The organism is Devosia sp. XGJD_8, from assembly GCF_046614475.1.
Taxonomy (GTDB): Bacteria; Pseudomonadota; Alphaproteobacteria; order Rhizobiales; family Devosiaceae; genus Devosia.
This window is the reverse complement of the sequence record NZ_JBKJHF010000001.1, coordinates 1,349,394-1,402,433: the sequence shown is the minus strand read 5'-3', so window position 1 is coordinate 1,402,433 and position 53,040 is coordinate 1,349,394. Positions and strand designations below refer to the sequence as shown.

62 protein-coding genes (1 of these 62 cut by a window edge) are annotated in these 53,040 nt (G+C 66.0%); 15 read left to right on the top strand and 47 right to left on the bottom strand.

Going from position 1 to position 53,040, the window contains the following annotated elements; genetic code table 11:
* A protein-coding gene (locus ACLI1C_RS06630; protein ID WP_411396088.1) for an FAD-dependent oxidoreductase crosses the window boundary here: on the top strand, positions 1-613 show its final stretch. Its footprint begins 1,424 nt before the window's first position; the window shows 613 of its 2,037 coding nt (coding positions 1,425-2,037); the start codon falls outside the window, past its left edge; its stop codon occupies positions 611-613.
* Here the strand turns inward: ACLI1C_RS06630 and ACLI1C_RS06625 are convergent.
* The 22 genes from ACLI1C_RS06625 to ACLI1C_RS06520 all read right to left on the bottom strand — a co-directional run bounded on the left by ACLI1C_RS06625 (position 575) and on the right by ACLI1C_RS06520 (position 17,587).
* Positions 575-1,687 (bottom strand): hypothetical protein, encoded by a 1,113-nt coding sequence (locus tag ACLI1C_RS06625; protein WP_411396087.1) that lies wholly within the window; start codon positions 1,685-1,687, stop codon positions 575-577. The genes ACLI1C_RS06630 and ACLI1C_RS06625 overlap by 39 nt on opposite strands.
* Before the next feature lie 180 nt (positions 1,688-1,867).
* A complete protein-coding gene (locus ACLI1C_RS06620) occupies positions 1,868-2,344 on the bottom strand; it encodes an RT0821/Lpp0805 family surface protein (RefSeq protein ID WP_411396086.1) in 477 nt (158 codons plus the stop codon).
* Between the two features lie 61 nt (positions 2,345-2,405).
* Positions 2,406-3,782, bottom strand: coding sequence for an ATP-binding protein (locus tag ACLI1C_RS06615; protein ID WP_411396085.1), 1,377 nt, complete (start codon positions 3,780-3,782; stop codon positions 2,406-2,408).
* Between the two features lie 171 nt (positions 3,783-3,953).
* A complete protein-coding gene (locus ACLI1C_RS06610) occupies positions 3,954-4,613 on the bottom strand; it encodes a response regulator transcription factor (RefSeq protein ID WP_332693581.1) in 660 nt (219 codons plus the stop codon).
* Positions 4,614-4,641: 28 nt separating this feature from the next.
* Positions 4,642-4,935, bottom strand: coding sequence for a hypothetical protein (locus ACLI1C_RS06605; RefSeq protein ID WP_411396084.1), 294 nt, complete (start codon positions 4,933-4,935; stop codon positions 4,642-4,644).
* Between the two features lie 74 nt (positions 4,936-5,009).
* On the bottom strand, positions 5,010-5,207 hold the full coding sequence (locus ACLI1C_RS06600; RefSeq protein WP_411396083.1) for a type II toxin-antitoxin system HicA family toxin: 198 nt from the start codon (positions 5,205-5,207) through the stop codon (positions 5,010-5,012).
* Positions 5,207-5,455: a DUF1902 domain-containing protein gene (locus ACLI1C_RS06595; protein ID WP_411396082.1), complete on the bottom strand. Its 249-nt coding sequence runs from the start codon at positions 5,453-5,455 to the stop codon at positions 5,207-5,209. The genes ACLI1C_RS06600 and ACLI1C_RS06595 overlap by 1 nt, the downstream gene beginning before the upstream one ends.
* Positions 5,456-5,535: 80 nt before the next feature.
* Positions 5,536-6,297, bottom strand: a complete 762-nt coding sequence (locus tag ACLI1C_RS06590; protein ID WP_411396081.1) for a glycoside hydrolase family 108 protein — start codon at positions 6,295-6,297, stop codon at positions 5,536-5,538.
* On the bottom strand, positions 6,290-10,024 hold the full coding sequence (locus tag ACLI1C_RS06585) for a glycoside hydrolase/phage tail family protein (protein WP_411396080.1): 3,735 nt from the start codon (positions 10,022-10,024) through the stop codon (positions 6,290-6,292). The genes ACLI1C_RS06590 and ACLI1C_RS06585 overlap by 8 nt, the downstream gene beginning before the upstream one ends.
* Before the next feature lie 99 nt (positions 10,025-10,123).
* Entirely contained in the window at positions 10,124-10,561 is a 438-nt protein-coding gene (locus ACLI1C_RS06580; RefSeq protein ID WP_411396078.1) for an NlpC/P60 family protein, read from the bottom strand.
* Positions 10,558-11,448 (bottom strand): DUF2163 domain-containing protein, encoded by an 891-nt coding sequence (locus tag ACLI1C_RS06575; RefSeq protein WP_411396077.1) that lies wholly within the window; start codon positions 11,446-11,448, stop codon positions 10,558-10,560. The genes ACLI1C_RS06580 and ACLI1C_RS06575 overlap by 4 nt, the downstream gene beginning before the upstream one ends.
* The gene (locus ACLI1C_RS06570; protein ID WP_411396075.1) at positions 11,445-12,065 is read right to left on the bottom strand and encodes a TIGR02217 family protein; all 621 of its coding nucleotides are present in this window, start codon (positions 12,063-12,065) and stop codon (positions 11,445-11,447) included. Before ACLI1C_RS06570 ends, ACLI1C_RS06575 begins: the two co-directional genes overlap by 4 nt.
* Before the next feature lie 264 nt (positions 12,066-12,329).
* A complete protein-coding gene (locus ACLI1C_RS06565; RefSeq protein ID WP_411396073.1) occupies positions 12,330-12,878 on the bottom strand; it encodes a phage tail tape measure protein in 549 nt (182 codons plus the stop codon).
* On the bottom strand, positions 12,868-13,059 hold the full coding sequence (locus ACLI1C_RS06560) for a rcc01693 family protein (RefSeq protein ID WP_411396072.1): 192 nt from the start codon (positions 13,057-13,059) through the stop codon (positions 12,868-12,870). Before ACLI1C_RS06560 ends, ACLI1C_RS06565 begins: the two co-directional genes overlap by 11 nt.
* The gene (locus ACLI1C_RS06555) at positions 13,056-13,370 is read right to left on the bottom strand and encodes a gene transfer agent family protein (RefSeq protein ID WP_411396071.1); all 315 of its coding nucleotides are present in this window, start codon (positions 13,368-13,370) and stop codon (positions 13,056-13,058) included. Before ACLI1C_RS06555 ends, ACLI1C_RS06560 begins: the two co-directional genes overlap by 4 nt.
* A gap of 162 nt (positions 13,371-13,532) precedes the next feature.
* Positions 13,533-13,946 (bottom strand): phage major tail protein, TP901-1 family, encoded by a 414-nt coding sequence (locus ACLI1C_RS06550; protein ID WP_411396070.1) that lies wholly within the window; start codon positions 13,944-13,946, stop codon positions 13,533-13,535.
* Between the two features lie 136 nt (positions 13,947-14,082).
* On the bottom strand, positions 14,083-14,478 hold the full coding sequence (locus tag ACLI1C_RS06545) for a DUF3168 domain-containing protein (protein ID WP_411396069.1): 396 nt from the start codon (positions 14,476-14,478) through the stop codon (positions 14,083-14,085).
* A gap of 5 nt (positions 14,479-14,483) precedes the next feature.
* On the bottom strand, positions 14,484-14,825 hold the full coding sequence (locus ACLI1C_RS06540) for a phage head closure protein (RefSeq protein ID WP_411396068.1): 342 nt from the start codon (positions 14,823-14,825) through the stop codon (positions 14,484-14,486).
* Positions 14,822-15,388 (bottom strand): head-tail connector protein, encoded by a 567-nt coding sequence (locus ACLI1C_RS06535; protein ID WP_411396067.1) that lies wholly within the window; start codon positions 15,386-15,388, stop codon positions 14,822-14,824. Before ACLI1C_RS06535 ends, ACLI1C_RS06540 begins: the two co-directional genes overlap by 4 nt.
* A 182-nt stretch (positions 15,389-15,570) precedes the next feature.
* Positions 15,571-16,791 (bottom strand): phage major capsid protein, encoded by a 1,221-nt coding sequence (locus ACLI1C_RS06530; protein WP_411396066.1) that lies wholly within the window; start codon positions 16,789-16,791, stop codon positions 15,571-15,573.
* A 10-nt stretch (positions 16,792-16,801) separates the two neighbouring features.
* Positions 16,802-17,275, bottom strand: coding sequence for an HK97 family phage prohead protease (locus tag ACLI1C_RS06525; protein WP_411396065.1), 474 nt, complete (start codon positions 17,273-17,275; stop codon positions 16,802-16,804).
* Between the two features lie 123 nt (positions 17,276-17,398).
* Positions 17,399-17,587 carry a hypothetical protein gene (locus tag ACLI1C_RS06520; protein WP_411396063.1) on the bottom strand — a complete coding sequence of 63 codons (189 nt, stop codon included), beginning with the start codon at positions 17,585-17,587 and terminating at the stop codon, positions 17,399-17,401.
* A 185-nt stretch (positions 17,588-17,772) separates the two neighbouring features.
* Between ACLI1C_RS06520 and ACLI1C_RS06515 the strand changes: the two genes are divergently transcribed.
* The gene (locus ACLI1C_RS06515) at positions 17,773-18,033 is read left to right on the top strand and encodes a DUF2442 domain-containing protein (protein WP_411396062.1); all 261 of its coding nucleotides are present in this window, start codon (positions 17,773-17,775) and stop codon (positions 18,031-18,033) included.
* Between the two features lie 7 nt (positions 18,034-18,040).
* On the opposite strand, the gene ACLI1C_RS06510 is transcribed toward ACLI1C_RS06515, so the two are convergent.
* The 8 genes from ACLI1C_RS06510 to ACLI1C_RS06475 all read right to left on the bottom strand — a co-directional run bounded on the left by ACLI1C_RS06510 (position 18,041) and on the right by ACLI1C_RS06475 (position 25,956).
* A complete protein-coding gene (locus ACLI1C_RS06510; RefSeq protein WP_411396061.1) occupies positions 18,041-19,195 on the bottom strand; it encodes a phage portal protein in 1,155 nt (384 codons plus the stop codon).
* A 208-nt stretch (positions 19,196-19,403) separates the two neighbouring features.
* Positions 19,404-20,654 carry a DNA-packaging protein gene (locus ACLI1C_RS06505; RefSeq protein WP_411396059.1) on the bottom strand — a complete coding sequence of 417 codons (1,251 nt, stop codon included), beginning with the start codon at positions 20,652-20,654 and terminating at the stop codon, positions 19,404-19,406.
* 7 nt (positions 20,655-20,661) lie between these two features.
* Positions 20,662-21,105: a hypothetical protein gene (locus tag ACLI1C_RS06500; protein WP_411396058.1), complete on the bottom strand. Its 444-nt coding sequence runs from the start codon at positions 21,103-21,105 to the stop codon at positions 20,662-20,664.
* A gap of 496 nt (positions 21,106-21,601) precedes the next feature.
* Entirely contained in the window at positions 21,602-21,988 is a 387-nt protein-coding gene (locus tag ACLI1C_RS06495; RefSeq protein WP_411396057.1) for a DUF2147 domain-containing protein, read from the bottom strand.
* Positions 21,989-22,146: 158 nt separating this feature from the next.
* Positions 22,147-23,391 carry a DUF2254 domain-containing protein gene (locus ACLI1C_RS06490; RefSeq protein WP_411396056.1) on the bottom strand — a complete coding sequence of 415 codons (1,245 nt, stop codon included), beginning with the start codon at positions 23,389-23,391 and terminating at the stop codon, positions 22,147-22,149.
* A 56-nt stretch (positions 23,392-23,447) separates the two neighbouring features.
* Positions 23,448-24,707 carry an Hsp70 family protein gene (locus ACLI1C_RS06485; protein ID WP_411396055.1) on the bottom strand — a complete coding sequence of 420 codons (1,260 nt, stop codon included), beginning with the start codon at positions 24,705-24,707 and terminating at the stop codon, positions 23,448-23,450.
* An 80-nt stretch (positions 24,708-24,787) separates the two neighbouring features.
* Positions 24,788-25,429 carry a diguanylate cyclase domain-containing protein gene (locus ACLI1C_RS06480; protein ID WP_411396054.1) on the bottom strand — a complete coding sequence of 214 codons (642 nt, stop codon included), beginning with the start codon at positions 25,427-25,429 and terminating at the stop codon, positions 24,788-24,790.
* 71 nt (positions 25,430-25,500) lie between these two features.
* Positions 25,501-25,956: a YcgN family cysteine cluster protein gene (locus tag ACLI1C_RS06475; RefSeq protein ID WP_411396053.1), complete on the bottom strand. Its 456-nt coding sequence runs from the start codon at positions 25,954-25,956 to the stop codon at positions 25,501-25,503.
* A 181-nt stretch (positions 25,957-26,137) separates the two neighbouring features.
* Here ACLI1C_RS06475 and ACLI1C_RS06470 point away from each other — a divergent pair, with 181 nt between their 5' ends.
* The 5 genes from ACLI1C_RS06470 (at position 26,138) to ACLI1C_RS06450 (ending at position 30,125) form a co-directional block, all read left to right on the top strand.
* On the top strand, positions 26,138-28,252 hold the full coding sequence (locus ACLI1C_RS06470) for a transglycosylase domain-containing protein (RefSeq protein WP_411396052.1): 2,115 nt from the start codon (positions 26,138-26,140) through the stop codon (positions 28,250-28,252).
* A gap of 44 nt (positions 28,253-28,296) precedes the next feature.
* Entirely contained in the window at positions 28,297-28,545 is a 249-nt protein-coding gene (locus tag ACLI1C_RS06465; RefSeq protein WP_411396051.1) for a type II toxin-antitoxin system RelE family toxin, read from the top strand.
* 12 nt (positions 28,546-28,557) lie between these two features.
* Entirely contained in the window at positions 28,558-28,899 is a 342-nt protein-coding gene (locus ACLI1C_RS06460) for a helix-turn-helix transcriptional regulator (protein ID WP_411396050.1), read from the top strand.
* Positions 28,900-29,010: 111 nt separating this feature from the next.
* Complete coding sequence (locus tag ACLI1C_RS06455) at positions 29,011-29,583, top strand: DUF1214 domain-containing protein (protein WP_411396049.1); 573 nt, start codon at positions 29,011-29,013, stop codon at positions 29,581-29,583.
* Positions 29,580-30,125 carry a hypothetical protein gene (locus tag ACLI1C_RS06450; RefSeq protein ID WP_411396048.1) on the top strand — a complete coding sequence of 182 codons (546 nt, stop codon included), beginning with the start codon at positions 29,580-29,582 and terminating at the stop codon, positions 30,123-30,125. Before ACLI1C_RS06455 ends, ACLI1C_RS06450 begins: the two co-directional genes overlap by 4 nt.
* A 9-nt stretch (positions 30,126-30,134) precedes the next feature.
* Here ACLI1C_RS06450 and ACLI1C_RS06445 read toward each other — a convergent pair whose 3' ends face one another.
* The gene (locus ACLI1C_RS06445) at positions 30,135-30,362 is read right to left on the bottom strand and encodes a hypothetical protein (RefSeq protein ID WP_411396047.1); all 228 of its coding nucleotides are present in this window, start codon (positions 30,360-30,362) and stop codon (positions 30,135-30,137) included.
* A gap of 143 nt (positions 30,363-30,505) precedes the next feature.
* On the opposite strand from ACLI1C_RS06445, the gene ACLI1C_RS06440 reads away from it, so the two are divergent.
* Positions 30,506-31,861, top strand: a complete 1,356-nt coding sequence (locus ACLI1C_RS06440; RefSeq protein ID WP_411396046.1) for an HD-GYP domain-containing protein — start codon at positions 30,506-30,508, stop codon at positions 31,859-31,861.
* Positions 31,862-31,887: 26 nt separating this feature from the next.
* Here ACLI1C_RS06440 and ACLI1C_RS06435 read toward each other — a convergent pair whose 3' ends face one another.
* Complete coding sequence (locus ACLI1C_RS06435) at positions 31,888-33,174, bottom strand: MFS transporter (protein ID WP_411396045.1); 1,287 nt, start codon at positions 33,172-33,174, stop codon at positions 31,888-31,890.
* 182 nt (positions 33,175-33,356) lie between these two features.
* Between ACLI1C_RS06435 and ACLI1C_RS06430 the strand changes: the two genes are divergently transcribed.
* Both ACLI1C_RS06430 and chrA read left to right on the top strand, forming a co-directional pair.
* Positions 33,357-34,175, top strand: coding sequence for a chromate resistance protein ChrB domain-containing protein (locus tag ACLI1C_RS06430; RefSeq protein ID WP_411396044.1), 819 nt, complete (start codon positions 33,357-33,359; stop codon positions 34,173-34,175).
* Positions 34,176-34,178: 3 nt separating this feature from the next.
* Complete coding sequence (gene chrA, locus ACLI1C_RS06425; RefSeq protein ID WP_411396043.1) at positions 34,179-35,579, top strand: chromate efflux transporter; 1,401 nt, start codon at positions 34,179-34,181, stop codon at positions 35,577-35,579.
* 17 nt (positions 35,580-35,596) lie between these two features.
* Here the strand turns inward: chrA and ACLI1C_RS06420 are convergent, their stop codons facing one another.
* Entirely contained in the window at positions 35,597-36,406 is an 810-nt protein-coding gene (locus ACLI1C_RS06420) for a hypothetical protein (protein WP_411396042.1), read from the bottom strand.
* A gap of 1 nt (position 36,407) precedes the next feature.
* Positions 36,408-36,578, bottom strand: coding sequence for a hypothetical protein (locus tag ACLI1C_RS06415; protein WP_411396040.1), 171 nt, complete (start codon positions 36,576-36,578; stop codon positions 36,408-36,410).
* 200 nt (positions 36,579-36,778) lie between these two features.
* On the opposite strand from ACLI1C_RS06415, the gene ACLI1C_RS06410 reads away from it, so the two are divergent.
* A complete protein-coding gene (locus tag ACLI1C_RS06410; protein WP_411396039.1) occupies positions 36,779-37,927 on the top strand; it encodes a DUF2336 domain-containing protein in 1,149 nt (382 codons plus the stop codon).
* Here the strand turns inward: ACLI1C_RS06410 and ACLI1C_RS06405 are convergent.
* The 3 genes from ACLI1C_RS06405 to ACLI1C_RS06395 are packed head-to-tail and all read right to left on the bottom strand — an operon-like array spanning position 37,924 to position 41,203.
* Positions 37,924-38,256: a DUF1491 family protein gene (locus tag ACLI1C_RS06405; RefSeq protein ID WP_411396038.1), complete on the bottom strand. Its 333-nt coding sequence runs from the start codon at positions 38,254-38,256 to the stop codon at positions 37,924-37,926. The genes ACLI1C_RS06410 and ACLI1C_RS06405 overlap by 4 nt on opposite strands.
* Complete coding sequence (locus tag ACLI1C_RS06400) at positions 38,256-39,437, bottom strand: peptidoglycan-binding protein (RefSeq protein ID WP_411396037.1); 1,182 nt, start codon at positions 39,435-39,437, stop codon at positions 38,256-38,258. The genes ACLI1C_RS06405 and ACLI1C_RS06400 overlap by 1 nt, the downstream gene beginning before the upstream one ends.
* Positions 39,434-41,203, bottom strand: coding sequence for a PAS domain-containing sensor histidine kinase (locus ACLI1C_RS06395; RefSeq protein ID WP_411396035.1), 1,770 nt, complete (start codon positions 41,201-41,203; stop codon positions 39,434-39,436). Before ACLI1C_RS06395 ends, ACLI1C_RS06400 begins: the two co-directional genes overlap by 4 nt.
* Before the next feature lie 382 nt (positions 41,204-41,585).
* Here ACLI1C_RS06395 and ACLI1C_RS06390 point away from each other — a divergent pair, with 382 nt between their 5' ends.
* Complete coding sequence (locus ACLI1C_RS06390) at positions 41,586-41,879, top strand: hypothetical protein (RefSeq protein WP_411396033.1); 294 nt, start codon at positions 41,586-41,588, stop codon at positions 41,877-41,879.
* Positions 41,880-42,047: 168 nt separating this feature from the next.
* On the top strand, positions 42,048-42,473 hold the full coding sequence (locus tag ACLI1C_RS06385; protein WP_411396032.1) for a SufE family protein: 426 nt from the start codon (positions 42,048-42,050) through the stop codon (positions 42,471-42,473).
* A 4-nt stretch (positions 42,474-42,477) separates the two neighbouring features.
* Here ACLI1C_RS06385 and ACLI1C_RS06380 read toward each other — a convergent pair whose 3' ends face one another.
* The 10 genes from ACLI1C_RS06380 to mbhE form a co-directional block, all read right to left on the bottom strand.
* A complete protein-coding gene (locus tag ACLI1C_RS06380) occupies positions 42,478-42,978 on the bottom strand; it encodes a DUF6456 domain-containing protein (RefSeq protein WP_411396031.1) in 501 nt (166 codons plus the stop codon).
* The gene (locus tag ACLI1C_RS06375; RefSeq protein ID WP_411396030.1) at positions 42,968-43,345 is read right to left on the bottom strand and encodes a helix-turn-helix domain-containing protein; all 378 of its coding nucleotides are present in this window, start codon (positions 43,343-43,345) and stop codon (positions 42,968-42,970) included. The genes ACLI1C_RS06380 and ACLI1C_RS06375 overlap by 11 nt, the downstream gene beginning before the upstream one ends.
* A 165-nt stretch (positions 43,346-43,510) precedes the next feature.
* On the bottom strand, positions 43,511-43,933 hold the full coding sequence (locus ACLI1C_RS06370) for a MucR family transcriptional regulator (protein WP_411396029.1): 423 nt from the start codon (positions 43,931-43,933) through the stop codon (positions 43,511-43,513).
* 121 nt (positions 43,934-44,054) lie between these two features.
* Positions 44,055-44,408 (bottom strand): monovalent cation/H(+) antiporter subunit G, encoded by a 354-nt coding sequence (mnhG, locus tag ACLI1C_RS06365; protein ID WP_411398242.1) that lies wholly within the window; start codon positions 44,406-44,408, stop codon positions 44,055-44,057.
* Entirely contained in the window at positions 44,408-44,707 is a 300-nt protein-coding gene (locus ACLI1C_RS06360) for a cation:proton antiporter (RefSeq protein WP_411396028.1), read from the bottom strand. Before ACLI1C_RS06360 ends, mnhG begins: the two co-directional genes overlap by 1 nt.
* Positions 44,704-45,183 carry a Na+/H+ antiporter subunit E gene (locus ACLI1C_RS06355; RefSeq protein WP_411396027.1) on the bottom strand — a complete coding sequence of 160 codons (480 nt, stop codon included), beginning with the start codon at positions 45,181-45,183 and terminating at the stop codon, positions 44,704-44,706. Before ACLI1C_RS06355 ends, ACLI1C_RS06360 begins: the two co-directional genes overlap by 4 nt.
* Positions 45,180-46,733 (bottom strand): proton-conducting transporter membrane subunit, encoded by a 1,554-nt coding sequence (locus ACLI1C_RS06350; protein ID WP_411396026.1) that lies wholly within the window; start codon positions 46,731-46,733, stop codon positions 45,180-45,182. Before ACLI1C_RS06350 ends, ACLI1C_RS06355 begins: the two co-directional genes overlap by 4 nt.
* Before the next feature lies 1 nt (position 46,734).
* Entirely contained in the window at positions 46,735-47,112 is a 378-nt protein-coding gene (locus ACLI1C_RS06345; RefSeq protein ID WP_411396024.1) for a Na+/H+ antiporter subunit C, read from the bottom strand.
* Entirely contained in the window at positions 47,112-47,537 is a 426-nt protein-coding gene (locus tag ACLI1C_RS06340; protein ID WP_411396023.1) for an MnhB domain-containing protein, read from the bottom strand. Before ACLI1C_RS06340 ends, ACLI1C_RS06345 begins: the two co-directional genes overlap by 1 nt.
* Positions 47,534-49,876, bottom strand: a complete 2,343-nt coding sequence (gene mbhE, locus ACLI1C_RS06335; protein ID WP_411396022.1) for a hydrogen gas-evolving membrane-bound hydrogenase subunit E — start codon at positions 49,874-49,876, stop codon at positions 47,534-47,536. Before mbhE ends, ACLI1C_RS06340 begins: the two co-directional genes overlap by 4 nt.
* Positions 49,877-50,090: 214 nt before the next feature.
* Here mbhE and ACLI1C_RS06330 point away from each other — a divergent pair, with 214 nt between their 5' ends.
* The gene (locus ACLI1C_RS06330) at positions 50,091-52,187 is read left to right on the top strand and encodes a S9 family peptidase (protein ID WP_411398241.1); all 2,097 of its coding nucleotides are present in this window, start codon (positions 50,091-50,093) and stop codon (positions 52,185-52,187) included.
* A gap of 74 nt (positions 52,188-52,261) precedes the next feature.
* On the top strand, positions 52,262-52,870 hold the full coding sequence (locus tag ACLI1C_RS06325; protein ID WP_411396021.1) for a superoxide dismutase: 609 nt from the start codon (positions 52,262-52,264) through the stop codon (positions 52,868-52,870).
* Positions 52,871-53,040 lie beyond the last annotated feature (170 nt).

The window sequence follows — 53,040 nt, the reverse complement described above, 5'->3', positions numbered from 1 at the left end:
GATCGGCGACCTGCCCGAGGCTGACGGGCCGCCGGCCTTTCTCGCTGCCGGCCAGCACTATCTCGACCGGCCCCGCCCGGTGCGGTCGCGCTGGCCGGGCTGGCTGCCCTTCGCGCCGCGGCAGACCGGCTGGTCGCTGGCCGACACGCCCCAGCCGCTGGCCCTTGCCGATATCGTCTCCGGCGTGCAGCTCGGTGCCATTCCGGCATCGAGCGCCGGCATCGTGGCGCAGGAGCGCGTCGCCATGGTGGGGATTGCGGACGCGGACCATGGCGCGGCCGAGCGCCCGGCCACAGCCCTGCCCTTGCCACCACCCTATCTGGCCGGACGTTTTGCCGGGGCCGAGCTCTGGGTGGTGCGGCCCGGTGAAAAGCGGATGCTGGAGCCCGGCACGCTGATCCATGCCGATGCCGACACCACCGACCCGCTGCACGCCATCGGCGTGGTGGTGCGCAATATCAATGGTACGGCGATTGCCCTGGTGGCCGGTGCAATGGGGCAGATGGCCAGCGCGCGCGAGCCGGGACGCGCCATCGGCGTGCAGCTGGTTGCCCCCTATCGCGAGGGCATGGACCTAGCCGCGGCGCTCGGCAGTGGCGCGGGCACGCCTTAGCGTCTCGGCATATTCCGGATTGAAGCGGACTTCGGCCATCTTGATCCCGGCATCGAGCCGCACGCCGGTCGGCGCATCGTCCGGATTCTGCCGGATCAGGTCGAGATTGCGCTGCAGATGGACCTCCAGCGCCTGGCCGGTCTGGCTCCAAGCCTGGTCGAATACCGCATTGAGCGCCAGCGAATCGCGGCATTCGCGGACGGTGGCCAGCAGGTAGACGCCATTGATGGCGGCCAGCATGCGATCCTCGTCGATCCGGTCGCTGCCCTCGCGGCCGCGGCGCATGGCCTGGTTGAGGTCGGACACCACGTCGCGCAGGCGCGGCTCGATCCGGTCGGAAACCTGCTTGGTGATGGCGGCCAGCACCATGGCCCAGCGGCTGCCGCGGCTGAATTCGACATAGCCGGTGAGCGAACGCACCAGGCGGTGGAACCGGTCGAGGCTGCGGCAGATCAGATCGATATCGGCGAAGGGCCCGCTCGGCTGCAGCATGAACAGCTGGTTCTGCGCATGCGCCAGCATGGCGTCGATCACCGGGCTGAAGCCCATGCGGATGACCGCCGCTTCGGTGGCATTGCCGGAGATGCGGATGATCGTGGTGATCAGTCTTGTCGGATTGGACACCTGGCCGATGGCGACATGGAACAACAGGGCGGCCAGCGCCTGGTCCTTGAGCGGCATGGATTGCAGCGCCGTGCCCAGGGCCGCATCCTCGGTAATGGCATTGAGCGCCTTGCCGAAGGCGATCGCCTTGACCAGGAGCGCGCGGCTGCGCAGCGCCATCATGATGGCCGGCAAGGCATCGCGGGCATCGGTGCTGCCCAGGGTGGCGCGCAGGCGCCGATCCCTGTCCGGATCGGCGGCGGCGGCCTCGATACCCTCCTTCATGCGCTGCAGGATCTGCGGCATGGCGGCTTCGGTGTCGGCGACCGAGAAGGTGCCGGCGGCAATGGCTTCGGCCGGGATCAGGTCGGCGCAGAGATCGCGATGGACCCAGGTCCAGGCGGCATCCGCATGGGCGCGCGAAATCGAACCGGCGAACGGAAACTGCACCGGATCCTGGACAACAACCATGTCCAGAAGTCCCGCAAACGGGCGGCCGGCGGCGCGGCTCGCCCGGCGGGTCGAGGCAGTGGCTGGCGTGTCGGAATGATGGGCAGCTTGAGACATCGGCGCAGGGGGGTTGGGATACTTACCGCCAAAGCCTATAGGCCGTTGGTAAACAATCCATATCCGCTACGCCTGGCTATTGCGTCAGGCTGCGCCCTGCACCACTGCCCAGTTGCCGTTCTGCTCGCGGCAGGCCGTGCCCTTTTTCACATAGTCCTGGCCATTGGCTTTGACCGTGTGGGTGAAATCGCGGCAGTCGAGGTTGTTGACGCGCACATAGGGCCCCACAGCCACCGTGCCGGTCGTGCCCTTGTCACCGGCCCACTGGCGCGGCGCGCCGGGGCGGCCGAACTGCAGGGCATAGAACTGGGCGCTATTGGCCTCGGCCGAATCCTTGGCCGTCATTACCGCCAGGGCGGCCGGATCGACAAAGCCGTTGGAAATGCTGGTGGTCAGCAGAGCCTGTTGCGTCGTCTGGGCCGGGGTCGGCACCAGAGGCTGGGCGATCACCGGGGCCACCGTCACCGGCGCCCGCGCCACCTGCGTGGTCGTCCCCGTGCTGGAACAGGCGGCCAGGGTGATGGCGAGCAGCGGCGTGGCGAGAAGGGCGATGCGGTTCATGGGTTTTGCAATCTCTTGGACGATATGAAGGCTCATGTTGTCGTAATGCGGCGAAAGTGCGTCAAGTTGCGTTCGGCCGGGCCATGCTGCCCAGCCGGGCCGTCGGCAGGCGCAGCTCCGCCAGCAGGCCGCCCAGCGCGGAACGCTTGAGTGCCAGGCTGCCGCCGTACACATCCACCAGTTCCTTGACGATATCGAGCCCCAAGCCGCTGCCAGGTGTTTTCTCGTCCAGCCTGACACCGCGGCGCAACACTTTCTGGGCGTCTTCCTCGGAGAGGCCCGGACCATTGTCGTCGATGCGGATCAGCAGCATGGTGCCGGTTTCGCTGCGTTCGCTCGACAGGCGCACCCCCACCTGGCCCTTGGACCACTTGCAGGCATTGTCGAGCAGGTTGCCGGCCATTTCCTCGAGATCGGCCTCGTCGCCACGGAACCAGGGTAATGAAGCGTCGGGCCGCTGGAAGGCGATGGTGCAATCGGGGTTGATCTTGCGCATGACGCGGGTCAGCCGCAGCATGACCATGGTGGGGTCGGCCTTCTTGCCGACCACCGAGGTACGGGCGGCTAGCCGCGCCCGCTCGAGATAGGTGGCCACCATGGTGCTCATCTTCTCGCTCTCGCTCATCACCACGTCGGCCAGCACGCCCTTCCTGGCGGCAGCCTCGTTGCGCAGCACGGCGATCGGGGTCTTGAGTCCATGCGCCAGGTTGCCGACCTGGTTGCGGGCGCGTTCGATGATCTGGGCATTGGAGCGCAGCAGCTCGTTGACCTCCTCGGCCAGCGGCGCAATCTCGCGCGGATAGGTGCCGCCGACGGTCACGCTCTCGCCCTCGCGCACGCTTTCGATGGCGGCGCTGAGGCGGTCGATCGGACGCATGGCAAAGCGGGCGACAATGGCGCTCATGATGGCGAGCATGACGCCCACCGCGCCCAGCACGATGAAGGTCTGGCCGCGGAATTCGCCAACCAGTTCGAGGATTTCGCTGAGGTTGCCGGTGACGACGATCTGGTAGCTGGTGGGCGCCACGGTCACCGTGCGCTCCACCACGCGCATTTCGGTGCCGAATGCGTCATCGAGGATGGCCGTGCGCCGGCCGCGCGTATCGGCCGGCCCCATCAGCACTGGCAGGTCGATACCTACCACAGAGGTCGAGAGGTTATAGAGCGTGCCATCGGCGTCGCGGATCGCCCAGTACCAGCCCGAACGCGGCCGCTCGAAACGCGGATCGGTCAGCGCGATCTCGTCGCTCATGGGGTCGCCGGCCTCCAGCAAGGCGCCGGTTAGGCTTTCGACATGGAAGTCGAGCGTCTCCGACAGGGAGGTGTCGAGCGCCCGCGAATAGAGGTCGGTCAACAGAAAGCCCGTCGCCACCAGCGCCAGGATCAGCCATCCCGCCGACAACCAGAACAGCGACGCCGCAATGGAGCCTTTTCTCACGCTTCACCTCTCCCTTCGGGGGAGAGGTCGGCGCGTAGCGCCGGGTGAGGGGGCCTTGATCCCACACCGAGTTCGGAAAAGGCCCCCTCACCCGACCCAAGAGGGTCGACCTCTCCCCCAAAGGGAGAGGTGGCGAAGCGGCCCCTTTCGTGCACCTGCCCCATAAGGCGCCTAGTCCTCGGCGATCTGATAGCCCAGGCCCCGGACCGTCTCGATGCAGTTTTCCGGTAGCTTCTTGCGCAGGCGGCCGACAAAGACTTCGATCGTGTTGCTGTCGCGGTCGAAGTCCTGGTCATAGAGGTGTTCGGTCAGTTCGGTGCGCGAGATGACCTTGCCCTTGTGGTGCATCAGATAGCTCAGCAGCCGCAATTCGTGGCTGGTCAGCTTCACCGACTGGCCGTCCACCGTCACCTTGCCCGAGCGCGAGTCGAGCCGCACCGAGCCGGCGACGATCTCGTTCGACGCCAGGCCCGCGGCACGGCGCACCAGGGCGCGAATGCGGGCCAGCACCTCTTCCATGTGGAATGGCTTGGCGACATAGTCGTCGGCGCCGGCATCGATGCCCTGCACCTTGTCGCTCCAGCGGTCGCGCGCCGTGAGCAGCAGGACCGGCGTGGTCTTGCCGGCGCGGCGCCATTCTTCCAGCACCGACAGGCCGTCCATCTGCGGCAGACCGATATCAAGCACGATGGCGTCATAGGGTTCGGTATCGCCGAGGAAGTGCCCCTCCTCGCCATCGAAGGCGACGTCCACCGCATAGCCGGCTTCGGTCAGTGCTTCCTTGAGCTGGCGATTGAGATTGGTATCGTCTTCGACAACCAGAATACGCATCGAGGCCCCCCGCCGATTCGCCGTTACACTATTCTGCGCTGACCGTGAGGTTTTGCGCAGTCCCGTCGGCGCTCAGCACACCGACGATCCAGACATACCGGCCGCCGTCCTCGCACAGCCGATAGTTCAGTACTTCATCGACACTATAGCCTGCGGCGGCGACGGCGTCATACTGACTCATGATCCGCCCCTCACTGATGAGAGCCTGGATTTCGGCTGAACTGTCGATACAGGCCTGCGCAGTGGCACCGCCGGTTCCGGCAAGGGCCATCGCCAGGGCGATCGCGATCGGGGCAAGGAGCTTCACAAAATACGTTTCCATGCGTGCAACCTATCGGCAGGTTGCTGAATGGGACATGAATGAGGCAGCGGAGTCCACCCCGCCATTCGAGACATTCAAAACCGAAGCTCTATGCCGGCCTGCTTCATCACGGCGTTCGCCGTGTGGCGGGAGAGCGAGCCCTTATCCACGGTAAAGGTGCGATCGGTGATTGGGCTATACCAAATCTCATGATCGCCCTTGCCCGGACGGCGAAACTCGCATCCGGCGGCTCTAAGGGCTTCTACAATCTGCCGATAGAAGCCCCGAACCATTAATGCGCGCGCGCCCCGTCAAGACGGAACTGAGACTGAATGGACAAATCAATCAGGTCGCCGGGCTGACCGCCGTCCTCGACCAGATGAGCATTGTCTTCCAGCAGTTCCGGGGCGACCGCGAGGACGCGGGTGAGCAGTTCATCAAGGCTGGTGGCCTCGGTCACCAGACCGGGAATATCGTCGCTTGTGGCAACCCAGACGCCTGCTTCATCGTCCCATTGGGCGATGACCAGAAGCTTCTTCATGTTGGCTCCCTAAGTTCTATCGAGTTCAAGCATGAAACAGATCGTTAGGACAAGACGTCTGAACAAGGCGCCAATCGCTGTCACGCCCGCCCGATATCGCCCTTCAGCCCCTTGCGCAGGAACAGCACGGCCAGTGCTTCCATGACGAGATGGCCCGCCGAATTGCCGTCCAGCGCCGGCAGGTCCACGCCCAGCAGCTGGGCCAGGCCGGCCAGCAGCATGAGAATCGCGACGATATAGGTCTTGTAGCCGTTCAGAATGTCCATGACGGATCTCCAGTTGGTGGATGACGAAGTTGGTGATGCCTTGGCCGTGGCCAGCGCGGCGGTACGGACCGCGGCGACGCGGGCTGTCCAGCCCCGGCCAAAAACCGGGAAGGTCGAGAGGCGATTGAGGAAAGCCAGGCGCCGGTTGCAGAGGGCCTCGATCAGGCTGCCCAGCCCGCTCCTGCGCGCATGGGTCTCCACCGCATCAAGCGTAAGGGGTCCGACCTGGCCGTCGGCGGCGACGCCGAGTTCGGCCTGCAGCGTGCGGATGGCCCGGTCGGGGCCGGAATTGACCGCGAAGTCGAACAGCGCCAGGTCGAGCCCCGGCGGCAGCCGCCCGGCATGGCTGCGGTCCCAGTAGCTGGCGCGGTAGATCCGCGCAGCCTCGGCCCGCTGCAGCTCCTTGACCGCGGTCTTGGGCAGCTTCCACCAGGGCGACACCTTGCGCCAGCGGGCCAGCGTCTTGTGGGTGATGCCCAGATTGGTCGCGCCGCCCGGGTCGGACGGGTGGTCGGCATAGCCGCCCTCGTGCCGCAGCACCTCGTCGAGACAGACATCGAAACGGCTTCTAGCCATGAAATGCTCCCGTTGCGACATGGCCCGCCCCCAGGGTGGGGCTGAGCTGGGCGACACTGAAGGTGAATGCAGCCGGCGGTGCGCCGAAATCGCTGAGCTGATCGGCCGCGGCATAGATGAGGTTGGGTGTGGCGCTTTCGAGCGTGCGCACGGCTGTCGCGCCAGCGAAGATGGTCACACGGTAGCGCTCCGGCACCAATTCGAGCGGGCTCTCCGCCGCGCCCCAGCCATCGCCATCGGCCCGGCTGCAGCGCATCCAGCGCAGTGTGATATCGCCGCCCGCGCGCCACGCCCGCACATGCGCCGGCGGCAGCGGCAGGGCCGGCGCCGGGCCAGCCTCGACATCGAGGCTGCTCCCCTCGATATCGCCCGCACCGGCATAGACACGGAAGCTCCGACTCTCACCCAGCCATTGCGGCTCGACCGGCAGCGCCATGCTCCGCCCATCAGGGACGAAGACACGGTTGCCCGTCGACGCCGCGCCGATGGCAGGCCTGGTGCCGTCCAGCCCGCGCAGCAGACCGCCCAGCAGATAGCGCCCCGGCGCCACCAGCGCGGCTTCGGTAAAGCCGATCACCTCCCAGTCCCCGGCATCGGTCTCCACCACCAGCCGATTGCTCCCCGCCAGCACGGCCAGGGGCTCGGCCGAGGCCAGATGCCCGGCAAGCAGCGTCACTTCAAACGCATTGCCCCGGTCCCAGACGCCCGCCGGCCCGGGCGACAAATCAGTCGCCACCGCGCCCAGCAAACCGCGCCGGTTCAGCTCGGCCAGCGTCACGCCTGTCGCGTCGTCCACCACCTGCACCATGCCCGGCCAGGGCTGCGCATAGGCCGCAACCAGCAGCCGCGAGCGTGCGGGATCGGCCGGCAGCGGTGGCAGGTGCGCCGCCACGACCAACGGCAGCGCGCGCGCCGTTGCGCCGCTACCCGAAGTCAGCGGCCGGTCGATGCCGGTTGCCACGGCCACCCCCGCCGGCAGGGTTCGCGCCGTGATGCGCCGCATCAGGCCATCGCGGATCTCGCCGATCTCGAACGGCCCCTCGGCCAGTCCCTCGATGTCGATCAGGTCGCCCGGCTCCAGCGCCAGCGCCGCAGGCGGCAGGCTGATATCGAGCGTTTCGCGCTGTGCCGTCCGCGCGTCAAGCATGCGCTCGGCCGCCAGTCGCGCGCCCGATCCATCCAGCGTCAGCGCCGTGGTCTCACCCAGCAGCGGCCCATCGGCGCGGCTCAGCGCCGTCACGGTGCCCGTCAGATAATCCCGCTCGCGATCCTGATAGGTCAGCGCCAGCCGCCCCGGCGCCTCGGCCGGGTCACCCCGCCGCCGCGACAGAATCGGCCCCTCGCCCTGGGCCAGTGCTTCAGCCGCAAACGCCACAGCCTCGCCGCGTCGCGCCACGCCCAGATGCAGGCCCCCCGCCCGGTTGCGCAGGCTCAGCCCCGTCGCTTCCAGCACCGGCTCGAGCGCTGCCCGCGCCGTCGTCGCCGTGCCCAGCACGCAGCCGCCCACAAAAGGCGCCGCCGGCTCGGCGCTCAGCGCCACGCCATGGTCGGCGGCGATGGCCTTGGCCAGTTCATCGCTGGCCATGCCGCCCAGCCGTCCGGTCAGCCAGTGGCCGTTGCGGTGATTGGGGCCGTCGGCCCAGACATCGGTCAGCGCCGGAAAGCCCGGATAGGGCCGCGCGTCCCAGGTCCAGTGATAGACCCGGTCGCGGTCAACCATGCCGGGCGGATTGTTCGCCGCATCGCCCCACCAGGCCTGATGCGCCCGCAGCACCTGCCGCTGGATGAGCGGATCAGGCGTCCCCACCGAAAAATATGGCCGCCCGCTCTCGGCGCTCTTGGGGTCGCCGAAAATATTGGGCTGGTTGGCCCCCTTGTCGACCGCGCCGCAGCCCAGTTCCGTGAACCAGATCGGCTTGCTGCCCGGCACCCATGCCGTCGGCGCGCCATTGCGCACCCCGCCCGGCCGGTCGTGATGGTGACTGGTCCACCAGCTGCGGATGTCCTTGTAACGCCAGATCCACGGCTCGCCATGCGCGCCGTCGCCGATCGGCGTGCGCACCTGCGCCTCTCGGTCGGCATTGCTGGCATAGAACCAGTCATAGCCCTCCCCGCCCGCGACATTCCCCTTGAGATAGTCGAGGTCATACCCAGCCGCCGACAGTGCCGCATCGGCATGCCCCTGCCCGTCGCGCCAGTCGGCCAGCGGCATGTAATTGTCGATGCCGACTGCATCGATATGCGGCGAGGCCCAGAGCGGATCGAGATGGAAGAACTTCTCGCCCGCCGTCTGGTAGCCGGAATATTCGCTCCAGTCCGCCGCATAGGTGAGCCTGGTCGCCGGCCCCACAATGGCCCGCACCTCGCCTGCCAGCGCCACCAGTGCCGTAACGAAGGGAAAGCCGTTGCCCGCCCCGCGCACCGTGCTCAGCCCGACCATTTCCGAGCCGATGATCAGCGTGTCGACGCCCCCCGCCACCGCAAGCCCGGCATAGTGCAGCACCATCTGCCGATAGGCCGCCGCAAAGGTCGCAACCTGCGCCGCCGCAGCCGCACTCTGGTCGGGCGAACCCGGCTGCCCCGGCGCCGGATGGCAGGTGATCCGCCCGCGCCAGGGATAGGCCGCCTGCCCCGTGCCGCCATGGGGGTTGGGCAGGCTGTTGCCCGCCGGCACATCCATCATCACCAGCGGATAGAGCGTCACGCTCAGCCCGCGTGCCTTGAGATCGGCAATCGCAGCCAGCACCGAGGCGTCGCTGGGCGTGCCGCCATAGGCCGCGCCGCCCGCGTGGCTCGAGACCACAGGCACGCTGCCACGCCCCAGCCCGGCGACGCTCCACTCGGCCCCGACAATGCTGCGCTCCGCCGCCTCGACCCGTGGCCCGATGGCGCAATGACCGCAGCGCAGGTCGTCGCCGAACCAGCTCACCACCAGGGCCACATGCTCAAGATTGGGGCAAAGCGCCACCAGCTCGTCGATCGAGACCGTCCAGTCGCTCACCGAGGCCGACACATGGGTGTTCTCGCCCACGCCCTGCCCCGGCCCGGCAATCCGCACGCGCGGGGTCGGGTCATAGCCGAATTCCGTCGCCCCGGGGATTACCGTCACCGCGCGGATATTGGGTTCCAGGTCCCCCACCACCCGGCAGAGTTCCACCGACAGATGCGGTATCCGGTTGCCAAAGCGATTGAGCGGCAATTGCTCGACCACGAGGTAACAGAGCCCGCGATAGGCCGGCGCAATACCCTGCGTGGCCTCGATCAAGCCGTCCGGCAGCTGGTCCTCGCTGCCGCGATAAAAGCGCAGGGTCAGCCCTGCAGTGTCGAGCAGTTGCCCATCCGCCCAGATGCGCCCCATATGGCTCACCTCGCCCTCGCAGAAGGCCACGGCAAAGCTGGCGCCGACCACATCCTCGCGCTGCTGCTGCGGCTGGCCGAAGCCCTTGGCGCCCGAGCTCTCCTCGGCGAGCAGCTCCAGCTCCCGCGCCCAGATGATATTGCCGCTCAGCCGGCTCCAGCCATAAAGCCGCGGCACCGCCCCGCCCTCGCTCGAGCCCTGCAGCCTGATGTCATGCGCCACCTGCGGCGCGGCCTGTTCGCCAAACAGCACCCCATCGATCGCGCTCCCCGCCAGCGCCCCCAGCGCCCGCCCCACCGTGGCGCCGAATGGTCCCCCGACCAGTCCGCCCACGACCTGCCCGGCCAGCGAAAGTGCGAGTGTGGCCATGCGAATTCCTTTCTTCACCTCTCCCTTCGGGGGAGGGGTCGACCCTCTTGGGTCAGGTGAGGGGGCCTTTACTGGGTGTGGTGCTCGGGGAAGGCCCCCTCACCCGCCGGCTTCGCCGACGACCTCCGGAAACCGGAACCGCCCGGCGATCCTTCGCGCCCAGGCCTCGGTCAAATTCGCCTCAACCACGCCCAGCCGCTCCTGCGCATGGATGAACCGCTCCGGCGTCACCAGAATCCCGCAATGCCTGGGCTCGGCCATACCGCCCAGCCGGAACAGCACGACCTGTCCCGCCGCCAGCGGCCCCGTCTCGGCCACCAGCCAGGTCTCTGCCGCCAGCCGCAGCGCCCCGGCATTGAGGGAATCGCGCATGTCGGCGCGATAAGGCGGCATGGCCATCGGCTCCTCGCCGACCATTGCCCGCCACACCCCGCGCAGCAGGCCGAGGCAATCGCAGCCCGCCCCCGCCAAAGACGCCTGATGCCGATAGGGCGTGCCCAGAAATTCCCGCGCCGCCGCGACCACTGCGTCGCTCATGGCACCACCGCCCGCCCGTCCAGCGCGTCGCCATTGCGCGGATGGCGCAGCACGAAGTCGCTGCCCGGAATATGGGGAAAGCCGCGGAAGTTGATGGCATTGGCGAACCTGTCCCGGCAGGTGGCAAAGCGCCGGTCGCAGCCCGCCGTCACCGTCAGCGTATCGCCAACGCTCACCCAGTCGCACACCGCCACGCCAAAGCCCAGCACATCGCCGCCGGCCCCTCGTCGATGCGTCAGCACCCCGTCGCGCAAGCCATCGCGCCGCCCATCGGTCCACAAGGCACTGCCAAAGCCGAACCAGCCCTCGGCAAAACCCTCCAGCCCCGCCACCACCACGCGATGGGCGTCGTCGATCGCCGTCACCGTGGCAAAGCCGCGCAACGCCGGCGCGCTCAGGTCCACGCCGCAGCGCGCATCGCCCACCGCCGCATCGCACAGCCCCTGATAGATCCGCCCATGCGTGGCATTCAGCCCCTGCTGGGCCGAGCGCAGTTCCGCCCGGAACACGCCATCCTCGCGCGTGATCTCGCCGATCGTATCGCTGCGCAGTTTCACCCGCTGGCTCACATCGGCCCAGTTGACCCGCCATGTCTCGACCGTCGTCCCATCATAGCGCCCGAGCAGGATATCGTCCTCGGTGATGGCCTCGGCGCTGAGCACGCCCAGCACTTCGCTGGTCTCCACCTGCGGCCCCAGCCGCGCCGGCACTTCGCTGCCATCCAGGCCATGGGCCGGCACGAAGTCCACGCCACCAAAGCTCAGCGCAAGGTCATGGTCGGTAAAACCGAGCACCGCGCCATCGCTGCGCAGCAGCTTCCAGCAGGTCGCCAGCGTCGTCTCGCTTTGCGCCACATGCGCGGCGAGCCCGATATCGAGTGTCCTCATGGCAGGATCTCCACCAGCGGAATGCTCGGCGCCTCGGCCCCGTCAAAGCTGCTCAGTTCCACATCGAGCCGGTCGGTATCGAAGCGCACCGGCACGTCGAACAGGAATCCCGCCGTTACCGCTGCCCCATTGGCCGGCGGCGTGGTGAAGCCGACCAGCCCCGTCGCGCCATCGACGCTCCAGCCCGTCAACACTTCCACACCCGCCACCGCCACCCGCACGCTGCCGGCAACCGGCCTTGTGATCGGCCGGAAATAGGGGTCGAAACTGCCGCCATAGCGCTTGGTCAGCTGATACCCGGTCCGGCTGCCATCGCCCATGCCGATGGGCTGGTCCAGTGGTGTCGGCACCGCGCCGCCGCTGGAAAAGTCCAGACCGTCCCGCCACAAAAACCCATGCAGCCGCCCGCGCCTTTCCTCGAAAAACGCCAGCACCGCCGCCATGTCCGCCCGCGACTTCACCCCATAGCCGGCATTGTAGCGCCGCCGCGAATGCTGCCACCGCCCATTGCGCTGCTCGCGGCCGGAGGCCAGCGTCACCACATCGGTACGCCGCTCCGGCCCACCACGCGCGCCCAGCGCGACGTCGAGGGGGAAGCGGATGGGGTGGAAGGTCATGATTGTCCTCGGTTTGGGAAAGCCACGGAGCCCACCCTCCCCCTTGTGGGGAGGGAAGCGAGATAGGACTTAGCTTCAGCTAAGTCCGTTGAATCGAGCAGGAAGGGGGTGTGCCTCCGCAGACGCGGCGCGTGTGGCCACCCCCACCCACCCTCCCCCTGAAGGGGGAGGAGCCGATCTCGCTCGGGGCACAAATTGGTACAGACACCGGACAGATTTCTCCCCCTTCAGGGGGAGGTTAGGTGGGGGTTCGGCCCGAAGGCCTTAGCTCCCCCTCGTCCCCCGCTTCACCGCCCGCAGCAGCATCGCGGAAATCTCCGCCTCGCTCGCGGCAAAGCTCCGCGCATCGGTCGCGGTCACGTTGAACGTCACGTTGACCGCCCCGCCGCCGCCGGCCACGCCGAGCCGGCCATCGGCGCCGCGGGCCAGGGGCATGATCGCCTCCGGCCCCGCTTCGCCCGCAAGGCCAAGCCCCGAGCCCAGCGGAAAGTAGCTCGGCCTTGCGATCACCCCGCCCTTGGCGAAGGGTGTCACGGTGCCGAGCGCCGGATTGGTTCCGGCAAACAGATTGCCCACGAGGCCACCGACCAGGTCGCCGAATGGCTTGATGGCCGCCTTGAGCGCAATGTCGGAAAAGCTGCGGGCGATATCGCCCAGCAGGGATTTGAACGATCGGCCATCGACCAAAGCGCCGCGAAAGGCGGTCGAAACTGCGCGCGCCACCCCGTCGGCGAGGTCGCCGATGCGTTCGAGCTCCAGCGAGACATCGCCCAGCTCGCGGCCAAAGCCGTCGGAGAAGAGATCATCGGCCATCGGGAAAGCGCTCCATCAATCCATCGAGTTCGGTCCGCCCCAGCGGCCCGCCCCGATCACCGATCACCGCGCCCCATGCCGAGGCCAGTTCGCGCGGCGTCATGCGCCAGAAGTCGCGTGGCGGCAGCCGCAGCACGCCCAGCCCGAACCGCATCGCCGCGTCCCAGGGAAAGGGCGTCATGCGGCCTCTCCAAACGTCGCCTTGAGCAGCCGCGCCGCGATCTCGGCCGCACCCTTGAGCCCGCCCTCGATGGCGAGGCGCGCCAGGTCGTCATCGGTCATGGCATTGCCACCTCCACGCAGCCCGGCCCCCAGGATCGCCGTCAGGTCCCGCGCCGAAACCCGGCCACTGGCAAAGCGCTCGGCCAGCCCGACCAGATCCCCGGCCTGCAGTCGGCTCTCGAGCTCCGCCAGCGCTCCCAGCGTCAGGCAAAGCGTCACCGTCTCGCCGCCAATGACGGCGTCGATCTCACCCCGTTGGGTAATGGCCATTCCAATGTTCCTTGTTTGTTGAAGGCCCCCTCACCCGGTCCTTCGGACCGACCTCTCCCCCAGGGGAGAGGTGAAGAAGCGCTGGAGCCGCAAGCTCTCACCTCTCCCTTGGGGGAGAGGTCGGCGCGTAGCACGGGTGAGGGGGCCTTGTTCTTCGGCTGTCTAAATCACCGCAAACGTCACTTCCCCGGCGCTCTCCAGCGCCAGGTCGAACGTCACCTCCCCCGCATGATCGGCCGCGAATTCCAGCGCCACGATCTGGAACGGTCCGGACACCGTCCCGAAATCGGGAATGATCAGCTGCCAGTTGCGGATTGTCCCGGCAAAGAACAGCGAGCGCACCTGCGCGTCGGAGGCGGTGTCCTTGAACACCCCGGCGCCGGTGACCGAGGCGCGCTTGACGCCCCCACCCGCCAGCAATTCCCGCCAGCGCCCGGCGCTTTCCTGGTCGGTCGTGTCCACGGTCGCGGCATTGAAGGCCAGCGCCCGCGTCCGCAGCCCCGCCACGGTGAGAAAGCTTCCCGACCCGGTCTGGTCGAGCTTGAGCAGCATATTCTTCCCGCTCTGAGCGGCCATGTTTGATCTCCGAAGTTTCCACCAACTCGATCGTCACCCTCGGGCTTGACCCGAGGGTTCTGCACTTGCGGTGTGTTTGTTAAGTGAAGACCCCTCGGGTCAGGCCCGAGGGTGACGTTCGGGGATAGTGAAGGCATCACGCCTCGCTCAAAAACCGCAGCACCACCGCGGCTCGTGCCTGCCCGGTATCCCTGTCGATCACCGTCTCGGTCCGCACATGCTCGCGATGCGTCACCACGATCCCCGCGGCCACCAAATCCCCGGCCACCGCCACCACGCGTTCCGCCATATCCAGCGCCCGCCTGCGGCTGGGCTGGTCGCCCCAGCAATGCAGCAGCAGCCGGTGTTCCTGGCCCGGCGCGCCGTCGCCATCGCGCTGGATCACGTCATGCCGGGCGATCACCACATAGGGCGCGGCGCGCCCGGTCGGCGCCGCGTCGAAGACGCCATCGGCCCCGATGATCGCCACCAGGGCCGCGTCGCTCTTGAGCGCCGTCACCAACGCCCCCTGCAACAGGCTGATCGGATGCATGGCCCCTACCCCGTGAAGCTGGTTTCGCTGCAGGCGCAGCTGAGATAGGCCCGCCGCCCGTTGAGGTCGGCCGCGCTTACCACGTCGAGCGAGCGTCCGCGATAGACGATGCGGTCACCCGGCTTGATGTCATTGCGAAAGCGCAGCACCACGGCGTGCGAAATCTCCACCGCCCGGCCGTCGGCACTGGTGCCCTGCCGCCCGCTCAGCGATCGCACCCGCGCCCACAGGCTCGTCACCGGCACGAAGAGCGCGACATGCCCGCCCTCGTCCTCGCCGGCCATTTCCCGCCGCTTGAGCTGCACCCGGTCGGTCAGCGTGCCGATCGGTGGCGCCCGCTCACTCACAGCCGCACCCGCCTGTAGCCGGCCACCATGCGGTCAAAGCCGGATGGCACCACGCTGCCCGATCCCGCCACGATCACCGCGTCACGATGCTCGTGCCAATGGCCCACCAGCAGCAGCAGTGCCTGGCGGATATCGGCCGGCACATCCGCGGGCTCGGTCCCGAAGCCGGCGACATAGTCGATCTCGAGGCCCTGCCGCTCGCGCAGCACCGGCATGCCTGCCACCTTCGCCGGCACCAGCAGCCGGTCCGGCTCGCGCAGGAACTGGTCCAGCGGCAGTTCATGCGCCGCGCCCGCCTCGTCATAGGCGTTGATTTCCGTCACCGCCATGAGCGGCGTCACCGGCAGCCTGACCTGCCGGTTCTCCGGCCAGCCATCGAGCACCACCCGCCAGCTCTGCGCCAGCAGCGCCCGCCCGGTCACGCCCTCGACATGCAGCCGCGCCGCGCCGATCAGCGTGGTGATCAGCCCATCCTCGGCCGTGTCATCGACCTTGAGAAAGCCCTTGGCCTCGGCAAGCGAAACCGGCTCCTCCGCGGGTCCCGCGAGAAGATAAGACGTCATTGTTTTTGCCTTTTTGGTTTGGTGGCGCGAGGCCGAAGGTGCCCCGCAATCGCCCCCTCCCACCCTCCCCCATCAAGGGGGAGGTGCCGTCCGGTTATCGTGGTGGGATATTGCCCCAGGAGTGGAGAGAACCTCCCCCTTGATGGGGGAGGTAGGAGGGGGTGACTGCCGAGCGCGCGATGTCAGGAAACCGCGAACTTCAGCAGCTTGATCGCATCAAAATCGGCCACGCCCCCGCCAACCCGCTTGGTGGTATAAAACAGCACATAGGGCTTGGAGCTGAACGGATCGCGCAGCACGCTGACCCCTTGCCGATCCACGATCAGGTAGCCGCGCCGGAAGTCCCCGAAGGCAATGGCCATGGCGTTGGCCGCGATATTGGGCATGTCCTCGGCCTCGACCAGGTCAAAGCCCATGAACCTTGCCCTGCCATCCGCCGTCGCCGCCGGCTGCCAGAGATAGTTGCCGTCGGCGTCCTTGAGCTTGCGCAAGGTGCCCTGAACCTTGCGGTTCATCACCCAGGATGCATTCTGCCGGTAGCCGGCCTTGAGCGCATAGACCAGGTCGATCAGCACGTCGCTGGCATTGCTGGCCGGCAGGGACCCGGCCGCGCCGGTGGCGATATAGCCCAGGTTGCCCCAACTCCAGCTCGCCTCGGCCACCGCGGTGGCGGCGAGAAACCCCGTCGGCTTGTTGACGCCATTACCGGTCACGAAGGCCGTGGTTTCCTGCGCCGCAAAAGCCGCATTGACCTCGTCGGCGATCCACTGGCCGACATCGACAGCCGCATCGTCGAGAAAGGCCGAGGTGGCCGCCGGCATGGCATAGAGTTCCATGGTCGGATAGCTGAGTTCGGCCAGCGTCTGCGATGCCGTGGTCGGCCGCGCCGCCGTCTCGCCCACCCAGCCCGTGGCCGGGCCGGTCACCGAGATCGGCCGCTTGTAGACGGAGCCCGACACCTGCCGCACGCCGGCAATGGCGCGGATCGGCGATACCGCCGTCATCAGCCGGGTGATTTCCGTCTCCGTCTCGGGCGGCACCACATAGCCGCCATCGGCATTGACGCCCACCGACAGCGCCTTCTCCTCGCCGCGCTTCACATAGGAGGCAAAGGCCTCCTTGTATTCGCCGTCCGCCTGGCGCGCCCTGCCGTCAAGCAGCGGGCGGGCGCGGTCGACCAGCACCCGGTCCATCGCCGCCTTCTGCCCGTCGAGCACGGCATTGAGCCGGTCGAGCTTGCCCTCCAGCAGCCCATCGGGCGAACCGCGCTTTTCGATCTCGCCGAGCCGCTGGTCGTTGGTGCGCTTGAATTCCTCGAAGGCAGTCGAAAATTCGGCGAAGAGAGCGGCAATATCGCTCCCCGCGCCGGCCTTGGTTTCAAGGCCGTCACTGGTCATGTCCATGCAGATGTCCTTATCGGTTGCGGATGGTCTGGGTGGCGGCCACGATGGCGGCGCCGGTCGAATAGGAGGACGCAATCCGCGCGTCCTCCATCATCGGAAAAGTCACGATCGAGATCTCGAACAGGTCGATCTGCCAGAGCTTGCGATGCCCGCCCTCGCGCGTCGCCCGCACGGTGCGAAAGCCGATGGAGAGCCCATCGAGCGCCCCATTGCCGATCAGCCGCCGCAGCGCATCGGCCCGTGGCACGCCCGGCACCAGCCGCCCCGCCACGAACAGGCCCCTGGCGTCCTCGCCGATGGCTTCCCAGGTGCCGACCGGTTCCTTGGGGTCATGCTGGAACAGCAGCCGGATGCGGTCGCCCCGCTTGGCGAGGCTCTTGGCAAAGGCGCCGGGCATGACGATATCGCCGCCGGCATCGAGCCGGTTGAACAGGCTCGCATAGCCCGAAAACCGCCCCTCGCTATCGATGGGAATCCCCACCATCAGCGCTTGCCCGGCCGCGTGGCCACCGGCTTGCCGGGTCGCGCCAGCGTCCCCGCCAGGTTCCAAGCAAACTGCCGGAACGTCTGCTGCGCATTCTGCCGATTCTGCTTGTTGGCCATGGACTTACTCATCCTTCCTGAACAGCCGATTCAAACTGGCAATCTCCTGCACGAAGTCGTTGAAGTGTTGATTCACCTTCGCCATCTCCCGCAGGCTCCACACCAGAAGCGCCGAAGCGCCACTCGCCCAGAGGAACAGGGCCAGGTGCGCGAGATCACCCCGTTCGATGACGGTTTTGGTCAGCTCGTCCATGTTCAGAATCCTCCGAGTGATCACCAAAGCTCACCCCAAACTGGATCGTCACCCTCGGGCTCGACCCGAGGGCTCTACACTTACTGTGTGTCCGGCAGTACAGGTCCCTCGGGTCAAGCCCGAGGGTGACGCGCGGTGGGTAAGTGGACCCTTTGCCTTCCCGACAAGTGCGCTATGCTAGCCGCATGACCACTTTGACCCTGCAAACTGAGCCGCTGGCCGTTGACGTCGCCGTCACCGCCACAGTTCTGCGCGTCACGCTCGATGACGGACGCGAGCTCTCCGTGCCGGTCGAATGGTTCCCCCGCCTGCGTGACGCGTCAGATACCGACCGCGCCAACTGGCGCCTGATCGGTCGCGGCGAAGGCATCCACTGGTCCGCCATCGACGAAGACATCTCCGTCCGCGGCCTGCTCGCCGGCCATCGGCAAACGCGCGCTGCGTAAGGGCCGCCTAAACCCCCAGCATCGCCCGCTTCTCCGCGTCGCTCAGAAACTCCGCCCCGCCCACTCGCGCCCAGAGCGCCGCGCGATCCTCGGCCAGCGCTTCCACCCCGTCGAAATCGGGGGTGATCACCGCCCCGCCAAACGCCGGCGCGAGCCAGTTGCTCAAGTCATCGGCCACGCGCACCACCAGCGGGATCAGCGTCTGCCGCCACAGCGCGCGGTTGGCTTCGGCGAGGTTGGCATAGGTATTGTCGCCCGGAATGCCGAGCAGCATGGGCGGCACGCCGAAGGCCAGCGCAATGTCGCGCGCCGCGGCGTGCCTCGCCTCGATGAAATCCATGTCGCGCGGACTGAGCGCGATGGTCTTCCAGTCCAGCCCGCCCTCGAGCAGCATTGGCCGTCCGGCATTGGCGCTCCCGGAAAAATTCTCTTCCAGCTCGGTCTTGAGCCGGTCGAACTGGTCCGCCGTCAGCGTCTGCCCGCCCATGGAATAGACCAGCGCCCCGCTGGGCCGCGCCGCATTGTCGAGCAGCGCCTTGTTCCAGGCGCCGGCGGCATTGTGGATATCCATGCTGGTCTGCGCCGCCTCGAGCGGGGCCATGCCATAGTGGTCGTCCAGCGGATGAAACAGCGCCAGATGCAGCACTGCGGGCAAAGGCCCCTCGTCCTGCCGCAGCCGGCTGGTCCGCCCGCCCGCCGTATAGTCATAGGCCATGGGCCAGCCATCGGCTCCGGCCACCACCTTCATGCGATCCGGCCGCAGGCAGAACAGCCCCTTGACCGCGCCATCGACCAGTCCTGCCTGCAGATAGGCATTGCCCGAGGTCTGCAGGTAGGCATAGACCGCCTCGAGCAGTTCCCCGCCCGATTGCCGCCCATTGGGCCGCGCCAGCAGCGCCGCCAGCGGATGCTCGTCCTGCCTATTGCCGCCTTCGCTCACCACCAGCGGCACCCGATTGGCCGCCTCGGCAATCAGCCGCACGCAGCGGTACACCACGGGGTTTCGCGCAAAGCCCTGGTTGACCAGGCTCGCAAAACCCCGATGGCTCCAGTTCGCCGCCCCCAGCTGGCTGAGGCTCAGCAGCGTATGCCCGGCAAAATTCTTGGTTTCGGCAGGCGTGTTCGTTTGCCCGCCTAGCAGGCGGCTGATCCAGTTCGGCATGGCGACATTTCCTTATTCGCTGAGCCCACGGCTCCATCCCCCCTCGCCCCTTGTGGGAGAGGGTCGCTCAATCCGCGTTCAGCGGATTGAGCGGGGTGAGGGGTTCTTTCCCACGCACTGTGTTGGCGATGACATCAGGCCCCCTCATCCGCCCTTCGGGCACCTTCTCCCACAAGGGGAGAAGGGGCACTGAGTTTTGCGAAGCGGCTCAAAGCCCCCTCACCCGCGGCCCTTCGCCGCCCAACAACAGTTCCGTCAGCGCCCAGACCAGCGCATCCACCCGGTCGGGCGAGTGTCCATCACTCTTCCCATCCGCCCCGAACGCACACATCTCGTCTTCCAGCGCCGTCAGCCCCTCGACATGCCGCACCAGCCCGCGCCCGTAGAGCGCGGCCACCGGCTCGGCCCGCAGCCACTTGCCGCGATTGGCCCGCACTTCGCGCACCGGCACGCTGGCATCCACCTGCGCCATGAGCTGGCGCACCAGGTCGCCGCCCTGGTTGACCTCGACCACGATGGCATCGGCCCGATGCGCATGAAACGCCGCCACCGCCCGCCGCGCCCAGGCCAGCGGCGCCACTTGCCTCAGCGTACAATCCTCCAGCACCACCGCGCCCTCGCCCACCCTTCCGGCCACGACAATGCCGCAGGCATCCGCCCGCGCCGTGCCGGTCACCGGCGGATCGACCGCCACGATGATCCGCTCCACCGCCCCGCCCTCGAAGCGCCGGAACATGCCGCGCTGCCACAGCGCGCCCGGCAGATCCTCGATCAGCTCGCCGTCCAGCTCCTGCCGGCCGAGCACGGTACCGCGATAGCGTCCGACGACCGCTTCGAGGAAGGCATCGGCCAGATGTTGGTTCACCCTGGTCTGCGCGCGCGTCACCACAGTGCGCTCGTCGGCCAGCAGGCGCTTCATCAGTCGTGTCGGCCGCGGCGTGGTCGTCACCAGTTGCCGGGGCCGAGTGCCGAGCCGCAGCCCGAACTGCAGCATGTCCCAAGCCGCTTCCGCCTTTCTCCATTTCGCCGTTTCGTCGCACCAGGCGGCAGCGAATTGCGGGCCGCGAAAGCGCTCGGGGTCCGCTGCCGGCAGCAGGTGCGCCTCCACGCCATTGCGCCAGTGCAGCACATTGCCAACAAGCTTCGGCTTGTCGCCGGGCGGGCAGACGCGCAGCACGCCGCTCTCACCCCTGACCATCACGGCCTCGGCCTCGGTCATGGTCTCGCCCACCAGCGCGATGGGGCTCACCTCATCGCGGGCCAGCTGCCGCACCCATTCGGCGCCGGCGCGTGTCTTGCCCGCGCCGCGTCCACCCAGCAGCAGCCATGTCGTCCAGTTGCCCCTGGGGGGCAGCTGGTGTTCATAGGCCCAGATCGGCCATTTGTAGAAAGTCTCACCCAGCCGTTGCAGCGGTAGCTGGGCGAGGTCTCGAAGCAGTCCGGTTTCCTTGGTGGCCATTCAGGCGTCAGCGACGCTGCTTGGTGATCGCATTGATCCGCTGCTCGATCTTCCGTTGCAGGTCGCGCATCTCGCCGGTTTCGTCATCGTGGCCGCTGCGCTGGGCCTCGGCCTTTTCGATGACAATCATCTTGTCGAGGTCACGCACCAGATCGCTCAGTGCTTTGCCGTCGACCGTCTTGTTGTTGTTCATGTCTTCCTCCATCAGGTCCATCTGGCGCTCCAGCAGGGCCATCAGCTTTTGAATGAGGATGTGTCGGTCCAGAACCTGGCTGCCCGGGCGCCCCCACTTGTTCTTGCGGGCATGGCCTTCCAGCTGCGAGCGCCGCAACCTGTAGGTCCGCGCAATGCCATTGCAGGTGAGGTGGCCGGCCTCATAATCGCGCCGGACCTCGTCCCATGGCACAGGCATGCCATCGCGGTTGCGATTGGCCTCGTCAGCATCGTCCATTTCGGTGTCTCTCAAGCGCCCGGCGCAGCGGCCCGGACCTGCCGGATGCCTCGGGATGGGTCCTGGTGGCAGAGCGGCTCACCGCCGCCTCACCCACTTCTTCGACCATGCCTGAACTATAGCTGACCACCGTCACGCGGGGATAACTTCTCCGCGCCACCGGCAAAGCCCCGGCAGTCCTTGAGATTTTAGCGGATGGAATGGGGGATGGGCAGAAAACGGACGAAAATCTGCGAAAAAAAGTGGTCCAGCCTAAGCGATTTGCCAGAAAGTCCTGCTGGCCACGGGTCCCGCCATCCTCTGATGGCACTCAATCTCACCCGCGCACCGGGCGGCACCTCCCCCTTGATGGGGGAGGCTGGGAGGGGGTGTGAGAGCCCCGATATCCGGGCTAGACACCCCCTCCCTTGAGGCGGACGGTGTCGACTGCACGGCCAGACAACAAAAGCCCTGCCGCGCTACCGCAGCAGGGCCTCTATCCAGGTATCAGCCAGAATCAAATCCGTACGAATTCCACGCTCTTGCAGGCGATCAGCTGGCAACCCTGCAGTTTCATGCGGTCTTCGCTGACCAGCGTCACCGAGCCGGAAACGGCATTGCCTTCGTAGTTCACCGTGCCGCGCCACTTGTTGGCGGCCACCGGCTTGGCGCCATTGACCACCAGCTGGTTGAGCAGCGCCACGTTCTCGGGCTTGCGGGCATCCTTGCGCAGCCAGGTGAGCTTGGCGCAGAGCTGGGTGCCATCGCCGCAATAGCTCACCGAATAGCGCGACTCCCCGCTTGCCGTCTGCCACGTGCCGACCGGGGTCAGGTCCTGGGCGAAGGCGGGAGCGGCGACGAACAGGGCCAGGGTGGCGGCGGCGATTGTCTTTGCAAAAGTCATGGTCATCTCCTCGACAACGATCTGGGACGCCGCCGGCCCTCCCTTGGGGGCACGAGGCGGCGATGGATTGGTTGAGCGAGCAGATGCCACGGCCGGACTGAACCGGCCAAAAACCACGCATTCATCTTGCGTTCAGGGAGGTGGCGAGGATGTGGCGGCTAGGCCCGGCCTGGCGCATCCACAAAAGCGGCCGCCGCCTCAAGCGCCCGCAGGTCGGAGGATGCGGTCAGCCCGGTCCGGGCGCGCTCGGTGGCGTCGCGCGCCATCTCCAGGGCCGCCTCGGCGAGATCGGGACAGGTTGCAGCGATGGTTTCGAGCCCCGCCAGCAGCCGCTGCACCACCTCGATCACCCCGGCCCCGTCCCGCGCGATGGGCCGGAAGCCGTCCTCGACCAGGTCGTGCGGCCGGAGCGGCGGCACGCTGATGCGGTCATATTTGGGGGCCTCGTCCGCCGCCGCGCCGTCCCGCTCATGCAGCACGCGCACCAGCGTGCCGATGACGTCGATGGCGGTCCCGGGGTCGTTGATACCCGGCGACAGCGCCTTGCTGGCGATTTCGCCCATTACGACCAGGCCAAAGCGCGGATCGCTGTCGAAGGTGCGCGTATCCCCCACGGTAAAGCACTCAGCCAGCTTGCGACGCAGCTCGTCATCAAGTTTCCCCTCGACGCGCAGCAGGGGCCGGTCGGGCCCGGCATAGGCGCCCGGCCGCGCGGTCACCGCGACGGTCAGGTCATGCTCCTCGGCCAGTTGCTGCAGCTGCGACGCGTCGAAGTGCTGCACATAGCCGATCGTCTCGGCCATGACAGTGGCGCCCCTGGGCTCAACCCGCTGCGGCGCGCAGTCGAAACAGGCCTCTGCCGACAGGGCCTCGAAGGCCGAGGTCGTGGCATATTCCACCCGGTCGATTGTCTCCTGCACGCGGCCAATGGCCGAGATCTGGCCGATCCAGCGGATCAGCGCCGCCACAACCAGCAGCACCACACCCAGCGTGACCAGGAACAGGAACAGCCGTCCCGCCTCGGAATAAAAGCCGGCATTGAGCCCGATAATGCCCACGATGGCGAAGAGAAAGGCGCCGATGAAGACCGAGATCGAGGTCTGCGCACTGCGATCCCCCACGATCAGTGGCACCGCCCGGGGCGTCGTCGACGCCGAGGCGGTGGAGAGCGCGCTGACCATGGTCGAGAGGGCAAAGACCGCCACGGTGAGCAGGCTCGAGGCCAGGATGCTCAGGATCGACACAACGCCATCGGAGGGCATGGTGAAGGGCAGCTTTTCGGGCGCGAAGCGCGCCAGTCCATAGGCAATGAAGATGGTCAGCACGGCGACCAGCGAGAAGGCGGCCGGCAGGAACCACATGCGCTGCACGAGCTGGCGAAACTGGAATGCGATCTGGCTCATGGAATGCCCCCTGCCCTGACAACGCTTCGAGGCGCCAAAGGGTTGTTCGATTGCGCTCAGGGGCCGAACTTGCGCCGTGCATCCATGGCCAGGCCCAGCCCCACGCTGCCCAGCACGTCGGTGCGCACCAGGTCGGCCTCGGGGAACAGTGCCCGCAGCCGCGCGGCGATGGCCGGCACCTGGGTCGAGCCCCCCGTCAGGATCAGGCTGTCGATCTCGCGTGCCGCCACCCCGGCCCGCTTCAGCGTCTCGGCAATGGTGTCCTCGATGCGCGACACCGGGCTCTGCAGCGCCCGGGTCAGGTCGTCGATGCTCATCACCGTTTCGATCTGGCGGTCGCGCACGGGAAAGGCAAAGTCCGTCGTCGCGGCATCCGACAGGGCGATCTTGGCCGCCTCAACTGCGCCCACGAGGCGATGGCCCAGCCGGTCTTCGATCAGCTCCATCATCATCGCCACGCGCTCGGGCGCCTGCGCCTCGCGCTGGGTGCCGCGCAGGTCGCGCAGCGTCTGGGCAGTGTAGAGCCGGTTGATGCGATGCCAGGTGGAAAGGTCGTAATAGGGTGCCACCGGCAGGTGCCGCTTGCCATCGCGCGTCATGGTGCCCAGGCCCAGTTCGGGCATCACCTTGGTCATCGACAGCAGCCGGTCGAAATCGGTGCCGCCGACATGGACGCCCGCCGTGGCCAGGATGTCCTGCCCTCGGTCTACCGCCCGCGCCCGGTCGGGCGAAACCCGCACCACCGAAAAGTCCGACGTGCCGCCGCCCAGGTCGACGATCAGCGCCAGCCGCTCGGCCGTCACCTGCCGCTCATAGTCGAGCGCGGCGGCAATCGGTTCGAACTGGAAATCGACATGGCGGAAACCCTGCGCCCGCACGGCGCTTTCCAGCTGCCCCTGCGCCGCCGCATCGGCCACCGGGTCGTCGTCGACGAAATGCACCGGCCGGCCGCAGACCACGCTTTCCACCGCGCCGCCCAGCTCGGTCTCGGCCCGGCGTTTCAGCTCGGCAATGAAGATGCCCAGGATTTCGAGAAAGCCATAGCTGCGTGCCTTGACCCGCGTCGTGTCGCCGATCAGCGCCGTGCCCAGCACGCTCTTGAGCGAGCGCATCAGCCGGCCTTCTGCACCCGTGACATATTCGGCCACGGCCTGGCGGCCGAAATGCACGCTGTCGTCCTCGAAGCCGAAGAAGATCACGCTGGGGATGGTTTCGCGCCCGTCTTCCAGCTTGAGCAGATGGGGCACGCCAGCATCGTCGAGCCGCGCGATGGTGGAGTTGGACGTGCCGAAGTCGAGGCCGCAAACAAGGGTCATGGCATGCCGTCCATCATGGAAAATGCGCCGGGCGGCGCGCGGGACGGCCTGTTTAGATAATCAGTCTGCCGGAGGCAAGCTCAGGCGGCCTTGCGCTTGCGCTGCTGGGCAGGCCGCAGGTCGACGGCTTCGAGGCGCCCGATTCCCTTGCGCTGGGCCTTCTTCAGCGCCTCGGCGCCGGCTTCGAAGAATTTCTTGTCATAGCTGCCGCGTGGATTGGTCACGGCCAGCCCCAGGCTCACCGTGACAATGCCGGCATGGCTTTCCTTGTGGGCCAGCGACAGGCGCCGCACGGCTTCGGTGATCTTGTGCGCCGTGGCGCGGGCCATCAGCCCCGGCAGGTCCGGCAGCACGACGACAAAGCCGGCACGGCCCAGCCGCAGGCAGGTATCGCCGCTGCGCGGCAGCACATCGGTGATGGCCTGCATGACCGCGAGCACGCAGTCATCGGTGCTCTGCTTGCCATAGGCGGCGAAATAATCGGTGGAGCGGTCGATTTCGATGACCAGCAGGCCCAGCGACACATGCCGCCCCGCGGCATTGGCCCAGCCGTGCACCAGCTCGTCCTCGATCAGCTGCCCCAGCTTGGGCTTGATGCCGATGGAGCGCGCAATCGCCGCCTGCCCATAAGCGGGCCCCCGCTCCGACCGAACCGGGCTCAAGGCGCCCAGCGCAGCACGGACCCGGGTCCAGAAGGGTTCAGCAGTCGCGGATACAGTCATGGTTGTCGCCTATCCTGGGCTCGCGCACGCCGAGATCAGGCCACAAGATGGTTAACGGTTTGTAAACGAGCTCACAGTTGCTCCGGGGGCTCCCATTCGGGCCAGTCCACGGCGTGCTCTTCCCAGGTGTCAGGCGCCACGTCATCCTCGCCGAAGGTGCGGCCCTTGACCGAGACGCCGACGTCCACCACGGTCTGCGGATCACCCGAAACCAGCGGGTGCCACCAGGCCAGCCCCTTGCCCTCGGCGATGCGGCGATAGGCGCAGGTGGTGGGGATCCAGGCGATCTCGGTGACATTCTGCGGCGTCAGCTTGATGCAGTCGGGCACCTTGGCCTGGCGGCCGGGATAGTCGGTGCAGGCGCAGGTATCGCCATCGAGCAGCCGGCAACGCACGTCGGAGGTGATGAGGATGCCGGTATCCTCGTCCTCGAGCTTGATCAGGCAGCAGCGGCCGCAGCCATCGCAGAGCGCTTCCCACTCGGCGGCGGACATCTGGTCCAGCGTCTTTTCTTCCCAAAAGGCCATCTTAATCCGGTGCTGCTAAGGTTGTTGCCGGTTTGCTCTTGTCGGCGCGCCGACGCAATCATATTCCAGCGATTGTGTTGCGTTGATCGCTGTCGCAGACAACAGTCCGTGAAGCCGACCTTGAGGACGACTGGTGCAGGATCCGTTTTACACAAAAGAGAAGCGCAAGAAATCCTCCAGCATGCTGGCGGCAGATGCGTGGCTCGATTCCTCGCTTTACGAGTTCTGGCAGGCGCTTGGCCAGGCCTATACGCGCTTCCAGGATTTCATGAGCATCTTCCACGTCGCCGGCTTCCGCCGGGCCGTCGTGGAAGTGGTGAGCGATGGGTTCTCGTTCCTGGCCATAGGCTGCGTGCTGATGACCGCCCTGGCCCTGCCGGCCTTCGACACCACGGCGTCGGGCGAATTCAACAAGGCGGAAGACTATTCGGTGGTCTTCTTGGACCGTTTTGGCGCCGAAATCGGGCGCCGCGGCATCCGCTCGGACGATTCGGTGGCGCTGGCCGACATGCCCGACTATCTGATCAAGGCGACCCTCGCGACCGAGGACCGGCGCTTCTACGAGCATTTCGGCATCGACGTGGTGGGCACATTGCGCGCCCTGATGAGCAATGCGCAGGGCGAGCGCAGCATCCAGGGCGGCTCCTCGATCACCCAGCAGCTGGCCAAGAACCTGTTCCTCACGCCCGAGCGCAATCTCGAGCGCAAGATCAAGGAAGCCTTCCTGTCCATCTGGCTGGAATGGCACTACAGCAAGGACGATATCCTCAAGCTCTACTTCGACCGCGCCTATATGGGCGGCGGCAATCATGGCGTGGTGGCTGCAGCCGACTACTATTTCGGCAAGACGGTGCAGGACATCAACCTGGCCGAGGCCGCCATGCTGGCTGGCCTGTTCAAGGCCCCGGGCAATTACGCGCCCCATGTCGACCTCGCGGCGGCGCGCGGCCGGGCCAATCTGGTGCTGTCCAACATGGTCGCCGCCGGCTTCCTCACCGAGGGCCAGGTCACTGCGGCGCGGCGCCATCCGGCCACGCCGATCAGCCGGGCGGCCGACGCCAATTCGCCGAACTACTTTCTCGATTGGGCCTTCGAGCAGTCCAAGGTGCTGATCGAGCGCGGCCAGCAGGCGACCAATAACTTCGTGGTTCGCACCACCATCGACACCACGCTGCAGAAATATGCCGAGGAGGCCGTGGTCTCGACCGTGCGCGAGGGCGCCGAGCAGTATGACGTCGAACAGGCCGCAATGGTCGTCACCGATACCAGCGGCGCCATCCGCGCCATGGTGGGTGGCACCGACTATGCCAAGAGCCAGTTCAACCGCGCCATCGTCTCCACCCGCCAGCCCGGCTCGGCCTACAAGATCTTCGTCTATTCCGAAGCCCTCGAGCAGCTGGGGCTAACCCCCGCGGACATGATCACCGACCGGCCGGTCTGCATCGGCGACTGGTGCCCGCAGAACTATGGCCGCAACTACAAGGGCACGGTGACGCTGGCCAGCGCCTTCGCCCAGTCGCTCAATACCGTGCCGGTGACGCTCTCGATCAAGACCGGGCGCGATACCATTGCCGAACTCAGCCATCGCATGGGCCTGCAGGCCGACTATCCGGTCACCCGCTCGCTCGCGCTCGGCGTTGCCTCGGTCTCGGTGCTGGACATGACCTCGTCCTATGCCGTGCTGGCCAATCACGGCTTCAAGACGCAGGCCTATGGCATTACCCGGATGACAACGCTCAGCGGCGACAAGGTCTATGAGATCGATCCCGAAGCCCCGCGTGAACGCGTGCTCAGCGAAACCACCGTTGCGAACATGAACTCCATGCTGCGGGGAGTCATTACCGGCGGTACGGGGCGCCGCGCCGATGTGCCGGGCGTGCCTGTCGCGGGCAAGACGGGCACGACATCGTCCTATCGGGACGCCTGGTTCTGCGGTTTTACCGGCAATTATGTCGCCACTGTCTGGTTCGGCAATGATGACTATCACCCCACCAATAACCTGACAGGTGGCACGCTGCCGGCCATCGCCTGGCAGAAGTTCATGGCCTATGCCCACACCAATATCGACATCCAGCCGGTCTTCGGCGTCGATTTCGTGCCCGAGCCGGTCATTGTCGCCGATACCGACGCCACCGTGCTGGAAGAAGAAATCATCCAGCGCCCGCCCAGCCTCACCCCCGGCGCCGCCCGCAAGCTGGTCGACCTCGCCGACCGCTTCGCGGCAACGCTGGAAACCACCACGCCAGTGGCAGACCAGGCGAGCGTACCGGCAGATAGACCTACCCAAGGCCTCTGATGTAGCCATTGACTACATCGTGGCCATAAGCTACATTTCCTCGCGTGAGGCAGATCTCCTACACTAGGGCCGCTATCCGCGTGCTGCGCAGGTTGCCGCAAAACACGGCAGCGCGCATTCGCGGCAAGATCGCCGAATACGCCGCCAATCCCGCGTCACAGGCAAACAATGTCAAAGCATTGCAGGGCCGAGCTGGCATCAGGTTGAGAGTGGGCGACTGGCGCGTCATCATGGATGATGGCGTTGTTCTGGAAGTCCTGGAGATAGGCCCGAGAGGCAGCGTCTACGAGTAAGGGAGTTTTGCTATGAACGAGATGGTCACCATCCCGCGCGAGGAGTATGAACGCCTCCTTGGCGCTGCAGAAGCACTGGCCGACGCTGCCTCCTATGATCGCATCAAGGCTGACATGGCCGCCGGACAGGAAGAGCTCATCCCATCCGAATATGCCGACCGCGTGCTCGACGGCGAGAGCCCATTGCGGGTGTACCGGGAGTTTCGCGGCATGACCCAGTCGGCCCTTGCCGCTGCCGCGGGGGTCAATCGTGTCCAGATTGCCGATATTGAGGCTGGGCGCAAATCGGGCTCTATCGAGACCGTTCGCAAACTCGCAGCCGCCCTGCGCGTAACCATCGACGACCTCGTATAGTCCCACTTCGCCCTTCCGTGCCCCTGCCCCCCTTGCTATAGCCTTGCCCAGCCACTCCTAGCGCGCAGGTTGCCGTCGCCCATGCCGATTTCCCGACTGAGCCGCTGAACCGTGCGCTTCGTAATCTATCTGCTGATGATGATTGCCGTAGCACTGGGGGTGGGCTTCGGGCTCAGCTATTACGCGCTGACCGACGGACGCCTGTTCGGCGTGGCCCAGGTCGGGCCCTGGCATGCCTGGCCCGATGTCGGCGCCAATGCACCCAACCCCTATACGCGCGGCCATCTGGCGCGCACGGCCGCCTTCGAACTCGGCCAGGCAGAGGGCCTGCAATTCACGGCGACAACCGATAGCAGCGGCGAGATCCTGACGCGCGACTGTGCCTACCGCGTCGCCGGTCGCACGCCGGTCGCGAGCTTCTGGACGCTGGTGGCGCTGGATGGAACCGGCACCAATATCGCTGCGCCGGATACGGCGCCGGCCATGCGCAGCTCATCCATCGTGCGCAGCGATGACGGCGCCATCGCGATCAATGTGGGCACGCGCCTCATGCCGTGGAACTGGCTGGAACTGACCGGCGAAGGTCCGTTCAAGCTTGTGCTGACTCTCTACGACACGGCCGTGTTCTCGGGCTTTTCCAGCGATGAGTCGATGCCGGCCATCATTCGCGGGAGCTGCGCATGATCCGCCCCCTGCTCTGGCTGCTGGCCGGCGCCGTGCTCGGCGGCATCATCCATATCGTGGTCATACTCACCCTGCCCGCCCTGGCCGAGCAGTCACTCTGGACACGGGTGGCCGAGGTGGAAGCCGATAACCGCATGGTCATCCTGCCACCGGTCCAGGCCGGAGAACCCAATCCGCTGGGGCTCGATCCGGAGCTGGTTTACGGGCTGTGCCGCGTCGACCTCGCCCAGGGCCCCGCTTATGTCAGCGGCATCCTGCCCGACGCCTTCTGGTCGGTCGCCCTGTTCAACCAATCGGGCATTGTCACCTATTCGACCACCAATCGCGACGGCATCGGCCAGACGCTGGAGCTGGGCATTTTCAATGCAGCGCAGACCCGCCTGCTCGCCCAGCAGCAGCTTGATGTCGCCGAGGGGCTGCTTGTCGTGGAGTCGGCGAGTGACAAGCTGCTCATTCTGGTCCGCCTGGCGCCGCCGCATCAGGTCATGCGCGCGCGCTTCGAGACAGCGCTGACTGCGGTCACCTGCGGTACGCGCGGCTAGCACCCGCCATCATCCACACGAGCAATCGGGTCCTGCCTGCGGCGCCCGGAAGACTGCGAGCTCTGGCATGTAGCGATCGCCTTCATAGGCGATGGCGGCTGCGTCCGCGCCGGCACGATCACAGCCATATTCGTCGATGATTGCCCTTGCCGCGTGCAAGGGCAGCCCATGCTTGCGGGCAAACATGAACAATTCATAGGGCTGACTGCTTGGGCTGGCATCGTCGTGGTCGGTCATGACGGCAGATACGCGCCCGGGCGTGCGGAAGTTGCACCTGCGACAAACCGCCTGCCAACAATTTCGGGCCCGGGCAAAGCACGGCTATTCCGCCAGCCTTCCTTAAGAAATTCGATTTATCGTCAGTAGGATAGGAGACGGCCATGACTGCAGCACCGGGCTCGATCCACCTGTCCGAGGTGGTGGGCGCATTGAGCTTCGCGCTCGACATCACCGAGGGCCAGCCGCTGGGCCACAGCCTGCGCTGCTGCTGGATCGGCATGCATGTCGGCATGCGCCTGGGTCTTGAACCAGAGGCGCTGTCCGACCTCTATTATACGCTGCTGCTCAAGGATATCGGCTGCAGCTCGAATGCCGCCCGCCTGTGCAGCCTCTATCTGGCTGACGACCTGGCGTTCAAGGCGGACTTCAAGTCCGTCGAGGAGGGCCTGCCCGAAATCCTGCGCTTCCTGCTCGCCCATACGGCGCGGAAATCCGGCATCGTCGAGCGGCTGCAGACCATGATCAACATCGCCCGCAATGGCGGGGAGATCGCCCGCGAACTGATCGAGACGCGGTGCCAGCGCGGCGCCGAGATCGCGCGCAGCATGCGGTTCTCCGAAGATGTGGCGCGGGGCATTCTGGACCTCGACGAGCACTGGAACGGCAAGGGGCAGCCGCTGGGCCTCGCCGGCACGGATATCGCGCTGTTCTCACGTATCGCCCTGCTGGCGCAGGTGGCCGATGTCTTTTTCATCCGCGGCGGCGCCGAAGCCGCGCTGGCCGAAGTGCGTTCACGCGCCGGCCGCTGGTTCGACCCGCAGCTCGTCGCCGTGCTGGAGAGTTTCGCCGACGATCATCACTTCTGGGCCGCCCTGCTGGCCAATGACCTGCCGCAAAACGTCATCGACATCGAGCCGCGCACCCTGACGCGCCAGGTCGACGAGGATTATCTCGACGATATCGCGGCCGGCTTTGCCCAGGTGGTCGACGCCAAGAGCCCGTTTACAGCCGGGCACAGCGACCGGGTGGCCCTGTTTGCCGATCTCATCGCCGAGGAGCTCGGCTACGCGCCGGAGCGTCGCCGCTGGATCAGGCGGGCGGCCCTGCTGCACGATATCGGCAAGCTCGGGGTCTCCAACCAGGTGCTGGACAAGCCCGGCAAGCCGGACGACGCAGAGTGGCTTTCCATCAAGCGCCACCCCGCCTTGGGCCGGACCATCCTGTCCAAGATCGTCGCCTTCCAGGACATGGCCCGCATTGCCGGGGATCATCACGAGCGTCTTGATGGCAAGGGCTATCCGCAGGGGCTGAAGGCGGCTCATATCGATCTCGATACCCGCATCGTCACCACCGCCGACATTTTCGACGCCCTGACGGCCGACCGCCCCTATCGGGCGGCCATGCCGGTCTCGGCGGCCTTCGACATCATGCAGCGCGATCTAGAAACCGCGATCGACCCCCGCTGCTTTGCCGCCCTGCAACGCGGTTTCGCCCGCATGCAGAGCGCCGCCGCCTGACCTCGCGCGCACGGGCTGGCAGGCGCTCACCGGCGCTTGGCCGCCAGGGCCGGATGGGTTTCTTCCCCCCAGGCGAACAGCAGCCCGCCCGAGGCGAACATGGCAAGCGCCACGAACCAGAACGCTGCCTCGATCTGGCCGGTAAAATGGGCCGCCAGAGCAAAGCCCAGGGCTCCGATGGCATAGCCCAGGTCGCGCCAGAACCGGTAGATGCCGATCGCCGAGCCACGCCAGGTGGGCGATGCGATATCGGCCACGGCTGCGGAGAGGTTGGGATAGAGCAGCGCCATGCCGAGGCCCGACACGGCCGCTGACAGCGACCACCAGGCCATGCCCTCGCCCAGCATCATCATGGCGACGCCGGCGCCGCAGATCCACATGCCCGAGACATTGGGCCAGCGCCGCCCAACCTTGTCCGACAGCCGGCCGGTCACGAGCTGCGAGCCGCCCCACACCATGCCATACATGCCCACGACCCAGCCGACCTCCGGCAGGGTCAGCCCCCGGTCGAACAGGAAGACCGGGTAGATCACCCAGACCAGCGCATCGACGAATTTTTCCACCAGCCCGGCCTGGGAAATGGCCGCGAGCCGGCGGTCCCTCCAGGTCATCAGTGCGAAGATATCCCAGGTCGAGAGCGCCTTCTCGGCATTGCCATTGGCCAGGTGGTTGCGGCTTTCACTGTGCGCCCAGGGCAGCGTATCGCGCACGAAGAGCGACGACAGGATCAGGCCCGCTGCGATCACCAATATGCCGAAGGTCAGCAGCCCCTCGCGCGGCCCCATCAGCGTTGCCGCATAGCTGGTGATGATGCCGGCAAGCGCCACGCCGATATATCCGGAAAACTCGTTGAGCCCGATGGTCACGCCCCGCTGGGTGGGGCGGGTCAGGTCGAGCTTGGATGTCTGCGTCATCGACCAGCACAGGCCCTGGTTGATCCCCAGCAGCACCGTGGCTGCCACGATCCAGTTCCAGTTCGGCGCGAAGGCGATGAGAAAGGGGATCGGCAGGGCCACGATCCAGCCCAGCACCAGCACCTTCTTGCGCCCGATCCGCTCCGAGAGGCGCCCGGCGACGAAGTTGAGCACGCCCTTGACCACGCCGAAGGCGACCACGAAGGCCGAGAGCAGCACGAAGGAGCCGCGCGCCACGCCGAATTCGCTCTCGGCCAGCGCCGGCACGACCGTGCGGGTCATGCCGATGGCAAAGCCGACCAGCAGGACCTGCACCAGTTGATGGCTGAATTGTCCCCGGTTCTCGGCAATGCCGAACCGGTGCTCGTGTGCCGTCATGTCAGCCGCGACCCGCATCATTCAACAAATTCGTTGAATGTACTAGTTTGAATGCGCACGCGCTGTCAAGCGCCGGCCAGCGTTGCACGGCGGCTTGACTTCCGCCCTGCCCCGGGGACAATGCCGCCATGGGGATTGCGATCTCCCCATGAGGCGCCAGCCAAAGCATCGCGTCCGTACAACACCTATTGCAGGGACGCGCCATGTCTTCGACCACCACGATTTCGGTCGACAAGCTTCATCGCCTTGTCGGCACACCCCGATTGCCCCGCCTGATCGACGTTCGCACTTCAGAGGTTTTTGCAGCCGATCCGCGGCATATTCCCGGTGCCGTGCGCCGGTCGCACGAGGCCGTGGCCGAGTGGATCGGGCCCTTCCGGGGTTCGGCTGCCGTTGTCATCTGCCAGCATGGCCACCAGCTCAGTGAAGGCGTCGCCGCCTGGCTCAGGCATGAAGGCATTGCAGCGGAAGTGCTGGAGGGCGGTTATGCCGGCTGGGTCGCGGCCGGCAGGCCCGTCGTTCCAGAGGCCGCCATACCGCCGCGCGACAGCGACGGACGGACCGTCTGGGTCACGCGCGCCCGGCCCAAGGTGGACCGCATCGCCTGCCCATGGCTGATCCGCCGGTTCGTCGACCCCGATGCGGCATTCCTCTTCGTCACGCCGTCCGAAGTGGCCGCCGTCGCCGAGCGCTTCGGGGGCACGCCCTTCGATATCGACGATGTCTATTGGAGCCATCGCGGCGAGTTGTGCACCTTCGACGTGATGATCGCCGAATTCGGTCTGGCCTCCGACGCCCTGCAGCGGCTGGCCACCATTGTGCGCGGCGCCGATACGTCCCGGCACGACCTGGCGCCGGAGGCGGCGGGACTGCTGGCTGCTTCCCTGGGCCTGTCGCGCATGTATGCGGACGACCTCGAGCAGCTTGAGGCCGGCATGACCCTCTATGATGCGTTTTATCGCTGGGCGCGCGATGCGAGCGAAGAGAGCCACAACTGGCCCTCGGGCAAGGCGAGGAGCTGACCAATGTCTGACGTCTTACCCACCACTGCGCCTCGTGCGGAAGCCTATCAGCCCGGCGTCACCATCCCGTTCTCGGAAGCCGTGAAGGTCTGGGCGCGGGTCGCTGCCCTGAGCTTTGGCGGTCCCGCCGGGCAGATCGCGGTGATGCATCGCATCCTGGTCGAGGAGAAGCGCTGGATAGGCGAGCACCGGTTCCTGCATGCCCTCAACTATTGCATGCTGCTGCCCGGTCCCGAGGCGCAGCAACTGGCGGTCTATCTTGGCTGGCTGCTGCACAAGACCAGGGGCGGCATCGTCGCCGGGCTGCTGTTCATCCTGCCGGGTTTCCTGTCCATCCTAGCGCTCAGTTTTCTCTATGTCGGGCTGGGTCATCTCGACCTGATTGCCGGGCTGTTCTTCGGCCTCAAGGCGGCCGTGCTGGCCATTGTGCTGCAGGCCGTGGTGCGCATCGGCAAGCGGGCCCTCAAGAACCCGGTGATGATTGGCATTGCCGTGGCGGCCTTCCTCGCCATCTTCGCCTTCGACATTCCGTTCCCCCTCATCATCCTGGCCGCCGCGCTGGTCGGCTATGGCGGCGGGCGTGTCGGCTCGCCGCTGTTCCGCGTCGGTGGTGGGCATGGCGCTGCCAAGGGACCGGTCTTTGAGGATGCTCAGTCGCTGCTGGGCGAGACGACCCCTGCCCATGCCCGGCCCAACCTGCGCTGGTCGCTCTGGACGTCAGGTGTGCTGCTGGCGCTGTGGCTGGTTCCGGTGCTGGCGCTGGTCGTCCTGCTCGGACCGGAAAACGTGTTCAGCCAGATCGCCGTCTTCTTCAGCCAGATGGCGGTCGTCACCTTCGGCGGCGCCTATGCCGTGCTGGCCTATGTGGCGCAGGAGGCCGTGCAGAACTATGGCTGGCTGAGGCCCGGGGAAATGCTCGACGGGCTGGGCATGGCCGAAACCACGCCCGGACCATTGATCATGGTGGTGCAGTTTGTCGGCTTCCTTGGTGCCTATCGCGACCCGGGCGCGCTCGACCCCATGGTTGCAGCGGCCCTGGGCGCAGTCCTGACCACCTGGGTCACCTTCGTGCCGTGCTTCCTGTGGATTTTCCTCGGCGCGCCCTTCATCGAGCAGTTGCGGGGCAATGTGGCGCTCACCGGGGCCCTCTCGGCGGTCACCGCCGCCGTGGTCGGTGTCATTGCCAATCTGGCGGTATGGTTCGCGCTGCACACGCTCTTTGCCGAGATCACCATCTGGCAAGGGCCGGGGTTCAGCCTCGACATCCCGGCCTGGTCCTCGCTCAATGTCGCGGCCTTGGTGCTGACCGCCGCGGCCGTCCTAACCGTGTTCCGCTTCAATATCGGCACGATCTGGGTGCTGGCCGGCTGCGCCGCCGCGGGTGTCCTCTGGCTGTCTCTCTGACTGTCAAAGGCCCTGCCCTATTTCGGCAGCACGACTTCCTGATCACCTGTGTGCTGGAAGCGGGACGGGATCACGACACTGGCCCCGCCCCGGCGCGTGTCGCCATCGCCGCAGAAGTCGTGGCGGTCCGCGCGCGACACATAGACTGACAGGCGTCGCAGCGCCTCGTCCACGGCCAGCGACTGTTCGTGCGGCGTCTCCACCAGCAGGCTGTCGAGCGCATAGTCGTAGCTGGCGTGGCGATAGTTCAGCGCCCTTACGAACCAGGCGATGAAGGCGTCGTTCTCGTATTTGCGGGCGGTTAGGTTGTCGCCCATGGCCGGCGGCAGGTCGCGACCCAGGCTGGCATAGGCGATGGCGCGCTGGCGATCGATCTCGATGACCGCGCAGATCGCAGCGAATGTGCCCGGCAGTGTATCTATATCCGCCGCTATATGGCGGCCCACCGTCGCGTAGCGGGTGCGCGAGGACTGGTATTCGGTGCGCTTGAGCCAGGCATAGTAGCGCTCGACCGTGTAGTGCTCGTCCTTGCGCGGCGGGATGATGCGGGTGCGCTGCAGTTCCACCGAGGAGTCGAACACCCAGTCCTTGGCGTGTGCGGCCACGAGGAAGCGCCAGACGCGGTTATGCATCTCCTCTTCCTGGTCGGTCTTGTTGAAATTGGAGACCGGCTCCTTGCGATTGCGCGCAAGAAAGTCGCCGGCGGCCGGCATGGCCACGTCATGGGTAAAGCTGGGCGCAGCGCGGCCGAAATCACCCACCGGCCGGGCGGCCGAACAGGCGGCAAGCAGCGTGGCCAGCACCAGCGCAGAGGCCAGTCGAAACATCCTATCCACGCTTGCGCTTTGGCCGTGTCGGATCGAGCCTTGTCGTTGGCGGCTGCGGCGCCTGGCGTTCATAACGCACCCCGGTAAACATCAGGATCTGGGCGTCGCCGGGCGTTTTCACCCCACGTGTGTCGGCTTTTCGCCGCTGATCGAACTTGACGAGCTTTCCCAAGCTGTCCTCCAGGTTGCTCGTTCCCCCATTCCCAATGGAGACAACGGTTCGCGTTACAAATCAGTCGGCGCGACGCCCCTCGCGCTGCCTGCTCATGACCGCATTAAGAGATCGTCAAGGTTAACAGTCTGCTAACGAATTGGCGGCAAGAGTGACGATGCATCGAATGTGATGCGATTCCGAATGACGGTCCCCGACACATGCTTGGTTTTCAGCCCTACGAGACGTTTCAACTGCTCATCGAGACAGGCGGCGTCGACCGTACGAATACCTTGCTGATCGCGGCCTGTGATGCCTATGCGCGTCGCGGCAAGCCGACGCCTCCCGAAATGGAACAGTTTGAAGCGCTGGCCTCGCGCCTGTTCCCCATTGCCGGCCCGCAGGCCCGCGCCAAGGGCGCAGCCATCCTGGGCCGTGCCGAAATGCTGTCCCCGACGCTCGAGCAGCTGGTCGTCGACAATATCGGCGAGGACCTCATCGGCTTTCTCGCCGGGGCGGCTGATCTGTCCGAGCCCACCATGCTCGACATCATCGCCCGCTATGACGTACCGGCCGCCGCCACCATTGCGGCGCGCGACGATCTCACCAATGTCGTGCTGGCCAAGCTCTTCCAGATGAATTCGCGCAAGGTCTACCGCGCCCTGGCTGCCAATACCGCGATCGTGCCGCGCGGCGCCTATCTCAGTGCCCTCGCCCGCTCCGCCCAGATGGACCATATGGTCGCCGAGTCCCTGGCCCAGCGCAGCGATTTCGACGCGGCCCTCCTGGCGCCCGCCTTCTTCGACCTGTCGGACGACCACCGCGTCAAGGTCATCCAGGCCTTCACCAATCGCGAGACGCCCAAGCTGCCGAGCAGCCGGACCATCGAGCAGCTGACCGTCGCCAATGCGGAGCTGACCAAGGCGCTGATGAAGCTGTTCTCGGAAAACCGCCGCCCGGAAGTCACCCGGCTGCTGTCGCAGATTACCGGGCTCGACGAAGTGCGCTGCGGCCAGATTGCGCATGACGTCACGGGCGCCGCCCTGTTCGTCATCCTGCGTGCCTTTGGCTGCAGTGCCTATGAAGGCCTCAAGGTGCTGATCCACGCCACCAGCCATGATAGCGACCGCTCGCGCGCGCTGGCCGACTTCGCCACGCTGTTCGGCAATGTCACGCCGGAATCCATGGCCTATCTGATGAGCGCCTGGCGCGGCGAGGTGAACCTGCTCGAGCTCAACAAGCCCGAATACAAGCCCTTCACCGAAGCCAGCCGCCGCACGCCCTCGCAGACGCTGGCGCCGGCGCACAATCCGGTGGTCGAGCAGGCTATCGAGGCCCTGGCCCGCATCGGCGCCCGCCGCGCAAGCTAGGCGAGGTCGATCCCCACATCATCGCCGCGCAGGTCGAGGCTGAGCACCCAGAGATCTGGATCGAACTCGATTTCCCGCGCAATGCGTTCGCTGACCTTGGCCGCCTCGACGCGGCTGAAGCGGCGTTGAAACACCAGCCTGGCATCGTCGGGCCGGCCGGCCATGGGGGCTGGGGTAAACAGCGAGCGGGTGCCGTCGAGGTGGTCGACCTCGATGAAGACCTGGCCGGCGATCGGATCGCCGCGGCGCGCGACCACGCACATATTGCCCAGGTCGTTGTGGCGCCGCACGAAGACGCCGCACCAGATATCGCTGCGCAGCGCGCTCACTAGATCTCGGCGCCGGCCTGCCGCAACAGGCCGACCAGGTCGGGTTTCACCTGTCCGGTGACCTTGTAGCTGTGGAAGTTCTCGAATTCGCGGATGGCCTTGGCCGTGGCGTCGCCGGGGTGGCCGTCGATCGAGCCGTGATAGAAGCCCAGGCTGGCGAGTCCCTGCTGGATCTGGCTGACCAGCTGCACATTATTGGCCGGGGCAACCGCCGTGCTGGCCGCCATCATCTGGTCGGGCGTCGGGCCTGCCTGCACTTCGCTGGCGGCACGCGGGGCCGCCATGGGCTCAAGCGAAGCCACCTGGACCGGTGCCGGCATGGGCTGCTGGCGGGTTGGCGCTGCGGCGAGCGGCACGGCGGGGACGGGCCTCGTGGCTGGCGCCGGCGGGGTGTTGCGGCCGCCGTCGACGGCGGCAACGATGGAATCGATGGTGAGGGCCGCGGCATTGCCGATGGTGTCGACCGCTTGGTCGACCGGCGACAGCTCGGCCACGCGACCCACGAGGATGTCGCCCTGCGGCGCGGGACGCGGCGCAACCTGCTGCACGGCAACCGGCTGCGGCGCCGGCTGGACCACGGGAGCCGGCTGCACGGCAGCGGCCTGCTGGGTAGCGGGCACCATGCCGGCTGCATCGGCGCGCAGGATGGCGTCGATCACTTCGCGGCTCATCGCCCCGGTCGGCTCCATGCCGTTGCGCGTCTCGAAGGCGCGAATGGCTGCGGCGGTCATCGGGCCATAGAAACCATCGACCGTGCCGTTGAAGAGACCCAGTTCGGTCAGCTTCTTCTGCACGGCAAAGGCATCGCTATTGCCCACCGGCGCATCCGGCACGGGCGCCGGCACCGTAGCAACGCTGCCGGTGGTTTCGCTCGCCACAGGCGGCAGCACGGCGGTCTGTCGGGTCGGCGCCGGTACGGGCGCTGGCGCGACGGCCGGCTGCGCGACGGGCACGGGCATATCCGTGGCCGGCATGAAGAACGGCGCGGGATGCCGGGCCGTCTGCAGATAGAGGGCATTGCTGGCAGCCATCGCCGTCAGCGTGACCATGGCTAGCAGGCCCGTCGAGGCCAGTGGCGCCCGCATATAGCGCGAGAATGCCCAAAGGCCGGCGCGGCCAAGTGAGGCCGCGGCAGCACTGCCCGCCAGCAAGGGCAGGCGCGAGAAGGTGGTTGCCGTCATTGCGCTTTTCTTTTTTCGTCTTGCCATGAATGAATCGGAGCGGCGGCTGGCTCTCTACGGAAGGGTGTTACGGATGCAGTTTCTTCGCTCTTTATTGCCGGACCGTTTATGGGCAGCAAAACTGTCACGGTTGTCCCCGCTCCAATCTCCGACATGGCCCGCAGCGTGCCCTGGTGCAGGTCGACCAGCCCCTTGACGATGGAGAGACCCAGCCCCGTGCCTTCGTAGCGGCGGGCCAGGCCATCCTGCGCCTGGAAAAACGGTTCGCCAATCCTGCTCAGCGATTCGGGCGCCATGCCGACACCATTGTCGCTCACCGACAGGTTGAGGCTCTGGCCCTGGCGCTTGAGGCTGACTGTAACACGGCCGCCCGGATAGCTGAACTTGATCGCGTTGGAGAGCAGGTTGAGCAGGATCTGCCGGCAGGCGCGCTCGTCGGCAACCAGCATGGGCAGGTGGCCGGCGATATCGGCCACCAGCGTCACATCCTGCGCCTGGGCCATGGCGTCCACCATGCTGAAGCAGGGGGCGATCATGTCTTCGGCGACAAAAGGCTCGGTCTGCAGCTCGAACTTGCCGGCTTCGATCTTGGACATGTCCAGCAGCATGCGCACCACTTCGAGCAGATGCTTGCCGCTCTGGTGAATCAGGCCGGCATATTCGCGATGAGTCGTCGACAGTTCGCCGCCGATATCGCTGGTCATCATTTCGGAAAAGCCGACCACGGCATTGAGCGGCGTGCGCAGTTCATGCCCGATGGTGGCGAGAAAGCGCGACTTGGCCGCGGAGGCATCTTCCGCCGCGCGGCGTGCCTCGGCCATGGCGATTTCATTGTCCTTGCGCCGGGTGATGTCATGGAACAGGGCCACGACTTCATGGCGCTGACCCTCGGTCTCGGGATCGATCACCGGCGACAGGCTGATTTCCACCCAGATGAACCGCGGCAGGTTGGTCATGGCGCGCGGATCGTCCTGGCGCATCCGCACCTCGATCGTGCGCGACTTGCCGCCCTGATTGGCATCGGCAAAGGCGGTCAGGTAGGCCGGGCGATCCAGCACATGCAGGCGTTCGCCCAGCGCCGAGCCCGACAGTTCGTAGCGCTGGCAACCGAACAGCTGTTCGGACGAGCGCGAGGCGAGCAGGATCTGCCCATCGCTGGAAAAGCGGATCACGCCATCCTGGACATGCTCGATCAGGTGCCGATAGGCCGTCATCTGCGCCTTGTCATAGACTTCATAGGCCGCGTTGATGCGGTTGGCGCTGTGCAGGACGATGAAGGCGACAATGGCGAAGCCGACAATGCTGGTGCCTACCAGCGTCGAGGCCGCGACCGGAATGGGCGGCAGCGCGAGCGCGCTGGCGAGGATGGCAAGCCCGAGCACGGCCGCGAGCATGATCCAGCTCTGGCGGCGCAGCTGCTGCTGGCCGAGCAGGGACGCCATGATGGGTGCCATGACCGCTATGGCCAGCCCGGCATCGCCAAGCTGGGCGTCCGCCAGCGTCAGCAGCGCGCCGATGATCAGCAGGGCATAGACCTGGCCGGCGGCGGCCTGCTCGAACAGCTTGCGCTGATGCAGCGCCAGCGTCGTCATGCCGGCTCCAAGCCCCAGCGCCGCGATAGCCAGCGGGAACGGGCTGCCGATGACCAGCAGATAGACGGCGAGCGGCATGCACAGCGCGCTGAGCAGAATCAGGATGCGGGAATTGTTGGCGAGCGTCTTGCGGCGCAGCATTTCGGGCCGGTGGCCACCGCCAGCGATGGCCATCGACATCTCTTTGCTTGCGCCGAAAGAGAACAGGCTACGCATACGCATTACTCACTATCACGACGCCAGCAGTCACGGATGCCCGGGGGCTCCGACAAGCGCGGCCGGGGCCGCACTCCGCCTGAACGGGATCAGGTCTTGTTGCAGCCACCCTGCGACCCAAGAGCTAAAGGCGAGCTTAAATCCGGCCCCGTCCCACCCTGCCGGACGCCCCGGATGGCCCCTTTCTCGGGTTAGCGTAAACAAGGCGTTGCCCTGCCTGCCGGCGATGGGTCGCATTTGCCTAAAATTTTATCGAAATGTCCCAAAGCGGTTTAACAGACCCCGTCTAGTCTGGCTCATGCAGGTCGAACCGGGCCTGCAGCAGTTTTCGGGAATGACAATGTTTGCAGTGGTTCGCTCAGTTTTCTGGCTGACGCTCGCCTATATGGTGATCAAGCCCGGCGTCGATCTTCCCGATGCCGGTGCGCTCTCGGCCCAGGCCATGGCGGCAGGCAGCCGGGTGGTTGCCGAGCAGATCCAGAACATCGAATGCGACAGTTTCCAGTGCGTGGGTGGCAAGGCGATTGCCGCCGCCGCGCTGCAGCCTTCCCCGTCCGCCGGCACACCCATGCATGAGCAGCCGGCGATCAATCTGGCCCCCATACCCCGACCAAGGCCAGACCGGGCGGGATAGCGGGCGCCCTGCCCCGGGCCCCGAACTCGACCCCAGGGTCGCGTCACTTCCCCAAGCGACGCTCCAGCGACCCTGGCCCCTGCCGCAAGCACGCTGCCCCGTGCTTGCGGTTTTTCTTTGCCCTGCCCTGCTCTGGTATTGCCCACGCGGTTTGACTAGATAGTCCCCATGAGCGAGCCCCAAGCCTTCCAGGACATTGCCGAAAACCTCTCCTTCCTCGACGATTGGGAGGATCGGCTCAATTACCTCATCGAACTCGGCCAGGCGCTGCCCGAGATCCCGGAGACCGACAAGACCGCGGAGAACAAGGTCAAGGGCTGCGTGTCCAATGTCTGGCTGGTATCCAGCGCGGATCGCTCCGGCGAGCAGCCGGTCCTGCACTTCACCGGCCAGTCGGATGCCATCATCACCAAGGGTCTGGTGGCGGTGCTCCTCGCGCTTTATTCGGACCGCCCGGCCAGGGAAATCGCCAAAACCGACGCCATCGCCTGGTTCAAGACGATCGGCCTCAGCGAGCATCTGGGTATGCAGCGCTCCAATGGCCTCGTCGCCATGGTCAACCGCATCCGCGCCGAGGGCAAGGCGCTGAGCTGAGCCGTCAGGGCGATTCGTCGGCGATCAGCGGCAGCCTTGTCTCCAGCCAGTTGCGGGTGACGCCATGGCCCGCGCCCTTCGCCTCAGGCGACAGGCCGAACTGTCCGGCGAGCTGATCGAGCCCGATGCGCAGCACGAGCTTGGCGCTGCGTCGCGGCCAGCGCCGTTCCGTCTCGACCAGTTGCAGGCCCTTGCCCAGGCCGCAGACGTCGAACAACACGCCCCAGCAGTCCGATGGCAGGTTGGCCGCCAGGGCGTTCAGTTTCTGGCGCGCGGCGGCCGATGCCTCGGTGGCCGACAGAGCGTCATTGCCCGCCCCGTTGCGGCCGCCGATCCGGGTCGGGTCGTAGGACATGGTCACGCGGGGCATCAGCTGCGCGCGCAGGATCAGCCTCTCGAGGCGCTCCGCCGCGGCCAGGTGATGCGGCGCGAGGAAGGCCGCCTCCCGCTTGCCGCCGCGGCTGGCCAGCCGCGTCAGGGAATCGTCACCCCTTTCAATGGGCATGGCTGTCCTCCGACGGCACGCCGCCCTGCTCCAGCAGGCTTTCGAGGGCGCAGACTTCCTCATCGAAGCGCGGATCGTCGCGCATGTCTTCGATGATGGCGCAGGCATGTGAGACTGTTGTCCTATCCCGTCCGAAGGCCTCGCCGATCTCCGCCAGCGTGCGCCCGAACACGACATGGCACAGATACATGGCCAGTTGCCGCGCCCGCGCTGCCGGCAGGCTGCAGCGCGTATTGTGCATAAGCATGCGTATGGGCACGTTTTTCTGCAAAGCCACCAGGATAATGGCTTCGTCACAACTGCGGTGGATGGCGCCGCGCCAACGAACCGCCCGGTGGGTCGACAGTGGGGAAGGAATAGGGTGCATCGGTCTGCCTCCTCGCGTATCAGGAATTAATTCCTACATACTGAGGCAGGCAAGAGCGAGGGGGATAAGTATGCTGATAAAAATTCAAACGGCCGCCTTGCGAGCGGCCGTTTGAATTTTGGTTATCGCCGGGGTCCCGATCGGGACGCGACGTCTCGTCGTGTGTCAGGCAGCCTTGCGGCCGAGCCCGTTATCCTTGGCCAGCTTCGAGCGGGTGGCCGAATAGCTCGGGGCAACCATCGGGTAGTCGGCAGGCAGGCCCCACTTCTCGCGGTATTCTTCCGGCGAGAGATTGTAGTGCGTGCGCAGGTGGCGCTTCAGCGACTTGAACTTCTTGCCGTCTTCGAGGCAGATGATGTAGTCGGGCGCGACGGACTTGCGGATCGGAACAGCCGGCTTGAGTTCCTCAACCGGAGCCTGGACCTCGTTATTCTGCAAGGCCCGCAAGGCTCCGTGAACTTCGGCGATCAGCTTGGGCAGATCGGTCACGCTCACCGAATTATGGCTCACATAGGCCGAGACAATTTCGGTACTGAGTTCGATCAGATCGCTCTCGTAACCGGTCGCCGAGCCGGTGGTATCATTCATGTTTCAACCTTCCATTTTTATCTGGCAGCGACAGGGGCAGTCACAACCATATGCCTTGTTAGGATTGTTCATTAACCTTCGCAACCCATATGCAGCAATTGAACCTTGCTAGCATGTTTAGTCATGCGGGAGAACTTGGGCTTCTTTTAGACTTTAGTTCGTCGATGAGCATATTTGTGGGAGACTGGTTAGCAGCACGGTAACTTGCTCTTGCCAGCAGGTGAGCGGCCAAGGGTGTCGTTAGCAACAGAAATATGACGCCTATTACTGCCCGCAGGGCCACGGCGGCGTCGAAGCAAACCAATGCCACTGCAAGCAAAATCAGCCCGCCACCCACCGCGCCGGCCTTCGAGGCAGCATGCATGCGCGTATAGAGATCGGGCAGCCGCAGGACGCCGATCGCCGCGACCAGACTGAAGGCCGCCCCCAGTAGCAGGAACACGCAACCAGCATAGATCAGGATATCTGTGATCATCATGATCCGTCCCTTTCTGCGGCGCTGACCCGGGACAGGATGTAGCGCGCCAGTGCCACGGTCGCCAGAAACCCGAGCAGCGCCAGCGCAATGGCAATATCGAGATAGAGCATGAGCCCGGTGCGGATGGCGATGGCCCCGACAAAGCCCATGGCAACCACGGTCAGCAGGTCCAGGGCCAGCACACGGTCCGCCAGCGTGGGTCCGATGACGATGCGGATCGCCGCGATCAGCAAAGCCAGTCCGAGCAGGATCAGCGCGACAAGCGTCGCCAGTGAGAGGGCGTCGGCGGGCGTCATGAATAGATCTCCCGTACCTTGGCTTCAAAACCTCCGGCAATGTCGGCGATCAGCGCCTCGCGCGTGCTCAGCGTCAACACATGGACAAAGAGCACCGAGCGGTCTTCGCTGACATCGATGCTCAGCGTGCCCGGCGTCAGGGTGATGAGGTTGGCCAGCAGGGTGATTTCGGCATCCGATTTCACCGTAAGGGGAAAGGCTATGATGGCCGGCCGCAGGTCTGCCTTCATGCTCGGCGTCAGCACGACGATGGCGACGCGCACCGCGCTGGCCGCCAGTTCATAGAGGAAGAGCAGGATCAGCGACGCGATCTGGCCGATCTTGCGCAGGATGCGCGGCGGGGCAAAGGCGCTGCGCAGCAGCAGCACGGCGACACCGCCGATGGCTGCACCCAGCAACAGGTTCAGCCCGGTGAAGGTGCCGGTGATGGCGCCCCAGACGATTGCCAGGACAATGACGATTGAAGCCGGGTTCATGGCGCAGCTCCCGCAAGCCCGACCGCATCCACGTAGCGGGCCGGATCCATCATGTCGGGAATGCCCGCATTGAGCCCTTCAAACAGGCCATTCGGCCAGAGCCCCGCCGCGAGGACCATGCTCACCAGCACGGCGGTCGCGCCGAGGCGCTGCCAGGTCTGCGGCAACAGGGGTGCCGCATTCCCGTCTGCAGGCGCGGAGCGCCAGAAGACATGGCCCCACAGGCGCGAGCCGGCAATGAGCGTCAGCACGGCGTTGACCAGCAATGCGACCACGATCAGGCCGCCGCTCCATCCGCCCTCGCCGATACCGGCCTGCAGCAGCAGGAGCTTGGGCCAGAAGCCCAGGAACGGCGGCACGCCGGCCGTAGCGAGGATAAGCACGAGGAAGAGGATCGAGAGCGGTGCGCTGGCGGCATAGAGTCCGCCCATCCGCCTGGTATCAGTCTCGCCCGTGCCCCGCTCGATCAGGCCAGCCACCAGGTAGAGCGCCGTCATGGTCAGGATGGCGTGGAAGACATAGAGCCCTGCCCCGCCGATCCCTTCCTGCGACGGCACGGCTATGCCGGCCAGGATGGCGCCGACGCCGCCGATGACCAGAAAGCCGATGGCGCGGCGCAGGTTGGTTTCGGCAATGGCGCCGAGCGGCGCAATCAGCAGCGTGCCGACGGCGATGGCAACCAGCAGCGGCTCAAGCAGGTCGCGGCTGGCGGGCAGCACCACCACCAGCGACCGCAGCAGGGCATAGGCGCCGACTTTGGTCAGCAGCCCCGCGAACAGGGCTGAAACCGCGGCCGGCGGAGTGTGGTAGGAGGCCGGCAGCCAGGCGTTGACCGGAAAGGCAGCAGCTTTCATGGAGAAAGCCAGCAGCAGGAGTGCAGCAACACCGGCCATTGCTGCCGGATTTGCTGCCGGCGCGACGCGCATGACGTCCGCCATATTGAGCGTGCCGAGCAGGCCATAAAGCAGCCCAAGCGCCAGCAGGAACAGCGTCGTGGCGAGGAAGTTCAGGAAGCCGTATTTGACCGCACCGTCAAGCTGGATGGGCTTTCCACCCAATACCATCAGCCCGAACGACGCGATCAGCATCACCTCGAACCAGACATAGAGATTGAACAGGTCGCCGGTCAAAAACGAGCCGGTAACGCCTGCCAGCAACAGCAGCACCATGGCATGAAAGCCATCCCGCTCATCCCTGCCGCTCTCACCCTCGGCATAGATCAGCACCACCAGGGTCACGACGGCCGCCGCCAGCGCAAAGGCGGCGCTGAACAGGTCGGCGGCCAGGCTGATGCCGAAAGGCGGCAGCCATTTGCCCATGGTCATGCTGACCGGTCCGGATTCCAGCACGCGCAGCAGCAGGGCGATGTCACAGGCGATGACCGCACAGATCACCAGGGCGGCGAGCATGAAGGACAGGCTGCCGGCCTTGCGCAGCATCAGCGCCATGGCCGCACCCATCAGCGACAGCACCACGGGCAACACGATGACCCAGTCGGCCGCCGCAGTTATTGTCTCGATCATCGCGGGAGGAAGCACCAGCTCATCCATGTCAGTAGCTCAATGGCGGGTTGGGCTCGTCTACCGGCTCGGCGACGCGCATTGTGTCGGTGTCGTCGGCATCCAGGCTCTGATAGGCGCGGAAGGCCAGCACCAGCAGGAAGCTGAACATGGCAAAGCCGATGACGATAGCTGTCAGGATAAGGGCCTGCGGCAGCGGATTGGCGATGACGCCTTCGGGCTGGTCGAGGCCGGACGGGATGATCGGCGCGACTTCGCGCGTCAGCCGCCCTGCCGTGAAGATCAAGAGGTTCACGCCATTGCCGAAAATCGTCATGCCCAGCAGCATGCGGATCACCGAGCGGGACAGCAGCAGATAGACGCCGAGGGCGATGAAACAGCCGATGAGAGCGGCGAGAACATAATCCATCAGGACCGCTCCCCCCCATCGCCTTCGAGCCCCAGCGCAATCGCCGCAATGGTGCCGAACACCACGAGGAACACCCCGATATCGAAGACCATCGGGGTGGAGAGCGGCACAGTGGTGTCGCCCAAGTTGAGATAGAGCCAGATGCTGGTCATGAAGGGCGAGCCGGTGAACAGCGACAGCAGGCCGGAAAAGGCGGCCATGAAAACGCCGAAACCGGCAATGTTCATCGGGTCGATATGCAGCGCCCGGCGCGCCGCGGCGGGACCGATCGCGGTTCCCAGAATGGCGATCGCCGAGGCGGCGATGAGGCCACCGATAAAGCCACCGCCGGGCTCGTTGTGGCCGCGCAGACAGACATAGACCGAGAAGACCAGCATGATGGCCACGATCAGCGGCGCGATGGTGCGGAAGATGATGGTGTTCATGACGTGGCCTTCTTCCGGCGCCGCAGCAGGGCCATGATGGCCATGCCGGCCCCCATCACCACGGCAATCTCACCCAGCGTATCGAAGCCGCGATAGTCCACCAGGATCACATTGACGATGTTGGCGCCGTGGGCAATCGGCACGCTGGTGGCGGTGAAGAGATCGGAGAGGCGCTTGTCGAGCGTTCCGGTCAGTACCACCATCAGCAGCAGGCTGACGCCAACGCCGCACACCAAAGCCAGCGTGCCATCGCGTGCCAGGTCCTCCAGCGGGCGGTGGTCGCGCTCGTCGAGGCGCAGGCGCGTCATGACCAGCGCCAGGATCACCACCGAGAGGATTTCAACCATGAACTGGGTGAAGGCCAGGTCCGGCGCGCCGAACAGCAGGAAGATCAACGCCACGGCCGTGCCCTGGATGCCCAGCGCCATGATGGCGACGAGCCGGTTGGGCGCCAGCAGCACCGAGCCCAGCCCGACCAGCGCCAAGAGAACGACGCCCCACTCATAGATCCGCAGGTCCGGCCAGCTTAACACATCCGACCAGTTGCCCAGTTCGGCGGTCGGCAGCAGCACATCATAGCCACCCAGCAGCAGCATCGGCAGGGTCAGCGCCAGCGCCAGGGCTCCGAAGACGGTGACCAGATAGATCTCCAGCCGCCCGTGATGCAGCAGCCGCGTTACCCCGGCCGAGAAGCGGATCAGCCCGAACATCACCACGTCGAAGAGATTGTCGGCGGTCCAGCCGAGCGCGGCCTCGGCGCGCCGCAACAGGGTGCGCAGCGTCGCGGCCTGGCGATAGACCAGAAGGCCGAGGCCCCAGGTCGCAATGGACAGCCACAGCAGCGGGCTGGCGGGATTGATGGCCAGCGTCAGATGGCTCGTCACCGGATGATCCAGAATTGCGGAGGCGGCGGGCACCAGCAGGTACTTGCCCAGATCCTCGGTCAGCACCGAAAAGACGATGCTGCAGACGCCCAGCAGGATGGGGCCGGCCAGCATGGCCAGCGGCGCCTCATGCGGCGATTTGGGCGTCGGCAGCACAGGGCCGAGAAACGGCTTGACCATGACCAGCATGGCGACACCGGCCAGCATGGCATTGCCCGCGACCAGCACCACCAGCACCACGATATCGGACCAGGTCCAGGCCAGCAGGCCCAGATACATTTCTTCCTTGGCGAAATAGCCCAGTGTCAGCGGCAGGCCGATCATGGCCAGGCTCGCCAGGGCCGCGCCGATAAAGGTCACTGGCATCTTGTCGGCCAGCCCGCCGAGCACGGTGATGTCCCGCGTGCCGGCCTCGTGGTCGATGGCGCCCACCACCATGAAGAGCCCGGCCTTGTAGAGCGCGTGGGCGACGAAGTAGAGCGCCATGGCGGCGATGGCAGCCTCGGTGCCGAGGCCGATCAGCAGCACGGACAGGCCTAGCGAGGCAATGGTGGTCTGCGCCAGCATCTGCTTGAGGTCGGTCTGGCGCAGGGCGCCCAGCGCGCCCCAGAGCAATGTGGCGCCGCCGAAGCAGACCAGGATAAGCGTCCAGGCCTCGGTGCCGCCCAGCCAGGGCGTGGTCCGCGCCAGAAGGTAAACGCCGCCCTGCACCATGGTGGCGGAATGCAGGAAAGCCGAGACCGGGGTCGGCGCCTCCATGGCATTGGGCAGCCAGAAGTGGAACGGCACCTGGGCCGATTTGGTGAAGGCGGCGCAGAGGAAGGCAAACAGCACGAGGCCATAAAGGCCGCTGCCGCGCACTTCGTCGCCCAGCGCGCTGAGCTCCCACGTACCGGTGAGGTGGTGCACCAGTAGGGCTCCGACCAAAAGGCCCATGCCGCCGATATTGGTGATCACCAGCGCCTGGATGGCGCCCCGGCGCGAGGCCTGCCGCGTATGGTCAAAGCCGATCAGCAGGAAGGACGTGACCGAGGTCAGCTCCCAGAACATGAACAGCGCCAGCATGTTGTCGGCCAGCACCAGCCCCAGCATGGCGCCCATGAAGGCCAGCAGGAAGCCGAGGAACCGCCCAAGATGGGGATGACCTTTGAGATAGGCCCCCGAATAGAGCACGATCAGCGCACCGATGCCGGAAATGGTCAGCGCGAAAGTGAGGCTGAGCCCGTCGACAAAGAAGGACAGGTTGAGGTCATAGGCCGGCACCCAGCCGATGCTGGCCGAGACGGCGCCATTGGCGATCACGGGCTCGACCAGGGTCAGCAGAAAGGCGAAGATGGCCAGCGGAACCGCAGCAAGAACCCAGCCGGCAAAAGGCTTGGTCAGTCGCTGGGCCAGCGGCGCCAGCAGAGCCGCAACAAATGGCGCGATCGCCACCAGCGCTATGCTTGCATCCATACCCAACCCCAAACGCCAATACTCCCTGCACCGATTCTTGTCGTCGACTTGCGGCAAGACCTTAACGATTGATCCCCCCGGGACAAGCCAAAACGGGGTGGTGCGCGGGTTTGTCCCGCATTCGTGCACGGGGCCGGGAGCCCGCATGCATTCGGCCCTTCCTTTGCCGCAAGGCGCGCCCTATGTGAGTAAGCCCACCCTGTCCGGACCTGCCATGACCAAGCCCATGCCGCCTGTCGCCGCCCGCAAGCCGCACTCCGCCACGTTTCACGACATCAGGCGTGAGGATCCCTACCACTGGCTGCGCGCGCATAACTGGCAGGAGGTGATGCAGAAGCCCGAGACGCTGGACGCGGAAATCCGCGACTATCTCGAGGCTGAGAATGCCTATTTCGAAGCCGAGTTCGGCAAGCCGACCGAGGCGCTGCAGGAGACCCTCTACAAGGAGATCCGCGGCCGCATAAAGGAAGACGACAGCGGCATCCCCTCCCCCGATGGGCCCTTCGCCTATAATTCGCGCATGCTCGAGGGCAAGCAGTATCCCCAGATCGTCCGCACCGCCCGCGAGGGCGGCCCCGAAACCGTGCTGCTCGACTGCAATGTGGAAGCGGGCGAGGACTATTTCGGCTTTGCCGGCGCCGAGCATGACCGCAGCCACCGTTACCTCGCCTGGGCCGCCGACCGCGCCGGTTCGGAATATTATGACATCGTCATCCGCGATCTCGATACTGGCAAGGACAGCGCCGAAGTCATCACCGAAACGGCCGGCTCCTATGTCTGGAGCAATGATTCCAGCGCCATCTACTATACCGAGTATGACGACAATCACCGGCCCTACCGCGTGCGCCTGCACACGATAGGCACCGATCAGGCCAGTGACCCGATCATCTTCGAGGAGGCCGATCCCGGCTTCTTCGTCGGCGTCGGCCGCACTCTGAGCGACAGGTTCATCGTCATCGACGCGCATGACCACCAGACCAGCGAATGCTGGCTGATCGACGCCGAAACGGGCGGCGCGCCGCGCCTGGTCGCGCCCCGGTTGACGGACCGGGAATATGACATCGACGAGCGTGATGGCCTTCTCTACATCCGCACCAATGCCGATGGCGCCGAGGACTTCAAGGTCGTCACCGCCCCGGTCGACAATCCTGGCGCCGAGAACTGGACCGACCTCGTCCCGCACAGCCAGGGCGTGCTGATCCTCGACACGATCGTGATCAGGAACCACCTGCTGCGCCTCGAACGCCACGAGGGCCTGCCGCGCATCGTCGTGCGCGACCTGCGGACCGGCAAGGAGGAGACCGTCGGCTTCGACGAGGAAGCCTATAGCCTGGGCATGTCGGTCGGCTACGAGTTCGACACCTCGGTCTTCCGCCTCACCTATTCCTCGCCCACCACGCCGTCGCGCACCTATGACATGGATCTCGAGACCGGCACGCGCACCCTGCTCAAGGAGCAGGAAGTGCCCTCCGGCCACAATCCCGACGACTACGAGACGCGCCGGCTCTTTGCCACCGCGCCCGATGGCGAACTGGTCCCGGTGACCCTGCTCTATCGCAAGGGTCTGGTGCTCGACGGCTCCGCGCCGACCCTGCTCTATGGCTATGGCGCCTATGGCATGTCCATGCCCGCGGCCTTCTCGATCTCCGCCCTGTCGCTGGTCGATCGCGGCTTCGTGCATGCCACGGCCCATATCCGGGGCGGCATGGAAAAGGGCTATCGCTGGTACGTGCAGGGGCGCCGCGAGCACAAGACCAATACCTTCACCGATTTCATCGCTGCCGCGGAAATGCTGATCGAGCAGGGCTATACCGCTCGCAACCGTATCGTGGCGCAGGGCGGCTCGGCCGGCGGCATGCTGATGGGCGCCGTCGCCAACCTCCGGCCCGACCTTTGGGCCGGCATTCTCGCCCAGGTGCCGTTCGTGGACGTGCTCAACACCATGCTCGATGAGACGCTGCCGCTCACCCCGCCGGAATGGCCCGAATGGGGCAATCCCCTGGCCTCGGCCGAGGACTATGCGCGTATCGCCGCCTATGCGCCCTATGAGCAGGTTGCCGCCAAGCCCTATCCGCCGATCTTCGCGCTGGCCGGTCTCACCGATCCGCGCGTGACCTATTGGGAGCCTGCCAAGTGGGTCGCCCGGCTTCGCGCAACCAAGAGCGGGGATGCTCCATTGTACCTGCGCACCAATATGGGCGCCGGCCATGGCGGCGCGTCGGGTCGTTTCGACCGGCTCAAGGAAACAGCCATGTGCTACGCCTTTGCGCTCAATGCGGTCGGTCTGGAAGGATCATTTCCGTCCAACTGATTGTTCTGCCGTCATAATCGGCCTATACCAGTGCCGAATTCACCCAGCGTCCAATCCAGAAACCGGAGGCCAACATGTCCACCAAGTTCACTCTGCCGCCACTGCCCTATGCCTATGATGCACTCGGCCCCTATATGTCGGCGGAAACGCTGGAATATCACCACGACAAGCACCACCAGGCCTATGTCACCAATGGCGAGAAGCTGCTGGAGGGTTCGGGCCTCGAAATCCTGCCGCTCGAAGACATCGTCAAGGAGAGCTACGGCAAGAATGCCGGCCTCTTCAACAATGCCGGCCAGCACTACAACCACGTGCATTTCTGGAACTGGATGAAGCCCAATGGCGGCGGCAACAAGCTGCCGGGCGCCCTGCAGGCGGCCATCGATTCCGATCTGGGCGGCTTTGACAAGTTCCGCGCCGATTTCATCGCCGCCGGCACCACCCAGTTCGGTTCGGGCTGGGCCTGGCTGTCGCTCAAGGACGGCAAGCTGGAAGTCACCAAGACCCCCAATGGCGAGTCGCCGCTGGTGCATGGCGGCAAGCCGCTGCTCGGCGTCGATGTGTGGGAACACTCCTATTACATCGACTACCGCAATGCCCGTCCCAAGTATCTCGAAGCCTGGTTCGACAACCTGGTGAACTGGGAGCATGTCGAGCACATGTTCGAAGAAGCCAAGGCGTAATCTTGCGCTGGGGCCCTCCTTCTGAGGGCCCCGACCCTCCCCGCAAGGCGGAGGGAGTTGACTGCGAATGCCAGCCCGCCGCGCCCTGCGCCGGCGGGCTTTCTTCTGCTCGGCCCGCGTTTTCCCCGCCAATTAGCCATTTCGGGCATGCAGGCCTTCAACCACCGCTC

Excerpts from the sequence above, each read along its gene's own strand:
- ACLI1C_RS06625 (WP_411396087.1), bottom strand. The coding sequence starts at position 1,687 with ATGGTTGTTGTCCAGGATCCGGTGCAGTTTCCGTTCGCCGGTTCGATT.
- ACLI1C_RS06620 (WP_411396086.1), bottom strand. The coding sequence starts at position 2,344 with ATGAACCGCATCGCCCTTCTCGCCACGCCGCTGCTCGCCATCACCCTG.
- ACLI1C_RS06610 (WP_332693581.1), bottom strand. The coding sequence starts at position 4,613 with ATGCGTATTCTGGTTGTCGAAGACGATACCAATCTCAATCGCCAGCTC.
- ACLI1C_RS06605 (WP_411396084.1), bottom strand. The coding sequence starts at position 4,935 with ATGGAAACGTATTTTGTGAAGCTCCTTGCCCCGATCGCGATCGCCCTG.
- ACLI1C_RS06600 (WP_411396083.1), bottom strand. The coding sequence starts at position 5,207 with ATGGTTCGGGGCTTCTATCGGCAGATTGTAGAAGCCCTTAGAGCCGCC.
- ACLI1C_RS06595 (WP_411396082.1), bottom strand. The coding sequence starts at position 5,455 with ATGAAGAAGCTTCTGGTCATCGCCCAATGGGACGATGAAGCAGGCGTC.
- ACLI1C_RS06590 (WP_411396081.1), bottom strand. The coding sequence starts at position 6,297 with ATGGCTAGAAGCCGTTTCGATGTCTGTCTCGACGAGGTGCTGCGGCAC.
- ACLI1C_RS06585 (WP_411396080.1), bottom strand. The coding sequence starts at position 10,024 with ATGGCCACACTCGCACTTTCGCTGGCCGGGCAGGTCGTGGGCGGACTG.
- ACLI1C_RS06580 (WP_411396078.1), bottom strand. The coding sequence starts at position 10,561 with ATGAGCGACGCAGTGGTCGCGGCGGCGCGGGAATTTCTGGGCACGCCC.
- ACLI1C_RS06575 (WP_411396077.1), bottom strand. The coding sequence starts at position 11,448 with ATGAGGACACTCGATATCGGGCTCGCCGCGCATGTGGCGCAAAGCGAG.
- ACLI1C_RS06570 (WP_411396075.1), bottom strand. The coding sequence starts at position 12,065 with ATGACCTTCCACCCCATCCGCTTCCCCCTCGACGTCGCGCTGGGCGCG.
- ACLI1C_RS06565 (WP_411396073.1), bottom strand. The coding sequence starts at position 12,878 with ATGGCCGATGATCTCTTCTCCGACGGCTTTGGCCGCGAGCTGGGCGAT.
- ACLI1C_RS06560 (WP_411396072.1), bottom strand. The coding sequence starts at position 13,059 with ATGACGCCCTTTCCCTGGGACGCGGCGATGCGGTTCGGGCTGGGCGTG.
- ACLI1C_RS06555 (WP_411396071.1), bottom strand. The coding sequence starts at position 13,370 with ATGGCCATTACCCAACGGGGTGAGATCGACGCCGTCATTGGCGGCGAG.
- ACLI1C_RS06550 (WP_411396070.1), bottom strand. The coding sequence starts at position 13,946 with ATGGCCGCTCAGAGCGGGAAGAATATGCTGCTCAAGCTCGACCAGACC.
- ACLI1C_RS06545 (WP_411396069.1), bottom strand. The coding sequence starts at position 14,478 with ATGCATCCGATCAGCCTGTTGCAGGGGGCGTTGGTGACGGCGCTCAAG.
- ACLI1C_RS06535 (WP_411396067.1), bottom strand. The coding sequence starts at position 15,388 with ATGACGTCTTATCTTCTCGCGGGACCCGCGGAGGAGCCGGTTTCGCTT.
- ACLI1C_RS06530 (WP_411396066.1), bottom strand. The coding sequence starts at position 16,791 with ATGGACATGACCAGTGACGGCCTTGAAACCAAGGCCGGCGCGGGGAGC.
- ACLI1C_RS06525 (WP_411396065.1), bottom strand. The coding sequence starts at position 17,275 with ATGGTGGGGATTCCCATCGATAGCGAGGGGCGGTTTTCGGGCTATGCG.
- ACLI1C_RS06520 (WP_411396063.1), bottom strand. The coding sequence starts at position 17,587 with ATGGACGAGCTGACCAAAACCGTCATCGAACGGGGTGATCTCGCGCAC.
- ACLI1C_RS06515 (WP_411396062.1), top strand. The coding sequence starts at position 17,773 with ATGACCACTTTGACCCTGCAAACTGAGCCGCTGGCCGTTGACGTCGCC.
- ACLI1C_RS06510 (WP_411396061.1), bottom strand. The coding sequence starts at position 19,195 with ATGCCGAACTGGATCAGCCGCCTGCTAGGCGGGCAAACGAACACGCCT.
- ACLI1C_RS06505 (WP_411396059.1), bottom strand. The coding sequence starts at position 20,654 with ATGGCCACCAAGGAAACCGGACTGCTTCGAGACCTCGCCCAGCTACCG.
- ACLI1C_RS06500 (WP_411396058.1), bottom strand. The coding sequence starts at position 21,105 with ATGGACGATGCTGACGAGGCCAATCGCAACCGCGATGGCATGCCTGTG.
- ACLI1C_RS06495 (WP_411396057.1), bottom strand. The coding sequence starts at position 21,988 with ATGACTTTTGCAAAGACAATCGCCGCCGCCACCCTGGCCCTGTTCGTC.
- ACLI1C_RS06490 (WP_411396056.1), bottom strand. The coding sequence starts at position 23,391 with ATGAGCCAGATCGCATTCCAGTTTCGCCAGCTCGTGCAGCGCATGTGG.
- ACLI1C_RS06485 (WP_411396055.1), bottom strand. The coding sequence starts at position 24,707 with ATGACCCTTGTTTGCGGCCTCGACTTCGGCACGTCCAACTCCACCATC.
- ACLI1C_RS06480 (WP_411396054.1), bottom strand. The coding sequence starts at position 25,429 with ATGACTGTATCCGCGACTGCTGAACCCTTCTGGACCCGGGTCCGTGCT.
- ACLI1C_RS06475 (WP_411396053.1), bottom strand. The coding sequence starts at position 25,956 with ATGGCCTTTTGGGAAGAAAAGACGCTGGACCAGATGTCCGCCGCCGAG.
- ACLI1C_RS06470 (WP_411396052.1), top strand. The coding sequence starts at position 26,138 with ATGCTGGCGGCAGATGCGTGGCTCGATTCCTCGCTTTACGAGTTCTGG.
- ACLI1C_RS06460 (WP_411396050.1), top strand. The coding sequence starts at position 28,558 with ATGAACGAGATGGTCACCATCCCGCGCGAGGAGTATGAACGCCTCCTT.
- ACLI1C_RS06450 (WP_411396048.1), top strand. The coding sequence starts at position 29,580 with ATGATCCGCCCCCTGCTCTGGCTGCTGGCCGGCGCCGTGCTCGGCGGC.
- ACLI1C_RS06445 (WP_411396047.1), bottom strand. The coding sequence starts at position 30,362 with ATGACCGACCACGACGATGCCAGCCCAAGCAGTCAGCCCTATGAATTG.
- ACLI1C_RS06440 (WP_411396046.1), top strand. The coding sequence starts at position 30,506 with ATGACTGCAGCACCGGGCTCGATCCACCTGTCCGAGGTGGTGGGCGCA.
- ACLI1C_RS06435 (WP_411396045.1), bottom strand. The coding sequence starts at position 33,174 with ATGATGCGGGTCGCGGCTGACATGACGGCACACGAGCACCGGTTCGGC.
- ACLI1C_RS06430 (WP_411396044.1), top strand. The coding sequence starts at position 33,357 with ATGTCTTCGACCACCACGATTTCGGTCGACAAGCTTCATCGCCTTGTC.
- chrA (WP_411396043.1), top strand. The coding sequence starts at position 34,179 with ATGTCTGACGTCTTACCCACCACTGCGCCTCGTGCGGAAGCCTATCAG.
- ACLI1C_RS06420 (WP_411396042.1), bottom strand. The coding sequence starts at position 36,406 with ATGTTTCGACTGGCCTCTGCGCTGGTGCTGGCCACGCTGCTTGCCGCC.
- ACLI1C_RS06410 (WP_411396039.1), top strand. The coding sequence starts at position 36,779 with ATGCTTGGTTTTCAGCCCTACGAGACGTTTCAACTGCTCATCGAGACA.
- ACLI1C_RS06400 (WP_411396037.1), bottom strand. The coding sequence starts at position 39,437 with ATGACGGCAACCACCTTCTCGCGCCTGCCCTTGCTGGCGGGCAGTGCT.
- ACLI1C_RS06395 (WP_411396035.1), bottom strand. The coding sequence starts at position 41,203 with ATGGCCATCGCTGGCGGTGGCCACCGGCCCGAAATGCTGCGCCGCAAG.
- ACLI1C_RS06390 (WP_411396033.1), top strand. The coding sequence starts at position 41,586 with ATGTTTGCAGTGGTTCGCTCAGTTTTCTGGCTGACGCTCGCCTATATG.
- ACLI1C_RS06385 (WP_411396032.1), top strand. The coding sequence starts at position 42,048 with ATGAGCGAGCCCCAAGCCTTCCAGGACATTGCCGAAAACCTCTCCTTC.
- ACLI1C_RS06380 (WP_411396031.1), bottom strand. The coding sequence starts at position 42,978 with ATGCCCATTGAAAGGGGTGACGATTCCCTGACGCGGCTGGCCAGCCGC.
- ACLI1C_RS06375 (WP_411396030.1), bottom strand. The coding sequence starts at position 43,345 with ATGCACCCTATTCCTTCCCCACTGTCGACCCACCGGGCGGTTCGTTGG.
- ACLI1C_RS06370 (WP_411396029.1), bottom strand. The coding sequence starts at position 43,933 with ATGAATGATACCACCGGCTCGGCGACCGGTTACGAGAGCGATCTGATC.
- mnhG (WP_411398242.1), bottom strand. The coding sequence starts at position 44,408 with ATGATCACAGATATCCTGATCTATGCTGGTTGCGTGTTCCTGCTACTG.
- ACLI1C_RS06360 (WP_411396028.1), bottom strand. The coding sequence starts at position 44,707 with ATGACGCCCGCCGACGCCCTCTCACTGGCGACGCTTGTCGCGCTGATC.
- ACLI1C_RS06355 (WP_411396027.1), bottom strand. The coding sequence starts at position 45,183 with ATGAACCCGGCTTCAATCGTCATTGTCCTGGCAATCGTCTGGGGCGCC.
- ACLI1C_RS06350 (WP_411396026.1), bottom strand. The coding sequence starts at position 46,733 with ATGGATGAGCTGGTGCTTCCTCCCGCGATGATCGAGACAATAACTGCG.
- ACLI1C_RS06345 (WP_411396024.1), bottom strand. The coding sequence starts at position 47,112 with ATGGATTATGTTCTCGCCGCTCTCATCGGCTGTTTCATCGCCCTCGGC.
- ACLI1C_RS06340 (WP_411396023.1), bottom strand. The coding sequence starts at position 47,537 with ATGAACACCATCATCTTCCGCACCATCGCGCCGCTGATCGTGGCCATC.
- mbhE (WP_411396022.1), bottom strand. The coding sequence starts at position 49,876 with ATGGATGCAAGCATAGCGCTGGTGGCGATCGCGCCATTTGTTGCGGCT.
- ACLI1C_RS06330 (WP_411398241.1), top strand. The coding sequence starts at position 50,091 with ATGACCAAGCCCATGCCGCCTGTCGCCGCCCGCAAGCCGCACTCCGCC.
- ACLI1C_RS06325 (WP_411396021.1), top strand. The coding sequence starts at position 52,262 with ATGTCCACCAAGTTCACTCTGCCGCCACTGCCCTATGCCTATGATGCA.